The sequence below is a fragment of the Bacillus sp. 95MFCvi2.1 genome (assembly GCF_000374965.1).
Classification (GTDB): domain Bacteria; phylum Bacillota; class Bacilli; order Bacillales; family Bacillaceae_G; genus Bacillus_A; species Bacillus_A pseudomycoides.
The window spans coordinates 173,015-230,685 of the sequence record NZ_KB895695.1; the positions used below are offsets into that span (position 1 = coordinate 173,015).

The following is a 57,671-nucleotide window of genomic DNA, read 5'->3' on the forward strand; positions in this document are numbered from 1 at the left end:
AGGAGAGCATGCAGTAGAAGCTAAGACTGGTGTCAATGAAAGTGTAAGTTTAGTAGATGCTAGAAGTGGTAAAGAAGTAAAAAATGTTAATATAGCAAGCTTAGGTTATTTTGAAGATGAAAATAAGTTTAAAAAAGAAGTAACGAAGGTTGCTAAGGAAGTCGGAAAAACTATTGATCAAAAGATGGTCCCTTCTCGTATGGCAAGTGATGGAACATGGCAAGAAGGTAAGCCTTCTTATGAGTTAATGGAAAAAGAGCTAGTAGATAAACTAATGAACGTAGGAATGTGGGATTCTTCGTACCAACTACCAATTGTTGAGAAAAAACCTGTAGCGAAGCCGGAAGATGCAAGTGGAAATGGTGCAGTTTTAGGAAGGTATGAAACAAACTTAGGTGGTTCTACAGGTGGTAGAATCGAGAATATTCGTTTGTCTGCAAGTAATATTAGTGGTGTCGTATTAGGAAAAGGAGATCGTTTCTCTTTTAACGCATTAATTGGAGATACAACACCAGACAAGGGGTATCAGTTAGGAAAAGAGATTGTTGACGGAAAACTAGTAGATGGTTATGGCGGAGGAGTATGTCAAACATCTTCTACTCTTTTTAATGCTGCAGATCAAGCTGGTTTAAAAATGGTGGAGAGAACTACACACTCCAAAACAGTAGGATACGTTCCACAAGGCCGAGATGCTACAATTGCATATCCATATTTAGATTTAGTGTTTGAAAATACAAATGAAGTGCCTGTGAAGCTTTATATGAGCATAGAGGGTGGAAAACTTGTTGCTGAGGTACGTGCAGCAAGATAAGAATTACCGTACATAAAAGTCTTATAGATTCAACTAACGATTAGTGGAAGATTAGGGGAATCTCCACTGATCGAGGTTTCACTTTATTATGATCTGAGCCATTCTTTCTAGTATTTTTCTAGAAGGGGTGGCTTTTTGTATACGTATAAATCAGTAATGAAAATTTATCCGCTATTCGCGGGCAGTAATACTCCCACCTCAAAAATCAGCAAAAGCAAAGAGATTAGGTGGGAGATAAACTTCCTGTAAAAGCTCGATTCTTGAGGGCTAATAATCAGTGGGGATGAAGCCCCAACCGATTATTAAAGATTTACTTTATCTACTGATTTAAAAAACTTCTTTTGATAAACTAGAATAAATAGGAAATAGGGTGTTTTAAAAGTATATTTACAATTAGACAGCTATAATTTGATATAAAAACGCCAACTGAACCAAATGAAAGTTCGTCCAAATAGATAACAGTTTTAATAAAGGATAATAGGCAGAACTTTGAGGAGGAGAGAACTATGCAATTCATTTTAGAAATGGTAGCAATTGCTGGAATAATATTTATTATTTTGATTTTAGGATTTAGTAAAACGTTAAAAGATGTCAATAGAAGGAAGAAGAATAAAGAAAACAAATGACTCATCATGCATAATGATAGAGAAAAAAGGTGCTTATGTATAGAAAGCATAAGTTTTTTTATAACAAAAATAAGGAGGAGGTCCGGCTGTGAGCTTTCCTCTTTATTTTTGTTATGTAATCCAAATCGGGAAAGGGTGAAAAGGAATTTAGTTTTTATGTTTTGTAAATATTTGATTAAGATGATGGTTCATATGATCAATATAATCTGTAACAAGCCATTCTAAAGTTACTTCCTGTTGGTCTTCCAACTTACATGTAAGTTGCCAGTTTTCATTCTTTACATTGCTTAGTAATTTTATCATTTGTATGTTAATAGCTTCCCATAATTTTAGAATTTCATTTGCTGAAAAAGATTGTTGATAATTATGTACTTGCACCCACAAATCTTGATCATAGCCAGTGAGTATAATTGTTTCCTTTGAAGTAAGAATATCAACAAAGCGTCTATGGTTTACCGTACCGGAATCGCAAAGATGACCTAATATTTCTTTTTTAGACCATTTTGTTGGGGCGAGTTTTATATCCATGTCAGAAAAAAGTATAATTTTTTGAGATGCAGTATGAATTATATGTTCTAATTGGGTTGCTAATGTAGACATGTGAATCCCTCCATTTTCATTAATAACTGAATGTTTGCAGCTCAATCCAATACCTTTTTACAACATTACCATCTTCTTCGATAAAATCATTATCACGAAGTCCTCTGTTATGCAAAATTGTTTTTTCTGAAGCAGTATTACCTTCATCACAAACGACAAGTACTTTTGTAACACCTAATTCTTTTATTTTTTCTAATGATAAAGCTAATAATTTTGTAGCATATCCCTTTTGTCTTGCTGAAGGACGAATACCATAACCGATATGCCCACCAGCATTGAATAGATGCTCAGTTAAACGATGACGAATATTTACAGCACCAACGATTTTGTTGTCATTTGTGATAAGCCAATAGGTAGAGTCCGGTACCCAACTATCGGGAATGTTTTTACCTTTCGCTGCATCCAGCAACTCTTGAACCATTGCTGGAAAATTAGAAGGATCTTTTGTGATAACCCAAGGAATCATCGTTTCACCACTATTTTTCCATTCTTGATAGAATTCTAAATATTCTTTTTGTAAGTCAATTGTGGGTTGTACTAAGTAGACATCCATTATTATTAGGCTCCTTTTATATATTTTTCGAAATGTTAAAATAATCTTAACATAATTTGGATGGTAGAGAAATAAAGTACTTGGAGATATTGATGTTGATGAATTTAAAGGATATAGATTAGGAAAAGATTTCTACTCTAGAATCCCTTTGTTATGAAGTTAAATATTTTGAATTTATGTATGTATATTTATGGGTAATTAGAGAAACATATAAGAAATTAACTGGAGGTGAAGCAATGAATATTCGTGAAAATTACAATACAAATGAAATACTTATAACAGCTTCAGCGAGTGCTATTGAGCAAATGAAATATGAAATTGCTCGTGAACTTGGTGTTACACTTGGACCAGATTCTACAGCGCGTGCAAACGGTTCTGTAGGCGGAGAAATAACGAAGCGTTTAGTTCGTATGGGAGAAGAACAATTATCTGGACAATATAGAATTCATTAAAATATTTCTTTTTGAATATAGGTTATAAGTATTTTTTCTGTCTGGAATGTGTTTTGTTTCTTAGTCTGATGACAATAGAATACTGTCAGTAAATTAGAATAAACAAAAAAGTACTCTCAATGAGTACTTTTTTGTTTTCGCGTATTGAAATGACTTTTCAGAACCTTATTAGCAGGGGAACAAGGTTTTGAAAAGAAACACTCTTCATTATAAACTCCCCCGACTTTACGAATACATTTCGATATAAAAATGAGAAATACCATAATTATACATGTGAAACTTATCCGTAATAAAATGTTGTTCTGATTTTTTATAAGTAAGAAAAGACGGATAAAGTTTTGTTGACTTTCTCTTAAGGGAAGATTAATATGAATTTGAGTAGTATTATAAAATACCACTTAAATTCAATGCGAAATTTATGTGCAAAGTAAGGAGTGTTTCCATGATTGATTTATTAAAAAAGATAGGATTATCAGATCTAGAAGCGCGATGTTATTTGACATTACACGAAGAATCTGATTTGTCTGGCTATGAAGTTGCAAAACGGGTATCTGTTTCAAGAACAAATGTATATGCTGCGTTACGATCATTAACGGATAAAGGAGCTTGTCGAAGCATAGAAGGGGAGACGGTTCTTTATAATGCTGTTCCAATTGAGCAATTAATCCGTCTTTTTCAAACTGAATTTGAACAGACTTCGAAGGCACTTATCAATCAATTAAAAACTCCACCTAAACCTGCACCTGCTTTTTATAATTGGCAAGGAAGTAATGCATTAGATAATGCTGTACGCCGCGTTATTGCAAATGCGGAAACATCTATAGTTGTAGATGTTTGGTCAGAAGACTTGCACTATATAGAGGAAGCACTACTTGTAGCGGAATGCAAAGGAATTAGTGTTATCTTAATTACAATCGGGACATGTAAAACACCTCTTAAACATGTATTCCAGCATTATAGGGATGAAGAGTGGCCTGCTGATGAAAGGAAGTTTTCTATTCTCTGTGATTCTAGTTCAGCTTTAATTGGTAGTTTCGGAGGAGAGATTAAGCCATCTGCATTAGAGACGAATCATCCAGCAGTAATTGAAGTAATAAAAAATGCTTTTTACCATGATATGATGATGCAGCACATCGAAGAGGATTTTGGGAAAGAATTTCAAGAGAAGTATGGGGAGAATTACCGGAAAATGTTAAGCTATTTCAAAGAGAAAGGCTGGCATATTTAATGACGGCAATTGATATTCAATTTTGTAGTGAACTAATAAAACGTGTAGGAACCCGTTTATATGAAATTGCTAAATGAGCGATTTCTTCCCATTCCACATATCCAATAAATGTACAAAAATCATTACAATGACTCAGCCAATACTCCTGTTGCCATCCACCATATCCAGGCGTTCTATGGATAAGTTCTTTTACTTTTTCTTCATCACTTACTTCCTCGCAGGAGTATGGATCTTGAAATTCTCCATCAAATTTTTTAGATGCATTTCCATTAGCAATACACCAAGGACAGATGCTTTCTACCCTTTCTATAGAATAGAAAGGACCACTATAAACATACTCACGTTCGTTTTTGCAAACAGAACAAGTCGTAAATTCTTTAAATATAATCCCTAGTTCTAATGCGTTTGGATTATATTTAAAGGTCGGTAATTGCACGTCTGATTCCCCCATAAATGCTATTTATATTTACATCGTATTTCTATTGCTAAATTGTAATCAGGTTAATTTGAATATAAACAAAATATCTTTATTTTACAAATATTACTGGGGATGATTTGACTGACACATTAACGAGAAAGAAGATTTTTTCTAATTTCATGTTACATATTTTTGTGAGTTGATTAACTTATGGATGTCCAACTTAATAGTAATTGCACGGCATTTTTTATTTAGGACTTGAATTGATAGTTTTTTCAGATTATTATGTATGAAATAGTTCATAAGATGAATCGTTATAAAAAGATCTTAAATTGTATATGAAATCTGTAACAGAATGGTGGGAGAGAATGAAATGAAAGCTGTAACTGCAAATCTGATAATTGCTTTAAAAGAGGTACTTCCTGAAAAACAAGTAGTAGTAAATGAAACGGTGAGAGAACTGCACAGTAAAGATGAATCTTATCATCCTAGCAGTCTGCCTGATGTTGTTGTATTTCCAACAATGACAAAAGAGGTTAGTGAGATAATGAAACTAGCGAACAAGTACCAAACGCCAGTTGTACCATTTGGAGTAGGCTCAAGCTTGGAAGGTCATGTAATTCCATATGAAAATGGCATTACAATTGATTTTTCACTGATGAATCAAGTGCTGGAGGTAAGAGAAAAAGATTTTCTAGTTAAAGTGCAACCTGGAGTAACTCGTTCACAGCTTAATAAAGAATTAAAAAAGTATGGATTGTTTTTCAGTGTGGATCCAGGGGCGGATGCAACATTAGGTGGAATGGCTGCTACAAATGCAAGCGGAACGACCTCAGTAAAGTATGGCGTTATGCGTGATCAAGTTCGTGATTTAGAAATTGTACTTGCAGATGGAACGATTATACATACAGGGAATTTAGCTGCAAAGTCGTCATCTGGTTATCATTTAAATGGTATTTTCGTTGGATCAGAAGGAACACTTGGCTGTTTTACGGAATTAACGCTAAGAGTATATGGAATACCTGAGCATACGATGGCAGCAAGAGCATCTTTTCCGACAGTGAATGATGCGGTAGAAGCTGTAATTGATATTTTACAAGCTGGCATTCCGATTGCGAGAATTGAGCTTGTCGATGAACTTTCAATGAAACAAGTTAACAAATATAGTGAAACAAACTATAGGGAAGAGCCAACGTTATTTTTAGAGTTTCATGGAAATGAAGCGGGATTAAAACAAGATATTGATTTCACAAAAGAAATTGTTAAAGATCACAAGTGTAAGGCTGTTTCATTTGAAACAGAAACAGCAGCAAGAAATAAATTATGGGAAGCAAGACATAATTTAGCATACGCTTATGTTCATAGTTGCCCAGGGAAAAAACTGATGAGTATGGATGTTTGTGTACCAATTTCAGAGTTAGCAAGTGCAATACAGTATGCAAAAGAGACTTTAGATTCTATGGGAATTGTTGGGGGAATACTTGGACATGTCGGAGATGGGAATTTTCACGTTCTATTAATGGTGAATCCAAATGATACAGAGGAAGTGCATAAAACAGAAGCGGCAAATGAAAAAATTGTGATGTATGCTCTTGAGCGCGGTGGAACATGTACAGGTGAACATGGGGTAGGGATTGGTAAACAAAAATATCAAGAAAAAGAGCATGGAGCAGCACTTCTTGTGATGAAAAAAATGAAACAAGCTCTTGATCCGAAAAACATTCTGAATCCAAATAAGATTTTTAAAATTAAAGAATAGGGAATGATTCTGTCAATGACCCACGACTGAAGTCGCGGGTTTGGAAACTTTGCTTCCGTTGGGGAACAAAATTTAAATAAAATTGAGACGATGCTTCACTTGAATATTGAAGCCTTAACCGTTCTGTCCTCTCTTTATGTACGTGACTATACAGATGTTGAAGGAACGCAAATCATCAATATTTCTTCAGGAGGAGGATACTTGATTGTTGCTGATGCTGTGACCTACTGCGCGACAAAGTTCTATGTAAGTGCCTTTACAGAAGGTCTCGCACAAGAATTGAAAGGAAAAGGAGCAGCCATGCAAGCGAAAGTCTTGGCTCTTGCTGCAACAGAGACCGAATTTGCGAAACGATCCTATGATGTTGATAATTTTGAATATAATGGTGTTGTTCCTAAATTCCATACAGCTGAACAAATGGCCGGTTTCTTGCTCGATTTATATGACAGTGGGAAGGTGGTAGGAATTGTGAATGGAGAAACGTATGACTTCGAATTAAGAGATCCGATTTATCCGTATGTGACCAGGACAAGAAACTAGTTTTTGAAAATCCCAACATAACAAAAAGCCGATAGTTCTGAAGTGACCCCAAAAAGTTAGACACATTTTAACAATTGGGGGCAGTTCATTACTACAAGTTCTTTTTTATTTTTCCTATAATAGCAAATGTAATTTCAAGGCTTATAATTTGTTATTTGCAAATATAGAATCTTCTAAGTGAATTACAGGGTATTGTTTAGAATCTAAGTTTTTAGTTATGACTGGATATAGTTCCATTTTTTCAGACAAATCAGTGATTGAAGCGCTCACTGTAAACCCGTTTTTCGCATATAGATATATATGGAATTTATCATTCTTAGTTGGCAAAAAATTAATCTCAGATATTATACTTTGTATTTCGCTCGGTAATTTATTTAACTCCGAAATAAGTTTTCTAAGTTGTTTTTCATCATTTCTAGTAAATTGTTTTATTACAGGTACACTTTTGGAGATTTTATCATTTGTAAATTTATCCAACATTGTACCATTTTCAAGTAGAAGATAATACTTATTATCTTTAATCATATATGCAACAGTGCTATTTTCTTTAACATTAATAGTGACTCGACTTGGAAAGTTCTTTGAAATTTCGACTTCTTTAATCAGATTATTTTTCTGTATTCTTTTTTTTATATCTTCTTCATGTAAATTCCAATAATTATCTTTGTCGCTTAAATTGGATAGACTTATAATTTCTGCTTTTGAAATTATTTCATTTCCAGTTACATATATTGCTGAAATTTTTCCAAAGCGATTTAAAAATAATAACAAAATAAAAGTTATTAATACACATATACTTAATGCTTTTTTTCTTCTAGCTGCTTTTAAATTTCTACTTTGTATTAGTTGTTGATGACGAACCTGTTGGTTAAATGGATATACATTATTTTGATTCATAATACCTTCCTCTAGTAGCCTATTATATTCCATTTAAAAAAATGCTCTAACATTTGTTGTTTAGTATGTTAATGGCCATCATGTACATATTTCGACTTTTTTACACTGCAGGGTGTATCCCCTAGCCCTGAAACGGACATAAATTCCTAAAACATTATATACATAATAGAATAATTTCTCAATATAGTTATAATATACAAGTGATATTCTTCGCAATTAAATAAACAGATACAGCATTTTAGATTTCTAATTAAAAAATTAGTAACATTTAGTGATATAGTAAATCATCTCTAAGTGTTCTTAAAAAAATATCACCATTTTGTAAAATAATCAAGGTATCGAAAGAAATTTCATTCTCCCGATATCTAATATAGGGAATAAGGGAAGTAATGCTAAGAAAGATGAATGATTATTTTCGTCGCGGGACTGAGAAGATGCCACCTCTAAGCGAAGGCTAGGTGGCGAGTAGTTCATAAATGCTTCGTAAAAAATTACATAAACAAAGGGAGAAGAGTGATAAACATTCTTCTCCCTTTGTCTGTAATTAGGGTTAGCATTATACTAATAAATATACGCTGTTGTGAACTGCTAGATGAACAATCCACTTCTAAGATTTTAACAGAAATAAATAATAATATGATATGCAATATTGCATATTAAGATATAGGTGTTCGGTATATACCCTAAATTGGAAGACTTGTATTCTTTATTTTTTCCATTCTGTAAGTGTAACATCCCATAGTAATACATCGGTATCAATGAACTTGATACAAAGTTCATTTGCTTTATCCAACTCTATTTCAAAGGAACTTTTTGATGTAGATATGTTTTTTTCAGAGAATTGAACTGTTTGTACATCTTTTCCATCCACAGAAATAATTATCTTTCCAGAACGTTTACTAGCACCATCTGGGATACCAAGATAGCCCGAAATTTTTATATATTTACCCTTTAACAAGTATTTAAATTGCTGAAAATCTGTTCCATTACTACTATACATATTTAATTTAGATTCAATTTTTTTATGAGCAATTTCAAAACTATGGAAATTTTTATCTTTCGGTGCATATCCATTAGTTTCTGTCAGTTGATTTAGTCCTATAATAGTTCCGTTTTTGAGAGAGTGTGGCTGCTTTTCTAATGATTTGTTAAATTCACCTACAACAACAATCAATCCTAAAGTAAGGATTGATGCTGTTACACAAGTAATAATAAGTTTTTTTAAAAAAGTATTTGAACGAAATCCTATTTTATATGCAGCAAATCCTATTATAGCACCCATTGCATTCACAATTACATCATCAATGTCAAAACCTCCAAGAAAAGTTAGCATTTGTAAAACTTCTAGTATAAGGATTGAAATACAAAATGAGGTAATGAATCGAATGAAGCTACAGCGGTATAACAAAGGAATTAGTACTCCAAAAGGTATGAATGCAGTTAAATTCCCAAAATTAAAAACCCATAGGTTAAAGTCTTCTTCACCTGTCATATTTGGTAATCCTAAAGGAATACTAGTCGGAATTAACTGGTATTGGTATTCATAATTAATATATTTTAATCCCAACCTATCAAAACCAAGAAACATAAAGTAAAGTATTAAAATTGAATAAAAACCTAATATTGTGAGGACAATCTTACGATGTTTACCTTTGATAATAAAACCTCCTATTACTCAAGAATATTCGTATTGTTTTTATTAAATATGTATTTTTAAAATATAGCAATAAAAACATATTAATATAAGTAATAATGATGTATCAACAAAAAATAATTTGTCAAAAAGTTAAATTGATAAAGGTGGTGAATAAGTATATCGGAATCAATTTTTGGTGATTTATTTATTTTAAATGTCGTTTAAACGTAATTTATATTTTTGAATAAAACTTATACACTACACAATTTTAAAAAGGTATTTTATACAGTTCATTCATAAAACGATTATTAACAATTCGATAAAATTTGTGAGGATTCAAAAAACATTTTTCAAACAATAACAAAATTGTGGAACACGCTTGTTGAGAAGATTGAACATGAAATGTGTATAATCCGTAGGACAGGGTGCTTACAATTTAGATTTTGAATAAATTTATTGTGGAATAAATTTTATAAAACTTATATATAAAGATATTAAATTATTGTCGTTAAAGATATCCCTAAAGACTCTAAATAGAGAAAGTGTTCTTTAATTTTGTTTGACAGGAAAATTTTCATTTGTATAATTAAGAAATGAGTTTATCTAGGTATTGCTATTTTATTTTTCATTTGAAAATGGATCTATCGCTCTCACATTAGTAGTTATGCTAGTAACAGACGGATTGGAAACGTTTAATATAATGTCGTTTTTATTTGATTTATAATAATGTTTATTATTTCTGAAAAGTAAGGATACTCTCGTTTAATAACATATTAATAAGTTTACTTGGGTATTTGAAATTGTATTATCGTTAATCGTAAAATGCAATATACTAAATTAGTTAATGATTTTTTATTAGAAATCTATCAGCTGTAATAAACTTATTATTTTTAATTACATTTAGAACTGTATTATTTTAATATATTGTACTTAAGAGGAGAATGAAATGAAACAAAAACAGAAAAAAAATACTAAAAAAAGTACGATTCCCTTAAGGTTGAATATATTGTTTTTCTGTGTATTTTTACTATTTTCAGCTGTTATTATTCAGCTAGGAAAAGTACAAATCATTGATGGGGAGAGTTATAAGAATATAGCGGAGAAACAAGGGAATTCTACAATCAGCATTCCCGTTCCACGTGGGCAAATTTTTGATCGAGAAGGAGAAAAAGTTGTTAACAACAATGCTATTCGTACTATTACATATACAAGGATGAAGGGTGTAGATTCAGAAGGCATTCTAAAAACAGCTAGAGATCTGGCGAACGTACTTGAAATGCCAGAAGAAGACATAAATAAGTTAACCGAAACAGATAAAAAGGATTTTTGGGTAAAGTTAAATAAGGAAAAGGCTCAAAAAAAGATTACGAAACAAGATGAGGCAAAATTCCGAGCCAAAAATATTGAAGGGAAAGAGCTTGATAAAAAAATAGAGGAATTAAGACGAGAACGTATCACAGATAAAGAACTAGGCGAATTAACACCAAAAGATTTAAAAGTATTAGCTATTAAAAGTAAAATGAGTTCGGGCTACTCAATGACACCTCAAATTATAAAGAAAAATGTGCCTGAGAAAGAATACACCATTATAAGTGAAAATTTAGCTAAATACCCAGGGGTAGATACAACAGTTGAATGGGAACGTAATTATGTAAATGGTGATTTATTTCGTTCGGTATTGGGTAATATAACAAATTCTGAAGAAGGATTGCCTAAAGAACACTTAGACTCTTATATGGTACGTGGTTATAGCCGTAATGATCGCGTAGGAAAAAGTTATATTGAACAACGATATGAAGATGTATTACATGGAACAAAAGCAGAAATTAAAAATATTACTGATAAAGAAGGAAACATTATTCGAACGGAAACCGTTTCTAAAGGGAAAAGCGGAAACAATGTAACGTTAACAATAGACATGAAATTACAGAAACAGGTAGAAGAGATTATTGAAAAGCATTTAAAAGCTTTTAAAGGTTCAGAACGTTTATTAGACCGAGCATTTGTTGTTATGATGAATCCAAAAACGGGGCAACTTTTATCTATGGCAGGGAAAAAATTAGTCAAAAAAGATGGAAATATAGAAGTAGAAGATTATGCTTTAGGCACAATGACAAGCTCCTACGAGCTTGGATCTACTGTAAAGGGAGCAACACTTTTAACAGGATATGAGACAGGTGCCATAACACCAGGAACATATTTTTATGATGCACCAATGAAATTTAAGGGAACAGCAAAAGCTAAGAAATCTTGGAAAGACTTTGGAACTATTGATGATATAAGGGCATTACAAGTTTCATCTAACGTGTATATGTTTAATACAGCTTTAAAAATTGCAGGTATAAATTATGTACCGAACAGTTCTTTAGATATTAAAGCGGCTACATTTGATAAGATGAGATATTATTTTGGGCAATTTGGATTAGGAGTTTCGACTGGAATTGATTTACCAAATGAAACGTTGGGACAACAAAAAAAACAAAATTATCAACCAGGTTTTTTACTAGATTTAGCTATTGGTCAGTTTGATACATATACGCCTTTGCAACTTGCACAGTATGTTTCTACCATTGCAAATGGGGGGTATCGAATGAAGCCGCAGATTGTACAAGAAATTCGGGAGCAAACAACGCAAGAAGAAGATATTGGTAAAGTTGTACAAACTATGCAACCCATTGTGCTGAACCGCGTAGATATGAAAAAGGAATATATCGACCGAGTACAAGAAGGCTTTAGGCAAGTGTTCCAAGAGGGTGATGGAACTGGTGTGAGGTATTTTCAAAAAGCTCCTTATAAACCAGCTGGTAAAACAGGAACAGCGCAAACAGTTTATGGAGGCGAGGACCCTGTTGGTAGAGATTCAGAAGGGAATCGTATTCATTGTTACAATTTAACTTTAGCAGGATATGCCCCATATGATAATCCAGAGGTTGCATTTTCCGTTGTTGTACCATGGGTAAATGATGATAAAGGTGGAATTAATTCAATGATTGGTAAAGATATCTTAGATGCATATTTCGCTTTAAAAAAGAATCAGGGAAGTAACGTTTCTCCATAAACAAACAAGTTGAATGCTTCTAGTAAATATATATATAAACGAAACGCCCCTACATTAAAATTTTGTAGAGGCGTTTTTCATGAAAATAATCAATAAGGAATGGAAAAACATGAAGCAAAAGAACCCAAAATATTGGCGTAATATAACATTGTTTTTATTGATTACAGTGATGTTTATGATAATAAGTTTAAACTTTTTATTATGTAAAATAGAAGGGAAATCTATGTATCCTACTTTACAAAATGAAGAGTATATACTAGTTAATAGAGCAGGTGCAGCAATTTTTCCATTACGTCATGGAGAAATTGTTATTATAAAAAAACCAAATGATCCTAAGTATTATGTGAAAAGGATAATTGGATTGCCAAAGGACAAAGTTAAAATAGAAAATGATATTCTGTATATTAATGGAAAGGAAAAAAAAGAAAACTATATTTATAAAGATTTAAGTAATAAATCCAAATATCTTGCTAACTTTGAAGAAAGAGAAGTACCTTCAAATAAATTATTTGTAATGGGGGATAACCGTTACCATAGTAAAGATAGTCGAAATGGTCTGGGATATATTGATAGATCTAGTATTGTAGGAACAATAATATATCAATTTTAATTATTTGAATTTTGATATTTTGTATCTAAATTCAAATGCTAGTATTGCTTCATAAAGTAACTAAATAATGGATTTATGATTTGAAATGATGGAAAACAAGGAAAAACGTGAAACAGAGAAAAGAAATAGTACATTACAATGACAAGATGTTAGAAACCATGAGGAATAGATAAAAATAATTATAGTGAATGTATATCACATAGTATTTGATGAATAGCAAAAAGCCCTAGCTAGGTGCAAAGCTAGGGCCCACAGTTTAATTAGATTGCCGACTACTGACTATCTACCTATCAAGTATAACATATAGTTTCTAAAAGTTTAATAAATGAATTTTGTAAATTAGTGAACAAAGAGGAATGTATAAGGGGCACGGCAACGATTCCTTCTTTTTGGGGCTACTCAAAATAGCCACGATCTTTTCATAAACAGAGTGTGGCTGTTTTTTAAGTGCTTAATTTTTAAAGGTCTTTTTATTAAACTGTCCATTTTATAGGGTACAGGTCAGAGGGAAATAAGCATTTTTGCTATTTAGACTCACACAAATGATCTGTACATCAATTTAGCCTTGATAAACAGATCATTTGTAAGATGATAATTCATTGTAAAGAAGTAAGGATTACATGAACGTTTTTAAAAGAGTTGTTACTAACGGAATTACTCCACCTAAAAATGATAAAATTGCAATTGCGATTGTCATAATAATGTCTCCTTTACAAAATTCTGAATATTAAGAATTTTGTAAGTTTATTATATTATAAGTTTAAGAATATAACAATATATTTTATAAATTTATAAGGGGGGATTTTTAGAATGTTCCTGTATTTTAATGCTGATGTAATTTTGAAATATACTCTGACTAAAATAGACAGAAGAAATAGAACTACAAGACAAAGTATAATAAAAAAAACCGGCCGAAATTAGAGGGATTTTCGGATATGGCGGGTTATTCTGTGAATCGTTTCCGTACCCCATGAATAGAATATTCATAATGTGACATAGCATCATTTTTGATAAAATGGAATTAAAAGGAAGTTGGTGTGTCTATGATAATAATAAAGGAGAAGATTATACTGAATATCTTTTTCTATTTCTTACTCATTCTGTTATTTCTTCTTGTTGATTACTATTGTTTAGATATGGATAACAAAAGATGGGGATGGTTTAAAAAAGAAGTAAAAAGCAAAAAACAATCTTTTTTACTCTAGTTCTTCTCTTAACCTTCATAGGATACATACTTATTGATGCTGAATACTTTAAAATCTGATGCCTTTAGTTAGCTAAAGAAGCCAATTTTTCTTAAGAACTCAATAGTTAATATCACTCACTTCCAATAGAGACGATTATGTGAATGGAAAATCCCTTTTCAGGTTACAAATATCTTTTGCAGTCTAAAACATTTTTATGAAATATAATTTAGTTGGTTTAGAAAGAATAACATTTTTTATACTTGAGGATAGAAAAATTCTTAAGTGGAGGAGTAGGACGTACCGCCCGCATTTTAACGAAAATATACGCTAAGCAAAATTCGGCATGAAAAAGCGTTGATTTTACTAATCTAAGAAAATCCCCTAATCTCAAAAGCGTCAGTAAGTATTTGAGACAAATGCACTTCAACGTAAAAAACGTAAAATAAGCTAAAAATAGCTTAAACGGTTTCTCAAAACTTATCTTTAAATTAAAATCCCAATTGAAATCATGCTGTTGGTTTTTGAAAATCTCTTAGCGTATAAAAATATTAAAATGTGCGTGCTACACCTTTTTAAATTTCTGTTCAATCTTATCATGTACTGATTCGATTTTTTCAGGCAACACAAATAAATACTGGATAAGGACTTCTAATAATTCTGTTAATAAAGCTACTGTTTCATCATCAATTTCCTGTTTCAATTCAAGCATCTCATAAAGAGGGCTGTCTGGATGAACGAGGTGGCCAACATCTTGAATCGGTTTAGTTAAATCGATATATTTTGGCAATTGCTCAAATTGCTGGGAAAGAGGCTGCCCATTACTTTTCTCTCCAAGAAAATGTTTGAGGACACTTTCAAGAACTCGTTTTGACATTACTGCAGCAGCAGAATTATCTTTTGACTGACTGACATTTAAAGTAGAGCGATACGCCCTGACAAGGTCTATAGGGACATGTTTATTGCGTTCGAGCTGATCCGAAGGATCTTTTAAATCCGAAGGACTATAAATATAAACTTCTACTTCTTCATTTATTCGATCCATATAATCATTAAACATAATCACGAATTCTGATGGCTTTTTACATTCAAAACAAAGCCCTTCTGCGAATAATCCTCTTTTTGTAACTTGGTAAAAATTCGTTTTTAACGTAAATTCACTTGATTTACCGCATTTAGGACACTCGCTTTTGACATTTTTCGGCACCTTTAAATACCCATACTGGGTATGAGATGAAATGGCTCCTGGCAATATTTTTCTCATTTAAACCTCCTAAAAACTCAACCCTAATACGTAACTTATATAAATATTTCTGGTAACTATTCAGTCACCTCATGAAGATATAAGGCATTTGGAAAAACTAACCAAAATATGTTTGCCTGTTTTATCACAAGATGTAGTGTTATCGCACATGTTTGTGTTGTAGCAAAAAAATAGACCGAATTTTCGCCTATGAAACTCCTAAATTAAAGGTATTGCTGAGTAGTTATTATTTCCGTATAGTGTATAATTGATAATACAAATTTTTAAAGTTATAGAAAAAGTATAACTTTAAAAATTATAATTACAATATGTAATATATGGAAATGAAAGTTTTTTCTAGTAGAGTATCATCATAAATGCCCACATTTTAACACCAAGAAAGAGGAGGAAATATTATGGAAATCACAATGTCAATTTTAAAATTTGTAGGTGGATTACTTCCATTCGTACAAGAGCTTTTAAAAGCATTTATGTAAGTTCATTATTTCGCAATTATTTATAAAAATTATCATACAAATGATCTGTATATCAAAGATGAATTGATGTGCAGATCATTTGTGTGAGCAAAGTCCCTTTAGACATTATGAATGGACTTATTTAACTTGCTTTATGCTTAGCGTACAGACAGCTACTGTACGTTAAGAGATACTTGTTCAGAAAATCATATGTTTATGAACAAAGGATAAATCGATATTGGATTCACTATTCTATTATTTAATTTTATAATCTGTTAATTTTTAATACAGGGAACATACAGACTGTAAAACAATCAAGTAAAATAAAATCAGCTAAAGGCCTATATAAAAATATATTAGAGACAAATGAAGGTTTCGATGTTACTCAGTTTGGCCATGTAAAGATCAAACGGTCTTAGAATATATTCAAAAGCATATAGATAAAAAGTTCATTTAGGTTGATATATGTAATATATCGGAAATGGGCGGAGGGAATTAATTGTTTAACATGGTATTGTCAGCTATATTACTCTCTAGTAAAATTAAGAATTTGTAATTAGATGATGGTAAAGCTCAGGTATGTTTTTCATACAAAAGGATTTTTTCACCCCTTTAAGTAAAATAAAGTTAGGTATTGTATTTTTTAATAATATCCAGCTGGTTTTATGTTGAATTTGATTACCGTAAAAATATAAATAAGTTAATAAAGAAAGAGGTTTATGTAAATATGGTTCATTACAACAATCAAGATAGCTTACATCGAGTATTTACATTAAAAGGAACGATTATAAGGGATATTTCCCCTCAAATTTTATTATATATATGTGTCTCAACAGGTATGGTTATAATTAATCACTGTTATGTAGAAATAAATATAAATCAAACTCCATGGGTTATTGTTGGTGGAGCTTTAGGTTTACTATTAGTATTTCGGACCAATACTGCCTATGATAGGTATTGGGAAGGAAGAAAGTTATTTGGCGCTATTGGTGGTTCTACTAGGAATTTGGCGGTGAGTTTTTTAAGTCATTGGGATTCTAAAGGGGAAAATACGGATCAGGAGAAGCTGAAGTTTTTACATCTATTAATTGCTTTTCCAAAATTGGCTAAACAACATTTGAGAGATGAAAAAGATTTATCTGAAGTAAAAGATTTGTTTAAATTATGTTCTGATAAGGAAAAAAAGCTATTGATTGAGTCAAACTATTTACCGATTACTATTGTGTTTATGTTAAAAACTATCCTATCAAAAGGATTAAGATCTGGTCACCTTCACCCCAATATAATAATTAATATGGAAGCTGATTTGAATAATTTGCTTACTGCTATTGGTGGATGTGACCGTATCAAAGCAACCCCTATTCCTTTTGCATATTTCGCCCATATAAAAAGTTTACTGATTATATTTTGTGGGACTTTACCAATTGGTCTTGTTGATAGTCTCGGATGGTTTACAGTGCTTGCAACTACGTTTATTAGTTTTGCATTTATAGGGATTGAAGCGATAGGAGTTGAAATCGAAGATCCATTCGGTCATGATCCAAATGACCTTCCACTAGAAGGGATTTGTATAGGAGTGGAAACTCATTTATTACACTTATACAATCAAAATAATCTATTAGAGTCGTCAGCTTTAAATTCTCATAAAAAAATCATCTAATTGCATATTTCATGAGACTTTTTAAATTATTTATTCATATCATTAACAAAAAGAGTTCTATTCATTTAGAACTCTTTTTATATTCTCTTCATAAATGAATTCAAAAGTAGAAATACATTTAATAAAACACACATGGACTTTTCTTTATATCATAGCTTCAGTTTAATGATAGATAATTACCATGTAATTAGCAGTACTAAAAAAATATATATGATATTTTTATCTCCAGAGTTATATGATAGTGAACTGTTTTACGTTAATACCACGAAATTTCCTCAATTTCGTTTTTCATACTTCTTCATTATGTTATGTATTTTTGTAAATTTAATTTTGGTATTTATCATTTTTCTCTAAGGTGTTTTGAGGGAAAATAATTCTTCCTTTTTGATATGACTTAATATTAACTACTTGAGATTTATCTAAAGGTCACTATTACGCAATTTACTAATAACAAATAACCAATTACATTCCAAAACACTATTATGAGAGTGTAACTTTTTTATTATGTAATTCATTTTAAAAGTTGAATTTATATGGATGATGGCTTGGTTTTTAAATCTTGTCAAGAGCGAATTTTCCGCTTAACCACGGCTTTATATTTTTTATATAAATATATAATATTTCTCCGTGCTATAATCCACTCATGAAATGTGCACGTTTCTAAAATATAGAATCATAAGAGAATTGAATTGAGGAATAGTTGTATGTATCCAGCTATTTGCGGGCAGTAAGAACCCCATCTCAAAATTCGGCAAAAGCAAAGAAATTAGGTGGGGGGGCGGGCTGCTCGTAAAAGTCAGATTGATGAGAGCTAATAATCATTGAGGGATGAAGCCCCCCCACTGATTAAAGTTTCACTTTATCTTGATAATGACTTGTTTCAATCAGTTACTCAATAACCCTTAAAATAGTGAGGTAAACAATATGAATCAAATACACAATGGAATTATTTTTACTGCAATACCAAATAAATCGAATCAATATTATCGACCATTTTATGAAGATCTTATTTATTTTAATGAGAACCTAAATGAAAATAAAGCATTTACCGATCAACTTATATCTTTAACTGTGGAAGAACAAGACTTTGATACAAACTTTTTTGAGTATGACGACATTTGGTTAAGAGACGTTGCACCAGTTGTAACAAATCACCTCGTTAAATTTAAATACCAACCAAATTACTTACCTGAAAGTCAAAGTCGATATTTAAATCAACAATTCAATAAATGGCTGAAGAAAAATGACTTTGAATATATTATTTCCCCATTGATATTAGATGGCGGTAATCTCATTTGGAATAAAAAAGATACAATTATATTAACGGATCGTATACTTGATGATAATTATGATTGGACAGAAAAAGAAATTATAGAGCAACTGGAATGGGATTTAGATGTCAGTCGAGTTATTATCATTCCTTCTGAACCAGGAGATGTGCTTGCACATGCAGACGGTATGATTAAGTTTATTGATGAACATACAATGTTTATCAGTGACTTTCTAGGAGATTACGAATTTAGGCATAGCATTCAAGAGATTATTCGAGAGCAAATGCCTGAAGCGGAGTTTGTAGTTGTTCCTTCTTCATATACAGAAGAAGGGCAATATGATCAAGAGATTGCATCAGCCAAAGGTTTATATATAAACATGTTAGAAACAAAAGATGCTCTCTATGTTCCTAGGTTTGGATTATCTAAAGATCAGGAAGTCTTACAATACATCCAAAAACATACTGATAAACATGCGATTCCAGTTCATGTAGGAGATATATCGACAATGGGAGGCGCAATTAATTGCTTAACGTGGTATTGTCCCATTCATTTGTTACCTCAAAAATTTAAAAGAATGAAAAGTCGGGAGGATGAATTCTCCATTTCGGATTTTTTTAATTGGAAATGATGTCTGTTTGCAAACTCCCTGTAAAAAAATATAATACCTTTCACGTTCATGCTTATTATGAGGGTGAAAGGTTATTATATGAGATCATAAAAGGCGTAGTAAATAAAGTTACTCAAGGAGTATTTAAATGTATAAAATTACTGAATTTTCTCGAATTTGCAAAATGAGTACTCGGATGTTGAGACATTACGACAAAGAGGAAATACTGAAACCAGCATATATTAATCCCATAAATGGATATAGGTATTATGAACAGGGTCAATTGGAAATGGCATTACAAATCAAAAAACTAAGAGAGTACAGATTTCCTCTCTCGAAAATCAAAATAATTCTTCAGTCATCAGACCAAAATTCACTTATCAAACATATGAAATCGCAAATTATGGAGTTATCACATGAAGTAAGAGAACATTTACAGGTTATTTCCGAAATGAGTGAAATGATAAATAGAAACATAGATCTCATTTCAATCCAACGTAGACACTACGATATATTAATTGGAATGAGAAGTGAAATAACTGTCATAACGCAAAGATTACAAATCGATATTAATGATATAGATGAACATTTTGATTTCTTATATGAAAAAGTACAAGTGAATAATTTTCAAATAATAGGTTCTCCATCCGCCATCTTCTATGATGAAGAGTATATTCCGAATCACAGTGATATTGAATTAAGAATTCCAATTATTTATGAGAACACTGGAAATTTATCATGGGATTGGGAGATAAAAAAGCTAGCTCAGCATCAAATTGTTACTACCTTGCATCATGGGAGTTATGACGATATAGGTTACGGTTATATGGCGCTAGAAGAATGGATTGAAAATAATGGATATCTGATAGTTGCTCCACCATGTGAAGTCTATTTAAAGGGTCCTGAATGCGATTGCCCAGTAGAGGATTATGTGACGCAAATTTGTTTTTCAGTTATTAAAAAGTAACAACAATAATGATTTGACCTTGACACTATGTTAACGTTTATTCTATTTTCAAAAGCAATTTATCTTAATAAAAGGAGTAGAAAAATGAAGGGAATTCCAAAGAAAGCACTAATGGTCATTTGTCTGATTTTTAATGTGGTATTGATTTCAGCATGCGCTCCTGAAGTGGGAGAAGCCAAGCAAAATAGCACTGTTCTGCCTAACCATTTGCCAGACAATGTAGTATTTAAAAATGGGAAAATCTATACTTCTAATGAAAAACAAGATATGGCAGAAGCAGTAGCAATTAAAGATGGTAAAATTATATTTGTTGGTTCCGACAAGGATGTAGAAGAATTTATAAATAAAGATACGGAAGTCATAAATCTACAAGGGCGTTCCGTCCTTCCCGGTTTTGTGGACAATCATAATCATATATTTGAAGCAAAATCACCCGCGGCAGGAAATTGTAGTGTGTCACCAGATGCTTCATTACAAGACCAACGTTCGTATTTAAAGGATTGTCAAAAAGATTTAAAAGAAGGGGAATGGATAAGCGGATCGGGATTTAGTTTGGAAAGTTTGTTAAAAGACATGAGCGAAGAATCGGAAGAGCAGACTCCATTGCAGCTCCTTGATGAGCTGTTCCCCAATAATCCTGTAGTAATTATGGAAAGAACCTCTCATTCTGTATGGGTTAACTCCAAAGCAATGGAGTTGGCTGGAATGAATAAAGAGACGAAAGATCCGCAGGGGGGAAGAATTATTCGGGACCCGGAAACAGGAGAGCCTTTTGGTATTCTTTATGACTCAGCTGGTGATATTGTGATGGAGAAAGCATGGAGTTCACAACCAAATCTGTTTGAAAAAAATTACGAAGGTTTATTGGATGGCTTAGATGAGGTTGCGAAGAATGGTATTACTACAGTTGGTGATGGACGTCTATATTGGAAACGAGGTTGGTTAGATGTCTAGAATAAAGTTAATGATGAGAAAAAGTTAACATCACGAGTAGTACTTCGTCCGTGGGTGTATCCAAATTTAAATGAAGCAGAACAAATTGAGTATTTCAAAAAAATTAGGCGAGACGATTCATCGTCTCGAATGCTTATTAATCAAGTGAAAATGTATAGTGATGGAATTAGTATTAACAGCACAGCTAAAACACTAGAAAAATATAAATTTGAGTGGTTTAAAGGAACTCCATATGGTTTGAACTATATTCCAGAGCAGAAAATGAAATGGTGGTTGACCGAACTCGATAAAATTGGTTATGGTGCATTGATTCATACAATTGGAGACGGTGGAGCAAGAGAGAGTTTAAACGCAATTGAAGCAGCGAAAAAAGAAGGAGCAAAACAACCTTATACGCTCACGCACGTGGAAATGGTAGAAGATAGTGATATTAACCGTTTTGCTGATTTAGGTATTAGTGCGGATTTTCAAGTAGGGCATGATTTTGCGGAAGATCCTAAGCAAAGCTGGGCAAGTATGTATTTTTCAGATCAACAGATGAAACGAATTATGCCGCTAGGACGAATTTGGAAAACAGGAGCAAATGTATCGCTTAGTAGTGATTGGGACGTAAATGAACTGAATCCACTTGTCACTATTTCGAATTCACTAAGCATTGGTGAAAAAGGTTTACCTGATGTATACGCAGCTATTGATGCTTATACAATTAAGCCTGCCAAATCATTAGGACTTGATAATATAGCTGGTTCTATTGAAGTAGGTAAATCTGCTGATATGGTAGTACTTGATGAAAATATAACTGAAATGAGTAAGGATAAGATTCCAGATGCTCAAGTTTTAATGACAATTTTACAAGGAGAAGTAGTTTACCAAAAGGAGAAATAGATGAAAGGAAAAGCTTATGAAATTAATGCAAGCGAATCCAGAAATTTTTAAAGATAAAATCATTAAGCCGTCCAACTATTTAATTGAGCATGTCGGAAACAACCAATATCTATTGCATAGAGAAATTGCAGAATATGAAAAAGAAGCATTTAGAACAGAAAAATTATTTCAATATAAAGGAAGGAGTTTTTTACCAAACATTGAACAGTTTACTTCAGAAGAGCAAGCTAAAGCAGCTGTATACTCTTATTGGGAAGCAATTAACCAATTATATTAAAAGTGGATTAAATCACAGCTTGTTATTCACACAAAGAAACGAAAAATAATTTTTTATTAATGAGCTAAAAAAGAGGGCAGAATCAAAGAGGCCACTGAAAAAGTCCATATAGTTTAAACAAGTGAAGGCTTCCTCGATGAAATCGAGGAAGCCTTCACCATTTTTATGTATAATAGTTGTACTAATTCTAGGTGGTGTCTCGGATGATTTCAAACCAACAATCTCTTAACCTTAGTCCTTTCATGGCAATTTACGATATCGTCGTGCCGAAAGATAATATGCTTCGTCAATTTAATGAATTGGTTGATTTTTCTTTTGTTTTAGAGGAATTACAGAATAAATATTGTCTTGATAATGGCCGCAATGCAGTGCCGCCTGTTCGTATGTTCAAATATTTATTGCTAAAGTCCATTTTTGACTTATCAGATGTAGATGTTGTTGAACGCTCAAAATATGACATGTCCTTTAAATATTTTTTAGACATGGCGCCAGAAGATGCGGTGATTAATCCGAGTTCGTTCTATGTTAGGATTAAAATCATTTAAAACAGCAATCTCTATATTGAGTGGTGTTGAAGCCATGCATATGATGAAAAAAGGACAAGTTGTTTTACTGGACGAATCCGTCCAAAACCAGAAAGAATTTATTCATAAATTGTTTGGCTTAGCTTCATAAGATAGAAATGTAGAGGAAATTGCTATTCTATGATTCTAACTAACATTTTTGCACCAGAACCATATTTAGTCATATACGCTGATCCTATGTCTATCTCTTGTGAAACTTTGCAACAGAACCCCCAAGAATAATCTACATGAAATGTATAATAATCTGATGAACAATTAGTTTAAAATTAAGTATAAAAGCAATTATCTGGAATCTAATTGTAATTCAGCTTTGTCGCTTGTGAGTGTATTAGAAAAATTACAATTTCCAGAGTAGATGGCTCTTGATTCATCACACGAATCAGATTTTTCACATCCTATAAGTATTCCTAATGTTATAAACAATAATAAAATCTTTTTCATTATAATACACGCTCCATAATAGTTAGAATGTTATGATGTACTTAGACTAAGATAGGACTCACTACACATACCCATCAACTTAAGAAATGGGTTGTTTCCCAAGACGAAAAAAAGAGTTGAATTCTCATAAATAACTGTAAAATAATAAAATTTTCGTTTAGGAGCTACTTTAATATCTTAACTTGATCGGAATGGCATGCTACCCTTATAACCCTAAAATTATATACGAATCAATATGTTTACATGCTATAAAATTAATAAAATGCAAAATTGCATATTTAACCTTCTCAATAGAGTGTACTCTATTGAGAATAGGGGTACCACCACATCGCTATCAAGCTAATAAAAAGAAATGCCCCCTAAAATGAAAAAATACGCTATTCTTTCTGTAGAATCATAGGAAAGGATAGCGTTTTTTATGTTTGTTTCTGTGTCTGACGAATTACAACTATTTGCTCAAGAGATTCAAAGTTTTTTATCTCCAAATACCTTACGGGATCTTGCTAGAGATGTTGGTTTTGTACAACGAACCAGTAAGTACCAAGCAAAAGATTTAGTCGCTTTATGTGTATGGATGAGCCAAAATATAGCTATGACTTCTTTAACTCAGTTATCTAGCTGTTTAGAAGCATCAACAGAAGTACTCATCAGTCCTGAGGGACTGAATCAACGATTTAATAAAGCGGCCGTCCAACTTTTACAACACATACTAGCCGAACTACTAAGCAAAAAATTGGCCTCATCTATGCCGATTTCTTCTCCATACACTTCTGTTTTCAAGCGTATTCGTATTTTAGATTCAACTGCATTTCAACTTCCGGATATATTTTCATTCGTTTATCCAGGTGCAGGAGGATGCAGCCATACAGCTGGGATAAAAATTCAACTTGAGTATGATCTGTTAAGTGGACAGTTCCTACATATTCATACAGGTCCAGGTAAACAACATGATCGCACTTACGGCTCTCTGTGTGTCCCAACTGTGACAGCGAATGATTTATGTATCCGAGACTTAGGTTATTTTCATTTGAAAGACCTTCAATATATACAAGATAAAGAGGCCTACTATTTTATAAAATGTTGAAGGTACCCCGTTTTATAGGTATCTCGTCTGAACCCCTGTATCACTTAATCTATGAACACATAAAAAAAGGAAGAGAATTTAAAATGCATCTTAATATGAAATATTGCATATTAAAATGTATTGATAAAAAAGTAAGTGCTTACTATAATAAAAGCATAAAGATGTACTACATCTTAACATCAAAAAAGAGGAGGAAATACTATGGCAATCGCAATGGCAGTTTTAAAATTTATAGGTGGAGTAATTCCATTCGTACAAGAGCTTTTAAAAGCATTTATGTAAGTTCTTTATTCAGCAATTATTTATAAAAATTATCATACAAATGGTCTGTATATCAAAGATGAATTGAGGTGCAGATCATTTGTATGAGCAAACTTTAAACAAGAAAAAGAATCCTAGAAATCATAAGGGATTCTTTTTCTTTATGTGTAATTAGGGCTGTAACCAGATTTATTGACTCTTCCAAGAGAAAGTTCTTTCACATAAGTTTCAAATTAACTTATCATGTTTACAATTCTATTTAATTATATCGAATAGGAGCAGAAATATATGAAGAGAAATATATTAGAATATCAATACCGCTTAAACACATTAAAAAGTTGTGTGTGGATTTTTGGGATCTTATTAATTATTAATTGGTATAATTTATGTGCAAATCTTATACTTAGACATAACTTTTTGTGGGAAAAGGCTTTATTGGTCATAATTTTTACTATCGTATTCATAAATACTTTACATCAAATTAAAACTAAGAACTATAAAATTACATAACATACATTTTTAACACATTGAATTTGATACACAAACTCTAAAATATGGTACTTACGAATTCGTTGCACACAACCTACATCTCTAGATACGCTGAATACTAAAATCCCAGTATTCTTTATTCGTTGTAAACCCAATAACCTTTAGGCTTACGCCTAACCGACATTCATCTCCCACCTACTCATTGGGCTACACCTTTTACATTCTTTGAAGTGGGATTCTTCTGTCGGGGGAATGATGAAATAATATGTAATAGCACATATTAAAATAAAATTTATGCGATACGGAAATTGTGCAAAAACATACCGAAAATATCCCCAAATACATTCCTCACTCATAAAAAAGAGATAAAGCACTTCATAAAATGCTTTATCTCTTTTTTTATGAGTATTTCTTATTTCACGTAAATTTACCATATGTATCACCTCCTACTATAACCATACACACCTTTTACTTTCTCATAACACTGTTGGATAAAGTGTTTCAGCTCTTCATTTTCCTATTGTCTTGGTGCAAGGATTCCTTGTCAGTTTAGCCATTTATAATAGCCGCTTCGAGAAACACTTATCAAACAACAGAGTAGGCTGACGGAGTATTCGGTTGTTAAAATATCGCAATTGAGTCGCTTGTATCACCTCTTTTGAAGATCCCATAACTTTTTTAATGTCATGCTTTATAATAGGAGGGTGTCCTCTATGTCTAATGAACATTAGTTCACTTATTAATAGTCAAATTATCTAGGATCTGCCACAAAAAAGAAGAAAATCACAAAAATTAACTTCTTTTTAAGTAGGGAAACTTTTATGTTCATTAACTGTTGAATTCATCAGAAAACACTTTAGATTTGATATATTAAAAAATTAAAAAATCGTATAAATATGAAATATTGCATATTGAAATGCATTGATATCCAAATGAATTCTCGCTATTATAGTAGTATAAAAATTTACCACAATTCAATACTCAAAAAAGAGGAGGAAATCATATGGAAATCGCAATTGCAGTTTTGAAATTCATTGGTGGAGTAATTCCATTAGTAACAGAATTATTAAAAGCAGTGATGTAGTTTAGTTTTTGTAATTATTTATATCATATGAAGCACAAAATAAAGAGGTCAGTTTCTTTAAAATAAAGGATCGACCTCTTTATTTTGTGCTTCATATAGCCTAAGGTATTAAAAGGTTATTAGCTTTTATTTTTTGGTTTATAGCCAGTTACTTTAGGTGGTTGTCCCATATAAATTGTTCAATAAACGTATGTACTAAATTATATCATCATTAAGGGGAAGACATTATGTTACCAACTACAACACATCGACCAACTAAAAAGAAAAAATGGATTATCATTGGGGTTATTGCATTAATTGTCATCGTTGCAGCCGTCAATATTTTTGTTATGCAAGGTAAGAAGAAGGAGACAGCAAAGGGAGACGCTGTTAGCTTTGAGAAAGTAACAGAACGTACACTCAATAATACAAAATTGATTTCTGGACAAGTAAAGCCTGGGAATATTGAGAGCTTCTATGCAGATCCGACAAAAGGAAAAGTGAAGGATATTGCGGTGAAAGAAGGGCAAGAAGTAGAAAAAGGGACGAAGTTATTCTCTTATGATAATGAAGAAATCAATCTACAATTGAAGCAAGCTGAGCTTGATCAAAAAATGGCAACAATGCGCTATGATCAAGGGAAAAAGAAAATAGATTCACTAAATAAAGAGATTAAGAAAGCAAAAGATAGCGGCGCTGGAAAAGAAGTAACAGATCCGTTAGAAGAGCAAGTAAGTGAACTAGAAATACAGCAAAAAACAACTGAACTTGAGAAAGAAAAAGGTCAATTACAATCACAACAATTAAAGAAAAAACAAGATGAACTCACAATTTATAGTAACTTTGCTGGTGTTGTACAAAAATTAGATAAAGATGCAGCACAAGGTTCGACGCAAGCAATGGGTGGACAAGGAAAATCATTTTTACAAATCGCATCTAAAGAACCATTCCAAATTCAAGGGACATTAACAGAACTTCAAAAATCACAAATCCAAAAAGATCAAACATTTACTGCAACTGTAAAAGCAAATAGTAAGAAGAAATGGACAGGGAAAATTACAGAAGTAAGTGAATTTCCGACAAGTGTAGAGATGGCTCAAGCAGCTGGTGTTGGTGAGGGAACACAAAATATGTCTCAGTATACATATAAAGCTAGTTTAGATGGACAAGAAGGTTTATCTCCAGGCTATCACGTATCACTGCAAGTAAACTTAGAGAATAAGAAGATGATTGCTGTTCCTAGTAAAAGTATTATTGAAAAAGCTGGTAATCTATTTGTTTATGTAGAAGACAAAGGAAAGCTTCGTAAACAAAATGTGAAAAAAGGTTCTACTGATGGAGATTGGACAGAAATTCTTGAAGGTGTAACAATGGGACAAAAGGTGGTTAAAAATCCTTCCGACAACGTGTATGACGGAATGGAAGTGAAAGAAAAATGATTACGTTAAACAATATTCATAAAACATATTACCAAGGGAAGCTAGCGGTACCGATTTTACATGGTATTAGTTTAACAATTCAAAACGGTGAGTTTGTTTCCATTATGGGACCATCTGGCTCAGGGAAATCAACCCTCATGAATATTATCGGTTGTTTAGATCGTCCGACAGAAGGGGAATATGTGTTAAACGGCGTGAATATTTTAACGGCAGATGAAGCAAAACTTGCCCTTATTCGTAATGAATATATCGGTTTTGTATTCCAGCATTTTAACTTATTGCCACGTCTTTCAGCGGTAGAAAATGTAGAACTTCCGCTTATATATGGCGGCGTGAAGAAAGCGGAGCGCCGTCAGAGAGCTCTTGAAGCACTTGGGAAAGTCGGATTGTCTGACCGCGTGCATCACTTGCCAAGCGAACTTTCAGGTGGGCAAAAGCAGCGTGTAGCCATCGCACGTTCCATTGCAAATGACCCAACGTTCATTATGGCCGATGAACCAACAGGTGCTCTTGATACGAAATCTGGAGAGCAGGTTATGGATATTTTCACAAAGTTAAACGCAGAAGGTACAACGATTGTTATGGTTACGCATGAAGATGAAGTTGCGGCGTATTCTTCGCGCCGAATTGTGCTAAGGGACGGGGAAATTACAGAAGATAGAAGGTGTGTGATATGAGTTTACTAGATAGTATAAAGATTGCCCTATCTTCTATTCTAGCTCATAAACTGCGCTCAGCACTTACAATGCTTGGGATTATTATCGGTGTCGGCTCTATTATTATTGTTGTTGCGATTGGGCAGGGCGGGGAAGCAGCGTTAAAATCACAATTTGTTGGTTCTGGGAATAGTGTGATTTCTATTCACTATACTCCTGACATGAATGATTCATTTGGTATGGAATCCATGGGAAAACCGAAATTGACAGAAGAAGATATTTTTGAAATTAAAAAGCTTCCAGAGATTTCACACGTAATTAAGACGAATTCAAACATGGAAACACTTGATGTCAATGATAAAAAAGATATGGTGAATATTAAAGGGCTAGACAGCGAATATTTCGCTGCGAATAAAGTTAAGGTGTTAAAAGGTCGTTCTTTAAATGATACAGATATCGATTATGGAAATAACGTTGTCATGATTAGTTCCGATGTAGAAGAAAAGATATTTGAAAAAGAAAATCCAGTTGGAAAGATTATTGAAATGAAAGGCCAACCGCTGCAAATTATTGGTGTATATAAAGCCGAGGGCGGATTCATGGGAATGGGAGGTTCAGAAGTTCTAATTCCACTAACGTTATGGCCGTCGTTGTATGGAACAGATGAAATTCAAGAGATTTCTGTCCAAGCGAAAAATGTCGATAATTTAGATGACGCTGGAAAGAAAGCGGCTGATGCATTAAATAGTCGTAAGCCAAGTGAGTTTACAGGTAAATATGAGGTAATGAATTTAAAAGAAATTCAAGATGGTATTTCTAAAATGACAAATATCATGACGATGATTATTGGAGGTATTGCTGGTATTTCATTAGTCGTTGGTGGTATAGGGGTTATGAACATTATGCTCGTATCTGTAACAGAGCGTACACGTGAGATTGGGGTACGTAAAGCACTTGGAGCAACGCGTAGTAAAATTTTACTGCAATTCTTAATTGAGGCTGTTATGTTAACGCTTCTTGGTGGATTAATCGGGATTGGTCTTGGTTACGGGGGCGCATATATTGTTTCCACATTTGCGAAATGGCCACCACTCGTTTCATGGCAAGTAGTTGTTGGCGGCGTATTATTCTCGATGACGCTTGGTATTATCTTCGGGTTAATTCCAGCGAATAAGGCGGCGAAATTAGATCCAATTGAAGCACTTCGTTACGAATAGGTTAAATCGGGGCAGCAACTTAAGCTTATAGAAGCGGATACAATTGTAGAGCTAAATAATCTGTTTTAGAGCACAATCTTTTTTCACTTGTTCGCCTAATTATTTTAAAGCGCTAATGATAAAATAACCATGGTACATTAAACTAATAATGAAAATAAAAAAGACAGTATAATAACTGTCTTTTTTATTTTCATTATTCAATAAAAGAAACAAAAGGTTCATCTTCATTTTTTTCTCTTACAACAACTGCTTCAACTTTCTGCTCTGACTTTATATTCATTTGAACCTTAACATCTTTAGGGAAAACATCTAATATATTTTGGACTACCATTTGTGTAAAAGCAATCAGTTCTGATTTACCATTAAATTTAACTAAAACATTCATATTTATAGTATCCATATGATCATCTTTATAAAAAATTGTAGCATTAACCGGTATATAATCAGCTTTATTGAATTCTTTCACTTTATTAGAAAACCTATCTAACTCTTCATTATCTTTATTATATACTTGTTTAAAATCATCAGAAGGATAAGCAAAGGATTTTTCGTTAATATTAACCCACTGTCCTATACTATTCTCACCTTTTTGTACTGTTACACTAGAAATAAAAGTACCGGCTTTTAAAGAATCAGAAGTTTCCTGTTTAAAAATAGAAAAAGTAATAGGAACTTTTACAAAGTTCTTATTATCATAAAGAACTTTTAAAAGTTGATTAGCAATTTCACTGCCCTTAACATTTGCTTCTTCATTAGAATGATTTGAAGTCATGGCTAAACCGATAACAACACCAGCTAAACTCAATTCACCTGAATTTTTCTTAGTATAATAATCATATTCTATAATATTAGATACATAAGGTATTTCTTGTTTTGTGAGTAATTCGTCTATTGTTTTTTGAGCAATATATTCACTTCTTTGTAATAAATGATTTTTTGTATCAAATTGCTTAGATGCCATATTCATTAAACCTAATTCTAATTTATCTATATCTAATTTAGAATTAGTTTGTATATTAACTGTATTTATTATTTTATGTTCTTTTAAAGGAATAATAGTTTTATAATAATTATCAGAAATAGAATATTTCGGAATAATGCTATTTCCCTTCGTATTTTTTTCTACAACTTTCTCTTCTTTTTTAATAATATTAGTACCATTACAAGCACTTAATAACAAACTAATAATTATCAAAAATAATGATATCTTTTTCACCTATAATAACCACCTTTAACCATTTCTCTCGCATTATACAACATATAGTGTATCATTAAATATCTAAAAAAAAAGAGATTAATGAAAATATATATATGCATCTAACAATATTCCCTAATGTTAAAGATAAAAATATGATATTTATATAAAAAAGCTACAAAAAACCCTTGAAACTATCCCTTCTGGATATTCTGTTATGTATTAAATTACTAGTTAGGTAGGACCAACATGAATTCAAGCTTAGATTTATTAACATAAAAAAGAAGAGGGTTTTTATAATCCTCTTCTTTTTTATATGTTCATTAGCTGTTTTGTTCACTTAAGAGTGCTTTAGAATTTACCTATTCTATTATAACTGTATAAAACACATTTTTAATATGAAATATTGCATATCGGAATGTATCTAAAATGAAGGTATAAGATTTACCACATCTTAATACTCAAACAAGGGGAGGAAATACTATGGCAATCGCAATGGCTGTTTTAAAATTTGTGGGTGGAGTAATTCCATTCGTACAAGAACTTTTAAAATCATTCATGTAAGTTTTTATTTCAAACATGTATGTAAAAATCTCACACAAATGATTTGTATATCTGGGCATAAGTGCTTTGTGAATCAATAGTATGAACAGATTTTAGAAAAGAAAAAGAATTTCATTAGGAATAGCAATCAAAAAGCACTCATTCGAGTGCTTTTTGATTGTACAGTAATACTTTAATACTCTATAATTAACTTTGGGGAAGGTAATCTAAGAGCATTAGACGTAGTCTTAGCATTATCTTTTATTTGATAAACCATAAAATTGAATAATTTTGTGGTTTATTTTTTGTAAATCCACAAGTTTTAAACTACTTTTAATAAACGTAATCATGAAATTAACATCGAATTACAGTTCCGGAATAGAGAGTCAGGAAATGGTCACCAATATCAATTATAGTTGTTGCTTGTATATAACCTTTAAAACCATCTGATGAATAATAAATTTCTTTTGGAATACTTTCTTTAACCTGATAACTAGTTTTTGAGTACTTCACATAATGGTTTGTGATTACTTTTGATTCAGGGACAATATTAGCTCTTTGTTCAAAAGTATTTGTGATAGTAGAAGGTGAATTAAATTCAACATTTTCATGAGAAATACGATCCAAACTTTCAGCTTTTACACCTTCTGTTTGAGAAAAGGCACCTAAGCTACCTATTCCTAATAATGTAGCAAGTGTAAACTTTGAAAATCCTGTAAATTTCCCCATTTTATAAGCCTCCTTTAAGTTTTTTGTAAGATAAGGTCCTTACACTTCACAGTCTATATCTAGCAGATAGGAAGTGTACATACATATCATTAGACAAAAATCTACATTATTCTCTATTTTTTTCTAGGTTATGTATAATAATCCGTTGTTCAACAAGTTGTCACAAATAAAAAATGATAATGATAACAAAAAAATGAATAGTATATTCGTTGCTTGTATTATTATTAATTATTTTAATATTCTAAAATAATTGGATAAAATCGGTTCTGGTGCAAATATATGAAGAATAACACGGAGAATAGTAGACTCTTAACGGAATCGTATTTTATGCTATAAGTCTAAACGCTTGGCGGATGAACTCTTTTTGGTTTTGGACAGACTGGTTTTCTAAATCAATCTGTTCCTTTTTTATCATATGCATGGCTTCAACGTCACTCAATATAGAGGTTGCTGTTTTAAATGACTTGAATCCCAACATAGAGCGTACTCGTTTCTTAATAAAACGATGGTATTGTTCCACATGTTATTCAGATATTTTATCTTCCTGGTTTGGATGCTGGCTGGCCTCTCTTTATCTAATAAAATAGAGATCTAGATTTACCACTAGATATTATGAAAAAACAATCAATTGTATTTAGCGCTGAGAAAAGAGTAGTTGAACAAACTGTGTAGGTTCTATATCTATATTAAATGATTTTGCATCAGAACCGAAAAAATGCCACTCCATTAGGTAAAGGAGTAGCATTATGTTGTAAAAATAGTAAATCATGAGAAGGTGTTAACTTAATTCTTTCTCATGTACCACAAAAAGTTCGATAAGGGCGGGATGATGGCGCCGGTGGTGTACAGTACTCAGACTGTTCAGGAGAGTGAGCATAAGGATTTGAAAGAACAACAAGCAGTTGTTCCATTACGCTGTGGTCCCCTTGTTTGACTGCGGCATCTAATGCTTCTTCCACGCGGTGATTTCGTGGGATTATCGCAGGATTGGTGTCTCGCATCAGCTGATCTGAAGAAGATTTCGACTCCTCCTGTCTGCTTAATCTTGCCTGCCATTTTTCATTCCACCTCGTAAATTCTTGACTTTTAAACAAATCGGTATCTTTATGTGTACCAAAAGTTAAAGCAAGGAAGGTATTAGTATAGTCTGCGCGATATTTCTCCATAATTTTAAGGAGCTCATCAATGAGGGCTTTATCTTCTGCTTCTTCGTTAAATATACCTAGTTTGGTCCGCATCCCAGCGAGCCAATGCTTTTCATACAGTGTGCCGAAATCTGAAATCGCATCTTGGGCTATTTGGGCAGCTTGTTCTAGGTCTGTATGTAGAAGCGGCAATAGAGATTCTGCAAATCGCGCGAGATTCCATACACCAATATACGGCTGGTTACCATAGGCGTATCGGCCTTGCGTGTCAATGGAACTAAATACCGTTGCTGGGTCATATTCATCCATGAAGGCGCAAGGACCATAATCGATGGTTTCTCCGCTAATGGTCATGTTATCGGTATTCATTACCCCGTGAATAAAGCCAACGAGTTGCCACTTTGCAATTAAGCTGGCCTGTTGCTTCATCACTTCTTGTAGTAACGCTAGGTATGGATTTTCCTGTGATTGAATAGCTGGAAAATGACGCTTAATCGTATAGTCAGCCAAAATTTTTAGCTCCTCAACTGAACCGCTTGCTGCTGCGTATTGAAATGTGCCAACGCGTATATGACTGCTAGCTACACGTGTCAAAATTGCACCTGGTAAAGCAGTTTCGCGTATGATTGACTCACCTGTTGATACTATAGCTAGACTACGGGTAGTAGGAATACCAAGCGCGTGCATTGCTTCACTGATAATATACTCGCGTAGCATTGGTCCAAGTGCGGCGCGGCCATCCCCTCGGCGGGAGTATGGTGTTCTACCAGAGCCTTTTAATTGAATATCAAATCGTTCACCTGAAGGAGTAATCTGCTCACCGATTAGCAGCGCACGGCCGTCTCCTAGCATGTTGAAATGCCCGAATTGATGCCCTGCATAAGCTTGAGCAAGAGGGATAGAACCTTCGGGAATTCGGTTTCCAGCAAGAACCGCTACTCCATCTTCGCTTTGTAGTTCCTCAATGTTTAGCCCTAGGGATGTTGTCACAGGATGATTGAGAATGATTAACTTTGGTAAGCCTACAGGGGTTGGGCTAAGGGTGGAAAAAAATGATTCCGGTAGACGGACATAACTATTGTCTAAGTTCCATCCGGTTTCTTTTGTTTCTTTTTTCTTTTTCATTGTATCTCCTTCTTTTACGTTTTTTTCTGTTACATAAAGCATAGATATAAATATTCAATGATATTCTCCATTTTATTGAGAATATAGAAGATTGGAATTTAATATTGATTAGTTGGTGCGCATTGTTTTTATAATTCACTTGTAGTCATGTACATTATATCCTTAATCAATGAAAAAAACGTATTAGTACTTGTTTTTTATAAACTATAATATTTTATCATTTTAACCGAGAAGACATCCACCTCTAAAAGAAGTGAAGGTGGGGGTAGTTCAATTAGCGGCTTATTAGGGTTCTTCGGCATTGGGTGGTTTAGTCTTTTTATGGTTGAAGTTGTTGAAACATCGTGGCAGGATTCAGTAGGAATTACGGTTAGCTTTGCACTTACGCTAAATCAAATTGCTATTATTTTAGCTCCGCCTGTTTTTGGCTTCATAATGGATATCAAAGGGTATACGTGGGCGTGGGTGTGTATGGCTATATTACTGTTTGTTTCAGCAATAAGTTTATTGAAAAATTGCAAAAAAAGTCATACGAATGACATTTTTTTGCAATATGATGTATAATCAATTTTGATATGAATTTTAAAATGGTGATATTATGACATATAAATGAATTTGATTCTTATTCTTATTAATATTTACTTTTCGTTCATTTCCTCTTTTGAAATTCCCTATTATTTTGGCCGTAATGAGCTTCCTCTCTTTTTATTGTTTGCATGATTTATTTTACTTGAAAATTTTTCTTTTCTTTTGACAATCATAATTTATTTTCCGTAATACTCGATAAATACCATGCTATTTTTGTTTGTTCGATAACTGAACATTTCACTATCTAGTTAATTTTGCTTATCGATGAATGCTAATAGATTACCTTTTTTGGCATTATTGTATATGTTGTTTGCAAGGAATGTTACATAAAAAAACAAAATTATAGTGAGATGAATCGGATTGTTGGGTGGAAATTTTCTAAGAAAGAAATACAATAGTAAGTGATCAAAAATTTGAGTATGGGAAGCTTCTCTTGAATAACTTTCCAATAATACAAACTTTTTAGGAAGATATAGATAATCAAGAGACATGCTAATTTATAGTAGTAGAATTGAGGATGAAATAGTAATATGTAGTTCATTTCTCGAATATAGTTCTTCAATAAATTTAAGCAAAAATTAAAGTCTTCTTTTAAATGAATAGAGATAGAATAAAACAATGAAAAGAGTAACAAGTATAAATTGAATAAAAAGAGGGCTCCTGTATGTTTAAGAGATGTTTAATCGTTTGCTTTATTATCGCGATTTTTTGCTTAAGTGTATATATGTTCATGCAAACAAATAAAGGTAAAACGCAGAATTTAAAGGCATTTTCAGATTCTACTAGTAAACTAGAAACAGATACACCGAAAGTAGATAGAAATCAGCGAAATCGTTATGCTGGGGCAACACAAAAATTAGACCAATATTTAAAAGAAAAGGGATTTAATGGAACGGCACTTGTGACGGATCAAAATAATGTGATTTTGCGAAAAGGGTATGGCTATGCAAATATGCAGGATAAAGTCTTAACAACGCCAAGAACAAAATATCGTATTGGTTCTATCACTAAGACAGTAGTGGCAGTGTCTATATTGCAGTTGCAGGAAAAAGGGGAATTGAATATAGAAGATAATGTAAATAAATATATTCCTTCATTCCCAGCGGATAAAAATATTACTTTAAGACATTTATTGACACATACATCTGGATTACCTGAACAAGGGCAAGGGAAAGTTGATGCGGCATCACGTTTAAAATTAGTGACATGGATTGGTTCACAAAATCTTGAATTCCCTGCTGGAACAGGTTGGAGATATACGGATTATAATTATATGGTACTTGCCTATGTTATAGAAAAAATCTCTAAACAACCATTAGCTGAATATGTAAAAGAACATATTTTCACTCCAGTTGGAATGCATGAATCTGGCATGGGGGCAAAATTCCCTGGAGATATATTTTTCGCAGAAGGTTATACAAAGAAAGATAATGAATTCATATCTGCTCCTAGGTTAAGAATGAACTGGCTATACGGTTGTGGTGAAATGTATACAACTGTAGAAGATATGAAGAAATTAGATGAGGCGATTATGACTGGCAAACTTCTTTCCAAACAAAGTTTATCAGATATGTTTACTGTATCACCTGCAAGAAAATATGGATTTAGTTTTTACATTTATCCAGATTATTACCATAATCACGGTGTATTAGCTGGGTGGAATACATTTAATAATTTCAATTGGGATAAACGAATTTTTGTTATTCTATTCTCTAATGTTCAAAACGGTATGACCGATGAATTTAATCAGGAATTTCGGAAGATGGCAAAAGATTTATTGGAAGGAAAATGAATTTGAAAAAGCCTCTAGCGTGAGAGGCTTTTTTATTACAGTGACGAAAATTCTTCAACTAGTTTACTAAAGCGTCCTAGTGCACTTTCAATTGGTTTTGGCGTTGTTAAATCTACACCAGTTTTCTTTAAAAGATTGAGCGGATAATCTGAACTTCCACCTTTTAAGAATTCGATATAATTTTGCTGAGCGGTAGGATCGCCACTTAAAAGCTGATCTGCAATTTGAATTGCGGAAGCAAATCCGGTAGCGTATTTATAAACGTAAAATGGTCGGTAAAAATGAGGGATTCTAGCCCATCCATATTTTACTTCTTCATCGAATATGAGTGTATCCCCATTGTATTCTCTAAATAATTTTTCATATACATCATTAAATGCTTGGGCGTTTAATGGTTTACCTTGATGCGCCATTTCGTGCGTAATCTTTTCAAATTCAGCAAACATAACTTGTGTAAAGAAAGTTCCTTTAAATTGATCAATAAAGTGATTGATTAAATGGTTGCGTACGTCTATATCTTTTGCTTCTTTTAATAGATGGTGAATTAAGAGTATTTCATTCACTGTAGAAGCGACTTCGGCCACAAAGATTGAATAATGAGCAGAGATTCTCGGCTGAAACTTATGTGAATAATATGTATGCATACCATGCCCACATTCATGAGTAAGTGTAAAGAGACTATTTAAGTCATCATTATGATTTAACAGGATGAAAGGGTGAGCGCCATATACGCCAAAATTATAGGCACCCGAACGTTTTCCAGGTAATTCTCTTACATCTATATAACGTTTATCTTTAAAACCTCGAAGTGTTTGAAGATATTCTTCACCGAGTGGAGAAAGGGATGTAAGCATGATTTCGAATGCTTCATCATAGGGAATCTCTTGCTTTACACCTTTTACTAAATCAACATTTAAGTCACACTGTCTTAATTCATCTAGCTGCAATTTTTCTTTTCGTAAATGATTATATGTATGTAGAGATGCAATGTTCTTTTTAGTTGTATCAATTAAAGTATCATACACTTCTTTTGGAACCATATCACCAAATAAAGACCTTTCTAAAGCAGATGGATAGTTTCTAATTTTTGAAATGGTAACATTGTTTTTTATAGCTGCTGTTAAGGTAGAAGCAATAGAGTTTTTTAATTGCACATAAGGTTGATAGTATGCTTTGTAAGCTTCTTTTCTCTTATCTCGACTTTCATCCTTAATTAATTTTGAATACATCCCGCGTGTTAAATTTACTTTATTACCATCCTTGGTTGTAACTTCTCCAAATGTAATATCTGCGTTATTAAGCATTCCGTATGTATGCTGAGGAGAAGAGAGAGCTTCACCCATTTGAGATAAGATTTCTTCTTTATCTTTGTTTAAAACATGTTTCTTATATCGATATAATTCAAATAAGTCTTCTTTAAAATATTGTAAGCCTTCGTTTTCCTCTATATAAGAATGTAATGTTTTCTCATCGATACTAAGTAAAAATGGAGAAAAGAAGGAACGAGCAGCACTTATTTTAACATGTAATTGTGATGCTTTATCTACAAGGGACTGCGCTTCTGTATCACGTGTATCAAGGTCGGATTGAAGTCTTGCATAAGCATAGACTAAATTAAACAAACTTGATATTTCTTCACTTTTCGTAAGATAGGCAAGTAGGCTCTGACCATCATGGATAGTTCCATTAAATTTTTTTAAATCCTCTGTTAAGGTTTCGATTTTTTGATAGTCGTTTTCCCAGTTTTCAATCGTTTTATAAATATCCGTTAAATCCCACTTTTCTTGATCGGATACATCCATTCTATTTTTAAATTCTGTCATAATCATTTCCTTCCTAGGTATGTATTTTGTATACTATAAGATTAATCAAGTAGTATCTCCACAAAATTATACTACTTTCATTTCTTAATCAGGTAATAATTTTCAGTACTCATCTTCAAACAGGCAATTATATATGGTAACTCCTGTTTCTTTTAACTCTAACGAAATTTCCTCCACTTCAGTATTCAACGTGTCAATGTCAAGAACCTTTATTCCATTGACTTGGAATAAAGAAGAGGTTAATTCGATACTCCGCCCCTAAAAAAGCCTTAAGGTAGTTACCTTAAGGCTCATAAATTAAGAAAGTATTTTTTCTATTTTTTTGTCATAATTAGTTACTATATTATTAATTTCAATTAACAAAGTATCCTCATCAGTTATAGGTTCATAACCAATTATAACTTTTGGAATATCATAATTTTTTTTCAAATCAACTAGAAAATGTACTAGCTTTTTCAACCTTAACTTATTATCGTTCCTCTCATCCTTTAATATTTCATTTTCAGGAAAGTTAAATACAATGTCACCATATTGTTCATCAAACGAGAAAACTATTACTACGTTTTTTTATGAAATACCTAACTTCAATTCTTCTAAAAATATATTTCCTGTTCCTTTTGGTGATAGAATCTCTTTTATGTTTTTCACTTGAGAAAAATCCAAATCTTTTTCTGAAATATTATTATAAAAATGTGATGATTTAAGTTTTAATGTAGATAATTTAAGTTCTCCGTAAATTAATTTATCAATTTTTCTCTTATTAAAATCAGTTAATATAATCTCTAAATTTTCCATTTATAACTCACCCTTTTTACTGGTCGATATACCATTTAAAAGTTCCATCAAGGTTTAATCGAACTCCATTTCCATCTTGTAGTTTTTTCTCCAAAAATTCTATTCCTTTAGGATTTTTAATTTTGATAAAACCTCCCGGTCCATCCATTATTTCTTCAAGATGTTTCAATGCTGTTTGATTTATTTGGTCTGGGCCGCCTTTAACTTTCCCAAAAATGCTTGGATTTCTTTATCTGTAATTTGTTTTTTACTTACTGCAAACCATGTAACGTTGTTCATTGTAATACACCATTCTACAGAAGATAATCTTTTAATGCTTCCTCAATTTTTCAGATTAACCATGATTTTAGCTACAAGGGAGCTGTCTCATCCGTGAACTAGCCTACTTTTCGGACAGCCTCTTTTTGTGCGCTATTTTTTCGTACTAGCCAAATACATTAGCATGTGGAATTTTTCGTCTATTACATGATAATCAAAATAAGGTCCTGGATCTGTACAGTAACCGATATTTTCACTTTGCGTGATTTGAAATCCGTTGACTGATAAATTTTCTTCTAAGTATTTTGGATATAAAATATGCTCGTGGGAATTTGGATATAAGGCTGAAATATTTTTCAAGGATTTGGCCGAGCTATCATAATAGGAGTACCCGCCGACAATTGTTGAACTGCTATGGAAATAGTTTTTTAGAACATGAATTGGAAACTGCGGATTGAGCAGTGAAAAATCAGTTGCTGTAAAACTATCCACAAAAATATCGATGCTAAGCGGTTTCAATGGCAGATTTAAATCAGAATTCAAAATATAAAGGACGTTTGGCTTCGGATTCATACGCTCAATTCTCTTTCTAACCTTCTTGAGCATCGCAAGCGAATAGCCACTGAATACATAGGATGCGCTCGTTTCAAGAACATCGATATATTTGGGTAGTGACACAAAAGCGTCAACGTTTGTTTCCACGATTAATTTGTTTTTCAAATCTACATTTTGTAGAACTTTTTGAAACCAATAATTACTTTTTTCAAATAAGTTAATCATTTTGGGATGGATCTCTTTAATCGTTTCTTTATCGTAAAAATAAGATGGATAAGGAGACGTCTCGTACAAGTTCGCGGTAATGATAATACCTTCCTCGATAGCTGCCTCGTATCCACAAGTACAAGTTAAACTCCCCGTTTGAATGTAGACTTTTTTAATCGTTACATCTTTCATTTCAAGTGGAATGTGGCACTTCGGACAATAGAGCAGATTTACAAAGGAAATTGGGATCCCTGTAAGGTTCTCTTCTTTGGATGAAGGCGAGCTGGTTTGAACCGCTTTTTCAATCAATTGGATAGCTTTTGATATGTCTTCTTTTTTCTTGGTCAGCTGGTTCTTTTTATCAATGAGCAAGTTGTTGTAGTAGTCGATATCCTCATGGTCCGAGAAGTTTGTGACACGCTGATACGATAAAATTTGTTGAATTTCTAGCAGTGAAAAATGAAGTTTTTTCAGCTCAGTAATAAAAGCCATGTCGTCGAGACACAATTGGTTCATTTGATACTGGGTGTTTTTTTTGTCTGGTATTAATAATCCCAGTTCAATGTAATAACGAACGGTATCAGTTGTAACATGAAAAAGCTTTGCAAATGTACCAATTTTCATAGATGCCCCCCAACGAAAAAAGTGGAGTTACTCCACTTTTTTCACAAAAATGAATTCAAAAAACTCTCAAATGGCTATTGACTTGGAGGAAACTCCAAGTCATATGATAGACTTAAGAAGTTTGAATATTTTGAATAATTTTTGACTGTATTGTAACATACATGTCACAAAAGGAGAAGAATTAGCTATGGATAAGATGGATCGAATGGATACTCTCTCACTGTGGACAGCGACTGCAAACAGCTATGAAAAAGGAAAACTTCTTGAAGGAAATGAAGAGGCGGATGTTGTCATTATTGGCGCAGGTTTCACAGGTCTTTCTTCTGCATATCATTTGCAAAAATTAGGGAAGAGTGTCATTGTCCTTGAGCAAGAAACGATCGGATATGGCGCAAGCGGTCGTAACGGCGGGATGGTATTGCCAGGCTATAAGCCAACGATGCAGGAGCTTGCCAAAAAGTATGGTGCCGACGAGGCGAGACAGCTTAACGATCTCTCCCTATTTAGTGTTGAACTGGTTAAAAACATCATCGACGAGCATCAAATCAACTGTAACTTTAGAAAGACAGGTCACATTGTGGCGGCTTACAAAGCCAAGCATTTTGAAGGATTGAAACATGAAAGCGAATACTTAAACGGAAATTTCGGGTACGAATCAAGCGTGCTTGATCGAAGTCAGTTGCATCAAGAGATCGATTCTCCACATTATTATGGCTGCTTAGTCGACAACTCGAGTTACTCGTTCCAGCCACTGAACTATGCAATTGGTTTGGGAGAAGCAGCTAAATCGATCGGTGCAAAAATCTTTGAGCATTCGAAAGCACTATCTATTGAGTACGGTCGAAACAGTGTGAAAGTTGTAACAGAAAAAGGTGCTGTTACTGCGAAAGACATTATTGTGGCTACAGATGGTTACTCTGGAAAAATCATGAATGAACTGAACAAAGGCGTACTGCCAATTTCGGCACGTATTATTGCTACTGAACAGCTTCCAGAATCACTGGTGAGTACCGTCATTCCTAAAGATCGCATGGTTTTTGATACAAGCAGTTTCCTTTACTATTTCCGACGTACACCAGATAATCGGATCGTATTTGGCGGTGGCGATGTTCGTCCAAACTTAGGCGATGCTGTTTATCAAAGTGTTTACGATGCCATGGTTAAAATAATGCCAAAACTAGCAGGAAGCAAGATTGATTTCCGTTGGGGTGGATTTATCGGGGTTACAATTGATACGTTCCCGGTTATCGGCAGATCCAAAGAAGGCGCATATTTCGCAACGGGTTATACGGGACACGGTGCGTCTCTCTCGACATTGTTTGGTAAGTTATTGGCACAATGGATCGTTACGGGGAGTGCAGGTGGATATCGATTTGAAAAGGAACGCCTCAAATCATTCCCGTTCTATAATCAGAAAACGATGCTGGTCAATCTAGCACATATTGGTTTCAAACTGTTAGATATTATTGCGTAAAGGAGAGTTGTTTATGAAAATTAACATGTTCATTGACGGGAAATGGATAGAAGCGTTATCCGGTGCTAGACGAAACATTATCAATCCTGCAACCGGAGAGGTGATCGCAACGTCTGCTTATGGATCAGCAGACGATGCGAAGATAGCAATCAAGGCGGCTCGTAAAGCGTTTGACAGCGGAATCTGGTCGGATTTATCGGCTGATGAAAGAGCTGACTATCTCTATAAGATTGCAGACCGTCTTGAAGAGAAGGCAGCTGAAATTGCACGCTTGGAAACTGCAAATAACGGTAAGATTATTCGTGCAACCACTTATGTGGATATTCCGGTATCGATTCAATGCTTCCGCTATTATGCTGACTTGATCAAAGGCATGAAAAAGGAATCTTACACTCGTGCTGATTCTTCGGAAACAATTATTATTCATGAACCGATTGGTGTTTGTGGACTTATTGTACCTTGGAACTTCCCGCTTATGTTAGCTGTTTGGCAAATTGCTCCTGCACTCGCCGCAGGGAATACAATTGTACTTAAGCCTGCTGATGGCACTCCTGTAAGCGTATTCAAACTTTTTGAAATTATCGAAGAGATTGGACTTCCGGACGGAGTGGCAAACTTGGTATTGGGACCTGGATCAAAGGTTGGGAATGAGCTTGCCGAGAGCCATGATGTTGACAAGATCGCCTTTACCGGTGGAACAAAAACAGGTCAAAGCATTATGCGCGCAGCTGCGGGCAATATGAAAAAAATCACACTTGAACTGGGTGGTAAATCTCCACTTATTGTGTTCGACGATGTGGATTTTGAAACTGCAGTCGAGAATGCGATGTTTGGTATTTTCCACAATGCTGGGCAAGTTTGTTCAGCTGCATCTCGTTTGCTTGTACAAGAGACCATTTACGATAAGTTTGTTGAAAGATTGGCCGAGCGTGCAAGCAAAATTGTAGTTGGCAACGGGGAAAGCGAGAACATTGAAATGGGAGCCCTCACACACGAGCCTCATATGAATGAAGTTTTACATTACATCAAGAGCGGAATCGAAGAAGGTGCAAAATTAGTTTGTGGTGGTAAGCGCTTAATAGAAAATGGGCTTGATCGAGGATTTTTTATTGCGCCAACGATCTTTGCTGATGTAAATGCGAATATGCGTATTGTTAAGGAAGAGATTTTTGGTCCAGTCCTTGTTGTACAGAAATTTAAAGATGAGGAAGATGCCATCCAAAAAGCGAATGATTCCATTTATGGATTAGCCGGTGCTGTATTTACTGAAGATATGGATCGAGCAAAACGTGTCATTAGTAAATTGCGTGCGGGAATTACTTGGATTAATAGTTATCATCTCGCTTATGTTGAAGGTCCTTGGGGAGGGTATAAGCAAAGTGGAATCGGCAGAGCGTTAGGTGCTGTTGGGCTGGAGCACTTTATGGAAACGAAGCAAATCAATATCCACCAGCATGCCCAGCCTGTAGGTTGGTATGCGAATTAATTGAGCTTAACTTGCTATATAAATTATTTATAAGGGGACATGCTCATGAAAATAGTAGACAACCGTCCGTTATCGAAGATAGAGCAACTAGAAGTAATGAATAAGCCGGCGTATGATTCAGTGCTGGGAACCAAAAGTATTCCGTTACTATATTTACGGTTTGCTTTGGCAGGAATTATGGCTAACGTGATTCTAGGAGTTGTAGCGGTTGTCGATGGGTATTTCGTCAGTGGCTTTCAGGAGCTGGAAATCGAAGGGATCGGAATTGGGTTTACGGTCATGGTTATTACCCGTATGCTTGGCGTTCTTTTGGGTGTGGGAGCCGGAGCGGTCATTTCACTTCGACTTGGAAAAGGGAAGATCGAAGAAGCTAGAGGTATTATGGGACAAACTTTATGGTTTACTCTTTTCCTCTCCATTTTGTTAGCTGTACTTGGAGTGGTCTTTGAAAATAATATTATGACCTTATTCGGAGCAAGTAATAAAGCGCTTCCATATGCGGTACAATATAGCCGTCTGCTATGGATTTCATTGCCATTAACGATATTGGCCGTTGTATTAAGTATTTTAATCAATATCGATGAAAAACCTGTATTATCAATGAACAGTTGGTTAGTCGCAGCAGTTGTTGCTGGGATTACAGAATGGATTATGGTAACGAAGTATGACATGGGGATGATGGGTTCCTCATGGGCCAATACGATTTCGCAATCGATCCCTGTTTTCCTAATCTTTTATTTCTGGTTTGGTAAAACAAAACTTAAGCCAAAAATGAAAGATATGATGATTAATCTCAAGACGATCGGTGAAGTGGCTTGGACGGGCTTTGCATCTTTCTCGAGTCAGTTCATGATGTTTATTGCAATTATTTTCTTCAACAACTTACTGCAAAGCTACGGTGGTGGGCTGCACGTTGCCGCTTTCACGATTCAAAACGGTTACATTACAAATCTGCTTGCCTTAGCAGCGCTCGGTGGGATGACAGGACTTCAACCGATCATTAGTTATAATTACGGTGCGGGCAACCTTGATCGTGTTAAACAAGCAATTAAGATGGGACTCATTTTTACGGTTGCCTTCTTTGTGATTGTGACAGCCATACTAATCATTTTTGCAGATCCAATTGTGTCATTTTTTTCCGGTGGTAATCCTGAATTGCAGAAACTGGGTATTTGGACGACAGTTGTATTCAATTCTTTGTTTACGCTTAATGCAGTCAGCTTGCTTATCTCAGGTTATTTCGAATCACAAGAGAGAAACTGGTCCGCAACGTTTATTAGTGTTAGCAAAATACTGTTGTTCATGGTACCGTTTCTATTTATTTTCCCGAAATTCTGGGGTGTAGAAGGTATATGGTACACAGGTCCCGCTGCAGAAATTCCAGGCGTTCTCATTGCCATATACTTTATGAAAAAAGAGCTCAAACGTTTAAAAGATACAAATAGTAAGACAGTACGTTTATAGAACCTATTCCTTCAAAATTACCAATAAGAAAGAGAGAGGAGTATCATGTTTTTTGCGAAAAAACTTACAGCAGAAGAAGCACAACAACTAGGTGTTGACACGTGGGAACTATGGGTAGGCGAACCAGATAAAGGAACGTGGCATCTAGAAGAACAGGAAGTTTTCTATGTGACAGACGGTGAAGTGTTTATTACTGTTGATGGAAAAAAGTATCATATTACAAAGGACTGGGTCGTTTCCTTGGCTAAGGACCTTGTCTGTGAATGGGATTGTCCAGTATTTTTGAAAAAGAATTATAAAATGAACCATGAGATCAATCTGAAATAATGTGAAATGAGAAGTGGGCAAATGCTAAGCAGACGACTGCTCCTGCGTATTTAATGGATAAGAAATTCAGAATAGTAAAGCGAAATGGAGATAAAGCCTAATGAACCAAAAAGCCGATATTGTTCTCTCAAGTAATGTTGACGAAATGTAGTGAAATTTATGCAAATAAGTTTACATACCGTCATATGAATGCGCTTTCTTTTGCGGATGCAATAAATACATAGGACGGTTATCTTAAAATAGGAGGTTTCACTATGGTAGTAATGAAAAATGTACAAACGTTGAAAAATTATATTGGCGGACAATGGATCGAATCCACAAACAAGTAAACAGGTTGAAGATGTACCAAATCCAGCAACAGGAGAAATCATTGCTCGTGTGCCGCTTTCGACTAAAGAAAACTTAGATAGAGCTGTAGCAACTGCTAAAGAAGCATTCAAAACATGGAGAAGGGTCGCTGTGCCTCGGCGTGCTCGTATTCTATTTCGCTATCAACAGCTATTGATTGAAAACTGGGAAGAGTTAGCTAAACTCGTTACCCTGGAAAACGGAAAAAGTTATAAAGAAGCTTACGGCTCGTTATTGAAAGAGTGATGTAAAATCATAAAAGGATAGAATGGAGTTGGTGATTGTGCAAACGACAGAACAAACACAAAATTTGCAAAAAGCAGATGAAAAGTACCTTTGGCATGCAATGAGAGGAGCAGCCCCTAGTCCAACGAATTTAATTATCACAAAAGCAGAAGGGGCATGGGTGACGGATATTGATGGAAACCGTTATTTAGACGGTATGTCCGGTCTTTGGTGCGTGAATGTTGGGTATGGTCGAAAAGAGCTTGCAAGAGCGGCTTTTGAACAGCTTGAAGAAATGCCGTACTTCCCTCTGACACAAAGTCATGTTCCTGCCATTAAATTAGCAGAAAAATTGAATGAATGGCTTGGTGACGAATACGTCATTTTCTTTTCTAACAGTGGATCGGAAGCGAATGAAACAGCGTTTAAAATTGCTCGTCAATATCATCAGCAAAAAGGTGATCATGGACGCTATAAGTTTATTTCACGCTATCGTGCTTACCACGGTAATTCAATGGGGGCTCTTGCAGCAACAGGGCAAGCACAACGAAAGTACAAATATGAACCATTGGGGCAAGGATTTCTGCATGTAGCACCGCCTGATACGTATCGCAATCCAGATGATGTTCATACACTGGCAAGTGCTGATGAAATCGATCGTGTCATGACATGGGAGTTAAGCCAAACAGTAGCCGGCGTGATTATGGAGCCAATTATTACCGGGGGCGGAATTTTAATGCCTCCTGATGGATATATGGCAAAAGTAAAAGAAATTTGCGAGAAGCATGGTGCGTTGCTCATTTGTGATGAAGTTATATGTGGATTTGGCCGGACAGGGAAGCCGTTTGGATTTATGAACTATGGCGTCAAACCAGATATCATTACAATGGCAAAAGGTATTACAAGTGCGTATCTTCCTTTGTCAGCAACAGCAGTCAGACGAGAGGTTTATGAGGCATACATAGGCAGTGAAGATTATGATCGCTTCCGCCATGTGAATACGTTCGGAGGAAATCCTGCTGCTTGTGCCTTGGCTTTGAAGAATTTAGAAATTATGGAGAATGAAAAACTCATTGAACGTTCCAAAGAATTGGGTGAACGACTGCTATATGAACTAGAGGATGTAAAAGAGCATCCAAACGTAGGAGATGTTCGCGGAAAAGGCCTTCTTTTAGGTATTGAACTAGTGGAAGATAAGCAAATAAAAGAACCGGCTGCCATTGAAAAGGTGAACAAAGTCATCAATGCTTGTAAAGAAAAAGGTCTAATTATTGGTAAAAATGGTGACACTGTTGCAGGTTACAATAATATTTTGCAGCTTGCTCCTCCATTAAGCATCACAGAAGAAGACTTTACTTTTATTGTTAAAACAATTAAAGAATGTTTATCTCAACTTTAACTAATTATTGATAAATCTTGTTAAAAAGCGGAATAGCATATCGAGAGATATAGCTTTAAATACTGAACGAATCACTCTAAAAGAGTAATTCTGAAAGGGCTGAGTTTATGAAAGTTGATGTTGTATTGATAAATGGAGAAGTTATTACAGTAGACCAAAAGAATACAGTAGTCGAAGCTGTAGCAATAAAAGATAATCGTATCGTAGTTGTTGGTTCAAATCAGGAGGTTAAGAGTTTTATAGGAGAAAAAACGGATGTAATTGACCTGCAAGGAAAAACGCTTCTTCCTGGATTCATTGATTCTCATATTCACCTCATTTCTCATGGGGTGAATCAGTTGGCGGTAAGTTGTAAAGCTGAACATATTGATTCTATCGAGGCTTTGTTAGATGACCTGAAAAAGAAAGCCTTAGAAACGCCTAAAGGTGAATGGATACGTGCTTGGGGCTTTAATGAAACCGCTGTGAAGGAAAAGCGTTATCCAACAATCGCTGAGCTGGATGAAATTTCAGTTGAACACCCGATTATTGTATCCCGTACTTGCAGCCATATAAGTGTGGTGAACAGCAAAGCATTAGAAATTGCGCAAATTAACGAGAACACACCGGATTCTAATGGGGGAGTTATTGAAAAGAATCAGGCAGGAGGGCTTACAGGAAAGTTAATTGAAGCAGCAAATATGGGGATGAGCGAGGTTGCAAGTTATACAGAAAGTGAACTGATGAAGGCTGTGAAAATTGCATCAGATCATTTCGTTGCAGCGGGCATAACAAGTATACATGAGGCAGGTGGATATGGCCCTGAGAGTTACCGTTTACTACAACAAGCTGTGAAGAGTAAGGATATTCGTGTCCGAATATATGCAATGATATGTCAGTTAAATAACTCCCATGAATTTGTTAATAAAATGGTCGAAGCTGGTGTGGTAACTGGTACCGGAGATGAGAGATTCAAAGTTGGACCAGCTAAATTGTTTACAGATGGAAGTAGCACCGGGCCTACAATTGCAACACGTGAGTCGTACTCCAGTGACTCTAACAATTATGGCATTCTTTATTATAGTGAGGAAGAAATCTACCAGGTTTTAGGTGAAGCACATAAAAAAGGCTATCAAATCACTGTACATGCACAAGGTGATAAAGCCATTGAAATGTATTTAAATTGTGTAGAAAAGGCGTTGGAGGAATCACCAAGAAAAAACCACCGTCATCGGATTGAGCACGCGGGAATTTCTTCACCAGATTTACAAGAGAGAATGAAAAAACTCGAGGTGGTTCCTATTCCAAATCCTCCATTTCCATATGAATTCGGAGAGATATATGTCCAACACTATGGTGATCGTGTTAATCACATGTACGCTGTTCGTGATTTTATTGATCGTGGCATCATGGCAGCAGGTGGATCGGACGCGCCAGTTACTGACTATAATCCTTTATTAGGAATTCATGTTGCTGTCAATAGAAAAAGCCAGTCTGGAATGGAGTTTGGTGCTAATCAATCTATAAGCGTAATGGAAGCTATTAAACTATACACCTGGAATGGTGCTTATGCGAGTTTTGAAGAAGAGATAAAAGGAAGCATAGAGGTTGGAAAGTTGGCGGATTTAGTTATATTAAATGACAGCATTTTAAGTGTCAACCCAAACCAAATTAAAGATTTAAAAGTAGAAACAACTATTATTGATGGTGAAATTATCTATCAAGAAGAACAATCAGTGAAAATTTAATATAGCATAGTTCACTATATCATAGTTTGCATGCCACGTAACCCTTGTAATGTTACGTGGTGTTTGTTGGAACTGTAGATGCAGGATTAGGATTTACAATCGATGAAAAGGTAACTGTTAATGGATCACCACAGTACAAAGTACAAAATAGCAAGGGCAAAACATACTATGTAACTGCAAGTGAAGCTTATGTATATGTGAAGTAAGAGTTGCAAAGTAGCATCCCCTTAAATAATAATTTTTAATTTAAATCAACAAAAGAGACCTCAAATGTGAGGTCTCTATTATTGGTTATTCTCCATCTGCATTTTCTCTTCACTTACTCCAGGCCAGGTAACATGGTTCATTGAAATATACAATCCTAAAGAAGACTTGTTCTTCAAAAAGTTCTTTTCTTGCCCTCAGAATCTAGCAAAATAGCTAGTCAAAAGATAATTGTAATCTATCAACTTGTAAATAGACATATTGCTCCTCTAAATATTTGTAGTCTTCAAGTAAATCACTAGTTATAAAGAAACCAACATCTAAAACATTATTTTCTAACATTTTTCCAAAAAGAATATAACTTCCATTAGCAATATTTTCTATTTTTTTGAATTTATCTTCTTTTTGCGTTTCTACTGTCAAAGCGTCATTCACAAATATATCTATCTCAGCTTCGTATTCTTTATTTACAACAACTTCTTGAGGTGAAGCATTAAAACCTGTTACTTTTTGATTATTTACTAAAAAGTCTATTTCTTCTTCAATAATTGAATCAATTCTACATATCAATATCTTATTTTTCATTTTTTGACCTCTATTCTACTGGATTGATAACAGGGATATTTTTACTATTATCCACCGTTTTCCAAAAAAAGTTTTTCCGCTTTCTACATGGTATGTTGTAATTTCCCCTAAATTATTAGTTCCTACAAACTCAAATTTAGCATAACTTTAGCTTCTTGCTCTTTAAAGTCATTTCCTTTTCAATTTCAGCTTCACGAGATTTGTCATTATCGTATTTAAAGTGTAAATCAAGTAATAAGTTTTTTAGGGACTGCAATTAATCTCGTACGTTTGTTATCTTCGTGGTCTTCTAATTCAAATATCGATTTACATTTCATTTAACTATAAAACTTTTTATAACTATAAAAAACCTTGAAAGGCTAAAAGCCGATCAAGGTCAAAGTTTAAATAGCGACTATTATTTATGTATTTCCCTTTCCCATACTCTCTTTCCATCAGCTAAAAATACTGCACTTGGTGGATCATCATAGAGGGAAATTTCAACCAATGAACCTTTCTCTTGTATTAACCAATTATATACACTGTCTTGGTTAGTAGTAGGATGGGATAAAATACTATTTACTTTAAATGCAGCTGCATCGTATTCTGTATAATTTATATCATCATCATCATCTAATCCATTGTCTGTTTCAAAAACTGTATCGAGTTCGCCAATTATCCTCAATCCACTTTTCCATTCTAGTATCATTTCACTATCTTCATATTTTATTAATGTTCCTATTAAAGAATCATATCCCATGTGCATCCTCTTTTCTTATATATTTTAAGGTTTTGCTGGTACTATATGAGCACCGTCTTTTCTGTAATGAATCATTCCTCTAGTAGTCTCAAGGTATTGACCAGTATCGCGGTCATAGTATTTCCCAATTGGTTTACCAAAGTCTACTCCTTCTTTTTTACCGTCTGGTAGTAGTTGACCTTTCCCGGCAAACTTATCAAGCAATTCTTGTGCTGTTTTATTATCACCATAGAAGATACTTTTGTTTTTTCCATTTGCAACCTCTTGTTTGTAGTTAGGTGCATTAGGAATATGTTTTTCTTGAGCCCCAGCTTTCACTTTTATTGGGTAACCATTTACTTCACGGTATGGACCTTTAGGTACAGAATTTTTCCATAAGAAGGTAATAGAAGAAATATAAAAAAGTGCTAGCAAGTTTGCAAACGAACTTGCTAACACTTATACAAAATAGGTATAAATTATCGCTGATATGTCACTTGGTAAATTGATAATAATTAAATAGATAAAACGAATAAACATTCCTTAGAAAACAAGACTTAGTATATTCTATATAACTATGAAATACAATAAATTGCAAAGACTCTCTGCTCCACGATAAAAAGTCTTGCCAGAAGCGACAAGACTTTTAAATTTGTAAACTATAATTGTATACCAAATGTTGCGTACAATAGGTCTGCATATTGCTCTTTTGTAATCTCTTCTTTACTCTGTTTTCCTTGCTTTGTTACTGTGAAACGATCTTTTGTTAGAGTAGCATGCCCATCAGAAGTTAGTTTTACGGTGAGAGGTACTTTATTAAAAGGAGAGTCTGTATGTTCTACAATTGTTTTTTGTGCTTCATTTAATTTTCTTTCATCAACTGCCTCTATATAAAATGCGTAACCTAATGTCCAATCTTGAGAAGAATCCTGATTTAGAAATTCATTATTTTTTTTCATCTCTAAAATATAGTTTCCCTTTGTAGTTGTTTCTTTTCGAATGCGATAGTCCCCAGTAACGGAATGAACAATCTCACCGGTGAAAGGAACAGGTGAAAGTGGAAGGTTTGAACCGAAACCGACTTCAATTAAATAAAATTCAGTATTATGTTTTAAAACAGTTGCCACATGTCCTGAATCAACAGCCCAAGTATTAGAAGCGGCATGATAAACTGTTCCTGATACTAAGTGAACATCAAAACCGCAATCTTTAAGGAAGTAATACATCGTTGGATTTAATTCGTAACAAAGGCCACCGCGGTTATGAACTAAAATTTTTTCTTGAAGATTTTCTTTTGAAATTTCTTTTACTGTACCGTGAATAATATCTAGATTCTCAAAGGGAATCGCTTGTGCCATTGCATGAAGGATTTCGTTTAAATCTTCAAATGAAATGGACTCTCTTTCTTGTATATTTAATCTGGAAAAGAATTGCTTTTGTAGTTCTGTCATGTGAATCGCTCCTTATCCATGTTACTTATATATAATTGTATCGAATGTTGAATACGAAAACATCCGTAATACGTTGAATAAACAATCCATATATATACTTACGACTAAAGTATAATAAGAAGAATATTGTAAAGTATGGAACCTTTACTTTTGTCGTAACATATAGTATGATAATTTCAATAAATTAGATTTCAATGAACATAATTATAAATTAATGAGAGGTGCTTTTTGTGAGTGCGGTAGGTTCTAAATAGGAAAAAATTGAATGAAATAAATCTAATCAGAACAGGGGATTTTTATATACTTCTAACCCCTAACTTTGTCATGGATTTATTTCAAATAACCTATGAAGATACCTACAATACTTTATAAAGCGTGTAATGATTATGGGATAGCCATATGTTTTTTTGAGATGGTTTTATTTCCTTATATATTGCACAGGCCTTGTAAATGTAAAAAGCTGCGGTATCTACGCAGCTTTTTTGTGTTTATTTTTATCACATGAAAGTTATATTTAATTAAATATATCTCATTGAAATCTAATGGGTAGGTATCTTCATTTTTGATGTGAGTAAATCATAGTGAGGAGAATAGAAATTGAATAAAATGACTTTTGAAAAGTTGCAATATAATGAGTTAAAGGAAATAGTTAAATCATATTGCGTAAGTGGATTAGGAAAACAGTTGTTAAATAAATTGGAGCCAAGTACAAGTATAAAAGTAGTGAAAAATCGTTTGAATGAAACAACGGAAGCACGAGCGATATTGGATGCAGAAGGGCATGTTCCTTTTTTCGGAATTTCTAATATCGATAGTACAATTCAAAAATTGGAAAAGGGAATGATTTTAGATCCAACCGAGCTAGTTAGTGTATCAGACTTTTTACGAGGGTGTCGAAAGGTTAAAAAGTTTATGCTGGATAAAGAATTTTTTGCACCAGTACTAGCATCATATGCGAATTCAATGTCTGAATTCAAAAGTGTAGAAGAAGAAATTAATTTTTCAATTAAAGGAAATAGTATTGATTCTGCTGCAAGCAAAGAATTAAAACGAATACGAAATAATATCGACTCCGTAGAGGGGAAAATTAAGGAACGTTTAAGCAAATTTTTAAATAGTAGTGCAAATAAGAAATATATTCAAGAGTTCTTCATTAGTAAAAAAGACGATCGATATACGATTCCAGTGAAAGCTTCCTATAAAAATCAAGTTGCTGGAACAATTGTTGAAGTTTCTTCTAAAGGCTCTACCGTTTTTATAGAGCCAAATACAGTTACAAAGTTAAACGTGGAACTAGCAAGTTTAAAAGCTGAAGAAGCGATGGAAGAATATCAAATATTAGCCACTTTATCTGGAATGATCTTAGAGGACATTTATAACATTAAGATTAATATGGAGCTGATTAGTCAATATGATATGGTGTTTGCAAAAGCGAAATTTAGTAAACATATTGGCGGGATAGAGCCGAAATTAAATGATTATGGGTATGTAAAGTTAGTTCATTGCAAACACCCATTATTAGCAGGTGAAGTTGTACCACTTCACTTTGAAATTGGACCAAATTACCGAAGCTTAATTATTACAGGGCCAAATGCTGGAGGGAAAACGATTGTTTTGAAAACAATTGGATTATTAACATTGGCGACAATGTCAGGATTGCACATCGCTGGAGACAAGGAAACGGAAATTGCTGTTTTTGAAAATATATTTGTAGACATTGGCGATAATCAAAGTATAGAAAATGCGCTAAGTACATTTTCATCTCATATGAAAAACCTTTCAGAAATCATGAGAGTATCAAATAATAATACGCTTCTACTATTTGATGAAATAGGCAGCGGTACGGAACCGAATGAAGGAGCGGCACTTGCGATTTCTATTTTAGAAGAATTTTATCATATGGGTTGTACGACTGTTGCAACTACTCATTATGGTGAAATTAAACGCTTTTCAGAAATGCACAGTGACTTTATGAATGCGGCGATGCAATTTAATAGTGAAACATTGGAACCGATGTATAAGTTAATGATAGGGAAATCAGGAGAGAGTAATGCTCTATGGATTTCTAGAAAAATGAACGTGCGAGAAAACGTACTGCAAAGAGCGAAAGGCTATATGGAAAATAAAGAGTACCGCTTAGAGCGAGTGAATGAAAGTAGACTGAGAAAGCCTAAGATTGTCAAAGAGAAAGCAGAAGAGAAGGATGAATATAAAAAAGGGGACCGTGTGAAATTATTAGACTATGATGACTTTGGAATTGTATATAAAGAAAAAGACAATTTCTTCAATATCGTTGTGTTTTATAATGCCCAATTCATTGAAGTAAACGTTAAGCGAATTTCTTTAGAAGTACAGGCAAAGGAATTATATCCAGAAGGGTATGATTTAGACACATTGTTTGTGGATTATAAAGAACGGAAAATGCAGCATGACATAGAGCGAGGATCGAAAAAAGCGCTGCGAAAAATTCAAAAAGAAATAAGAAAGAATAGAGGATAAGATGCTGTGAATATAAAGATTAGACAAGAACTTGAGAAAGATTATAACGGGGCAGAAGAGGTTGTAAAACAAGCATTTTTAAATGAAGCATTTAGCGATCAGAAAGAGCACGAACTTGTAAATCGTATCAGAAAATGTGATGCGTTTATTCCAGAGTTATCATTAGTGGCGGTAGATAAGGAAGTTGTTGGTCACGTTCTATTATCTAAAGTTAAAATAGTAGATGGTGATACATCTGTAGAGTCGTTAGCTCTTGCTCCAGTATCTGTTGTACCAGACTGCCAGAAAAAGGGGATTGGAAGTCTGTTGATTTCTCATGTATTAAGAAAAGCAAAAGAGCTTGGGTATCATTCTGTAATTGTGTTGGGGCATAAAGATTATTATCCGAAATTCGGTTTTAAACCAGCTAGCATATGGAATATATGTGCGCCATTTGAGGTGCCAGACGAGGTGTTTATGGCAATGGAATTAACGGAGAATGCTCTTCAAAATATACAAGGGATAGTACAATATTCGGAAGCCTTCTCTGAATAGAACGGATAAAAGATAGCTAGAAGGAACCTTCTAGCTATCTTTTTTATTCTGATTTTTAAGTGGAAATTATCATGGTATCAATAAAATTTTCCCTGTACTTTTTCGACTTTCCAATAATCGATGTGCTTCAGCACCGTTTTCTAAAGCGAAAGTTGTTGGAGTTTGGATATTTAATTTTCCAGCAGTAATCCAAGCAAATAGTTGGCTTGAACGGTTTTTGCGTTCTTCATACGTTGTGAGTACGTTCCAAAGATCTCCGCCAGTCAATGTTTTTGAAGTATCCATCAACATTCGCGGATCAACAGGAGCAGGATCACCACCGGCCATTCCGTAAAATACGACGGTACCACCGATTTTTGTGGCTTTAAAGCTTTCTTCTAATGTAGAACCTATTGATTCGTACACAACATCTACACCATGTCCTTTTGTGACTTGTAGTATTTCTTCATGCCATGATTCTGAATATAAAAATACGCGGTCCGCTCCAGCTGAATAGGCTGCTTCTGCTTTTTCTTTAGATGAAGTAAGGCCAATTACTTGCGCATCTCTCATTTTTATCATTTGAATGAGAAGTTGACCAACTCCTCCAGCAGCCGCGTGAACTAAAACAAAATCACCAGCTTTTACTTTATAGCTGTCTTGTGTTAAGTAATGCGCTGTTAACCCTTGTAATAAAACGGAAGACGCTGTCTCAAAGGAAATAGAGTTTGGGAGTGGAATCGCTTTTTCTTTTGGAACAGCTACTAACTCTGCATTTGCGAATGGTACATCAGCAAATGCAATGCGGTCTCCGATAGTAATATCGGTAACTTCAGCACCAATTTGCTCTACAATTCCTGAGCCTTCATACCCTAATATATAAGGTGGTTTACCGGCGAGATGATAGTCACCTCTACGTCTATATATATCAGCAAAATTTAAGCCGATTGCTTTTGTGCGAACAAGAATTTCATTTGGATTTATAATTGGGTCTGACACTTCTTGATATTTTAATACATCAGCATTTCCGAATTCCTTGAAACAAAGTGCTTTCATATGGAATACCTCCAATTTGTAAGGTGCATGAATATTGTTTGTTAATGGTTCTTATCATACAATACATATATCAATAGGAAAAGAGGATTATTTCGATGAAATCAATCGGAAATATCGATTGAAAAGAGGGAATGATATTGGAAATAAAACAATTAATTACATTTAAAACCGCTGCGGAAAATTTGAATTTTACGCAGACTGCAAAGAAATTAAATTTTGCTCAATCGAGTGTGACTGCTCAAATAAAAGCATTGGAAACTGAGCTTGGCACACCACTATTCGAACGATTGGGGAAACGTCTCTTTTTGACTGAAGCGGGAAGAAAGTTTCAACTATATGCGGATAAAATGATTGCGCTAAGTCATGAAGCAAAAATGGCTCTGAAAGGTGATGAAGAAATATCCGGTACGCTAGTTATTGGTGCTCAAGAAAGTCAATGTACATATAGGCTTCCTTCAATTTTAAAAGAGTTTAAGACGCAATTTCCTCAAATAAAACTTATATTTAAGCCTGCTCATTCGAATGAAGATGTGAAGGAGAAACTGATGGAAGGAAAATTAGATTTAGCCTTTATTTTAGATGAATGTAAAGCAGAAGATGCTTTACATGTAGAGTCGTTGGTTCGAGAAAAATTAAAAATAGTAGTATTTCCTAATCATCCTTTACTTGAGAAATCTATAATTTCTACAAAGGATTTTGAAAGTGAAACACTTTTATTAACAGAGCTTGGTTGTTCCTATCGTACTATATTTGAAGAACTATTCCGTGCAGAAGACGTATATCCTGTAAATAAAATTGAGTTTGTTAGTGTGGAAGCAATTAAGCAATGTGTAATTGCGGGCTTAGGCATAGCAATTTTACCAGCAA

The 57,671-nt window shown here is 33.8% G+C and carries 43 protein-coding genes and 9 pseudogenes (2 of these 52 running past the window's edge); 32 read left to right on the plus strand and 20 right to left on the minus strand.

All coding sequences use genetic code 11. The features are described from left to right. Window positions 1-811 carry the 3' portion of a VanW family protein gene (locus C568_RS0111070; protein ID WP_018781528.1) on the plus strand. Its footprint begins 101 nt before the window's first position, so 811 of the gene's 912 nt are visible here — the last part of the coding sequence; its start codon lies beyond the left edge, outside the window; the stop codon is at window positions 809-811. Between the two features lie 773 nt (window positions 812-1,584). Here the strand turns inward: C568_RS0111070 and C568_RS0111080 are convergent. Next, complete coding sequence (locus C568_RS0111080) at window positions 1,585-2,037, minus strand: DinB family protein (protein ID WP_018781529.1); 453 nt, start codon at window positions 2,035-2,037, stop codon at window positions 1,585-1,587. 19 nt (window positions 2,038-2,056) lie between these two features. Continuing rightward, window positions 2,057-2,590, minus strand: coding sequence for a GNAT family N-acetyltransferase (locus C568_RS0111085; RefSeq protein ID WP_018781530.1), 534 nt, complete (start codon window positions 2,588-2,590; stop codon window positions 2,057-2,059). Window positions 2,591-2,826: 236 nt separating this feature from the next. Here C568_RS0111085 and C568_RS0111090 point away from each other — a divergent pair, with 236 nt between their 5' ends. Then, entirely contained in the window at window positions 2,827-3,042 is a 216-nt protein-coding gene (locus C568_RS0111090) for an alpha/beta-type small acid-soluble spore protein (RefSeq protein ID WP_018767404.1), read from the plus strand. Window positions 3,043-3,484: 442 nt separating this feature from the next. After that, on the plus strand, window positions 3,485-4,270 hold the full coding sequence (locus C568_RS0111095) for a TrmB family transcriptional regulator (protein WP_018781531.1): 786 nt from the start codon (window positions 3,485-3,487) through the stop codon (window positions 4,268-4,270). 16 nt (window positions 4,271-4,286) lie between these two features. Here the strand turns inward: C568_RS0111095 and C568_RS30620 are convergent, their stop codons facing one another. Beyond that, window positions 4,287-4,721 (minus strand): CbrC family protein, encoded by a 435-nt coding sequence (locus C568_RS30620; protein ID WP_080740033.1) that lies wholly within the window; start codon window positions 4,719-4,721, stop codon window positions 4,287-4,289. 340 nt (window positions 4,722-5,061) lie between these two features. On the opposite strand from C568_RS30620, the gene C568_RS0111105 reads away from it, so the two are divergent. Together C568_RS0111105 and C568_RS30625 are read left to right on the plus strand one after the other, a co-directional pair. Further along, entirely contained in the window at window positions 5,062-6,447 is a 1,386-nt protein-coding gene (locus C568_RS0111105) for an FAD-binding oxidoreductase (RefSeq protein WP_018781533.1), read from the plus strand. A 36-nt stretch (window positions 6,448-6,483) separates the two neighbouring features. Beyond that, window positions 6,484-6,987, plus strand: a pseudogene (locus tag C568_RS30625) (SDR family NAD(P)-dependent oxidoreductase); the annotation flags it as partial. Between the two features lie 141 nt (window positions 6,988-7,128). Here C568_RS30625 and C568_RS0111115 read toward each other — a convergent pair. Then, window positions 7,129-7,884: a cell division protein FtsQ/DivIB gene (locus tag C568_RS0111115; protein WP_018781535.1), complete on the minus strand. Its 756-nt coding sequence runs from the start codon at window positions 7,882-7,884 to the stop codon at window positions 7,129-7,131. 706 nt (window positions 7,885-8,590) lie between these two features. Beyond that, the gene (locus C568_RS0111120; protein ID WP_255295776.1) at window positions 8,591-9,490 is read right to left on the minus strand and encodes a VanZ family protein; all 900 of its coding nucleotides are present in this window, start codon (window positions 9,488-9,490) and stop codon (window positions 8,591-8,593) included. 976 nt (window positions 9,491-10,466) lie between these two features. On the opposite strand from C568_RS0111120, the gene C568_RS0111125 reads away from it, so the two are divergent. Together C568_RS0111125 and lepB are read left to right on the plus strand one after the other, a co-directional pair. Beyond that, the gene (locus C568_RS0111125; protein ID WP_018781537.1) at window positions 10,467-12,578 is read left to right on the plus strand and encodes a peptidoglycan D,D-transpeptidase FtsI family protein; all 2,112 of its coding nucleotides are present in this window, start codon (window positions 10,467-10,469) and stop codon (window positions 12,576-12,578) included. A 79-nt stretch (window positions 12,579-12,657) separates the two neighbouring features. Further along, window positions 12,658-13,188, plus strand: coding sequence for a signal peptidase I (gene lepB, locus C568_RS0111130; protein WP_018781538.1), 531 nt, complete (start codon window positions 12,658-12,660; stop codon window positions 13,186-13,188). 1,749 nt (window positions 13,189-14,937) lie between these two features. On the opposite strand, the gene C568_RS0111150 is transcribed toward lepB, so the two are convergent. Further along, entirely contained in the window at window positions 14,938-15,636 is a 699-nt protein-coding gene (locus C568_RS0111150) for a hypothetical protein (protein ID WP_018781541.1), read from the minus strand. A 1,182-nt stretch (window positions 15,637-16,818) separates the two neighbouring features. Between C568_RS0111150 and C568_RS0111160 the strand changes: the two genes are divergently transcribed. From C568_RS0111160 to C568_RS0111230, 12 genes and pseudogenes are all read left to right on the plus strand, one after another. Beyond that, entirely contained in the window at window positions 16,819-17,751 is a 933-nt protein-coding gene (locus C568_RS0111160; protein WP_006095558.1) for a bestrophin family protein, read from the plus strand. A 924-nt stretch (window positions 17,752-18,675) separates the two neighbouring features. After that, window positions 18,676-19,653 carry an agmatine deiminase family protein gene (locus C568_RS0111165; RefSeq protein WP_018781542.1) on the plus strand — a complete coding sequence of 326 codons (978 nt, stop codon included), beginning with the start codon at window positions 18,676-18,678 and terminating at the stop codon, window positions 19,651-19,653. 127 nt (window positions 19,654-19,780) lie between these two features. Next, window positions 19,781-20,599 carry a MerR family transcriptional regulator gene (locus C568_RS0111175; RefSeq protein ID WP_018781544.1) on the plus strand — a complete coding sequence of 273 codons (819 nt, stop codon included), beginning with the start codon at window positions 19,781-19,783 and terminating at the stop codon, window positions 20,597-20,599. Between the two features lie 84 nt (window positions 20,600-20,683). Continuing rightward, window positions 20,684-22,438, plus strand: a pseudogene (locus C568_RS31810) (amidohydrolase). 16 nt (window positions 22,439-22,454) lie between these two features. Continuing rightward, on the plus strand, window positions 22,455-22,715 hold the full coding sequence (locus C568_RS0111185; protein WP_006095564.1) for a hypothetical protein: 261 nt from the start codon (window positions 22,455-22,457) through the stop codon (window positions 22,713-22,715). Between the two features lie 203 nt (window positions 22,716-22,918). Further along, a pseudogene (locus C568_RS0111190) lies at window positions 22,919-23,233 on the plus strand (transposase); the annotation flags it as partial. Then, window positions 23,226-23,390, plus strand: a pseudogene (locus tag C568_RS32830) (IS6 family transposase); the annotation flags it as partial. The pseudogenes C568_RS0111190 and C568_RS32830, both read left to right, overlap by 8 nt. Window positions 23,391-24,158: 768 nt before the next feature. Beyond that, a pseudogene (locus C568_RS30635) lies at window positions 24,159-24,809 on the plus strand (IS4 family transposase); the annotation flags it as partial. A 110-nt stretch (window positions 24,810-24,919) separates the two neighbouring features. Beyond that, window positions 24,920-25,106, plus strand: a pseudogene (locus tag C568_RS36235) (hypothetical protein). A 1,779-nt stretch (window positions 25,107-26,885) separates the two neighbouring features. Beyond that, window positions 26,886-28,076 (plus strand): efflux RND transporter periplasmic adaptor subunit, encoded by a 1,191-nt coding sequence (locus C568_RS0111220; protein WP_018781551.1) that lies wholly within the window; start codon window positions 26,886-26,888, stop codon window positions 28,074-28,076. Continuing rightward, window positions 28,073-28,753, plus strand: a complete 681-nt coding sequence (locus C568_RS0111225; RefSeq protein ID WP_018781552.1) for an ABC transporter ATP-binding protein — start codon at window positions 28,073-28,075, stop codon at window positions 28,751-28,753. Before C568_RS0111220 ends, C568_RS0111225 begins: the two co-directional genes overlap by 4 nt. Next, window positions 28,750-29,949 carry an ABC transporter permease gene (locus tag C568_RS0111230; RefSeq protein WP_018781553.1) on the plus strand — a complete coding sequence of 400 codons (1,200 nt, stop codon included), beginning with the start codon at window positions 28,750-28,752 and terminating at the stop codon, window positions 29,947-29,949. Before C568_RS0111225 ends, C568_RS0111230 begins: the two co-directional genes overlap by 4 nt. 193 nt (window positions 29,950-30,142) lie before the next feature. On the opposite strand, the gene C568_RS0111235 is transcribed toward C568_RS0111230, so the two are convergent. The 4 genes and pseudogenes from C568_RS0111235 to C568_RS0111255 all read right to left on the minus strand — a co-directional run bounded on the left by C568_RS0111235 (window position 30,143) and on the right by C568_RS0111255 (window position 34,686). Further along, complete coding sequence (locus C568_RS0111235; RefSeq protein WP_018781554.1) at window positions 30,143-31,165, minus strand: CamS family sex pheromone protein; 1,023 nt, start codon at window positions 31,163-31,165, stop codon at window positions 30,143-30,145. Window positions 31,166-32,041: 876 nt separating this feature from the next. Further along, entirely contained in the window at window positions 32,042-32,416 is a 375-nt protein-coding gene (locus tag C568_RS0111245) for a hypothetical protein (RefSeq protein WP_018781555.1), read from the minus strand. A gap of 325 nt (window positions 32,417-32,741) precedes the next feature. Continuing rightward, window positions 32,742-32,962 (minus strand): annotated as a pseudogene (locus C568_RS31820) (DDE-type integrase/transposase/recombinase); the annotation flags it as partial. 248 nt (window positions 32,963-33,210) lie between these two features. Beyond that, window positions 33,211-34,686: a protein adenylyltransferase SelO gene (locus C568_RS0111255; protein WP_029427162.1), complete on the minus strand. Its 1,476-nt coding sequence runs from the start codon at window positions 34,684-34,686 to the stop codon at window positions 33,211-33,213. A gap of 273 nt (window positions 34,687-34,959) precedes the next feature. Between C568_RS0111255 and C568_RS0111260 the strand changes: the two are divergent. Continuing rightward, a pseudogene (locus C568_RS0111260) lies at window positions 34,960-35,250 on the plus strand (hypothetical protein); the annotation flags it as partial. A 688-nt stretch (window positions 35,251-35,938) separates the two neighbouring features. After that, on the plus strand, window positions 35,939-37,066 hold the full coding sequence (locus C568_RS0111265) for a serine hydrolase domain-containing protein (protein WP_018781559.1): 1,128 nt from the start codon (window positions 35,939-35,941) through the stop codon (window positions 37,064-37,066). Window positions 37,067-37,101: 35 nt separating this feature from the next. On the opposite strand, the gene pepF is transcribed toward C568_RS0111265, so the two are convergent. The 5 genes from pepF to C568_RS0111290 form a co-directional block, all read right to left on the minus strand. Further along, window positions 37,102-38,889 carry an oligoendopeptidase F gene (pepF, locus tag C568_RS0111270; protein ID WP_018781560.1) on the minus strand — a complete coding sequence of 596 codons (1,788 nt, stop codon included), beginning with the start codon at window positions 38,887-38,889 and terminating at the stop codon, window positions 37,102-37,104. A gap of 297 nt (window positions 38,890-39,186) precedes the next feature. Next, window positions 39,187-39,348 carry a hypothetical protein gene (locus C568_RS35320; RefSeq protein ID WP_018781561.1) on the minus strand — a complete coding sequence of 54 codons (162 nt, stop codon included), beginning with the start codon at window positions 39,346-39,348 and terminating at the stop codon, window positions 39,187-39,189. Between the two features lie 108 nt (window positions 39,349-39,456). Next, the gene (locus C568_RS34695) at window positions 39,457-39,684 is read right to left on the minus strand and encodes a hypothetical protein (protein ID WP_018781562.1); all 228 of its coding nucleotides are present in this window, start codon (window positions 39,682-39,684) and stop codon (window positions 39,457-39,459) included. A gap of 16 nt (window positions 39,685-39,700) precedes the next feature. Further along, window positions 39,701-39,853 carry a hypothetical protein gene (locus C568_RS35325; protein WP_018781563.1) on the minus strand — a complete coding sequence of 51 codons (153 nt, stop codon included), beginning with the start codon at window positions 39,851-39,853 and terminating at the stop codon, window positions 39,701-39,703. A gap of 242 nt (window positions 39,854-40,095) precedes the next feature. Next, entirely contained in the window at window positions 40,096-41,328 is a 1,233-nt protein-coding gene (locus C568_RS0111290; protein ID WP_018781565.1) for a MerR family transcriptional regulator, read from the minus strand. A gap of 187 nt (window positions 41,329-41,515) precedes the next feature. On the opposite strand from C568_RS0111290, the gene C568_RS0111295 reads away from it, so the two are divergent. The 8 genes and pseudogenes from C568_RS0111295 to C568_RS34700 all read left to right on the plus strand — a co-directional run bounded on the left by C568_RS0111295 (window position 41,516) and on the right by C568_RS34700 (window position 49,984). Next, complete coding sequence (locus C568_RS0111295; RefSeq protein ID WP_018781566.1) at window positions 41,516-42,802, plus strand: NAD(P)/FAD-dependent oxidoreductase; 1,287 nt, start codon at window positions 41,516-41,518, stop codon at window positions 42,800-42,802. Between the two features lie 13 nt (window positions 42,803-42,815). Then, window positions 42,816-44,288 (plus strand): aldehyde dehydrogenase family protein, encoded by a 1,473-nt coding sequence (locus C568_RS0111300; RefSeq protein WP_018781567.1) that lies wholly within the window; start codon window positions 42,816-42,818, stop codon window positions 44,286-44,288. A 45-nt stretch (window positions 44,289-44,333) separates the two neighbouring features. After that, window positions 44,334-45,752, plus strand: a complete 1,419-nt coding sequence (locus C568_RS0111305; RefSeq protein WP_018781568.1) for an MATE family efflux transporter — start codon at window positions 44,334-44,336, stop codon at window positions 45,750-45,752. A gap of 45 nt (window positions 45,753-45,797) precedes the next feature. Continuing rightward, complete coding sequence (locus C568_RS0111310; protein ID WP_006095502.1) at window positions 45,798-46,079, plus strand: cupin domain-containing protein; 282 nt, start codon at window positions 45,798-45,800, stop codon at window positions 46,077-46,079. Between the two features lie 254 nt (window positions 46,080-46,333). Beyond that, window positions 46,334-46,661, plus strand: a pseudogene (locus tag C568_RS0111315) (aldehyde dehydrogenase family protein); the annotation flags it as partial. A gap of 34 nt (window positions 46,662-46,695) precedes the next feature. Then, window positions 46,696-48,051, plus strand: a complete 1,356-nt coding sequence (locus C568_RS0111320) for an aspartate aminotransferase family protein (protein WP_003207872.1) — start codon at window positions 46,696-46,698, stop codon at window positions 48,049-48,051. A gap of 107 nt (window positions 48,052-48,158) precedes the next feature. Further along, window positions 48,159-49,778 (plus strand): amidohydrolase, encoded by a 1,620-nt coding sequence (locus tag C568_RS0111325; RefSeq protein ID WP_006095498.1) that lies wholly within the window; start codon window positions 48,159-48,161, stop codon window positions 49,776-49,778. A 56-nt stretch (window positions 49,779-49,834) separates the two neighbouring features. After that, window positions 49,835-49,984 (plus strand): hypothetical protein, encoded by a 150-nt coding sequence (locus C568_RS34700; RefSeq protein WP_003207876.1) that lies wholly within the window; start codon window positions 49,835-49,837, stop codon window positions 49,982-49,984. Window positions 49,985-50,198: 214 nt separating this feature from the next. Here the strand turns inward: C568_RS34700 and C568_RS0111330 are convergent, their stop codons facing one another. The 4 genes from C568_RS0111330 to C568_RS0111345 all read right to left on the minus strand — a co-directional run bounded on the left by C568_RS0111330 (window position 50,199) and on the right by C568_RS0111345 (window position 52,736). Further along, window positions 50,199-50,567 (minus strand): hypothetical protein, encoded by a 369-nt coding sequence (locus tag C568_RS0111330; protein WP_018781569.1) that lies wholly within the window; start codon window positions 50,565-50,567, stop codon window positions 50,199-50,201. A gap of 397 nt (window positions 50,568-50,964) precedes the next feature. Further along, window positions 50,965-51,306, minus strand: a complete 342-nt coding sequence (locus C568_RS0111335; protein WP_018781570.1) for a hypothetical protein — start codon at window positions 51,304-51,306, stop codon at window positions 50,965-50,967. 24 nt (window positions 51,307-51,330) lie between these two features. Further along, window positions 51,331-51,744 carry a polymorphic toxin type 50 domain-containing protein gene (locus C568_RS30655; protein ID WP_018781571.1) on the minus strand — a complete coding sequence of 138 codons (414 nt, stop codon included), beginning with the start codon at window positions 51,742-51,744 and terminating at the stop codon, window positions 51,331-51,333. Between the two features lie 200 nt (window positions 51,745-51,944). Then, window positions 51,945-52,736: an arylamine N-acetyltransferase family protein gene (locus tag C568_RS0111345; RefSeq protein ID WP_006095490.1), complete on the minus strand. Its 792-nt coding sequence runs from the start codon at window positions 52,734-52,736 to the stop codon at window positions 51,945-51,947. Window positions 52,737-53,333: 597 nt separating this feature from the next. Between C568_RS0111345 and C568_RS0111350 the strand changes: the two genes are divergently transcribed. Further along, the gene (locus C568_RS0111350) at window positions 53,334-55,235 is read left to right on the plus strand and encodes an endonuclease MutS2 (RefSeq protein WP_018781572.1); all 1,902 of its coding nucleotides are present in this window, start codon (window positions 53,334-53,336) and stop codon (window positions 55,233-55,235) included. 6 nt (window positions 55,236-55,241) lie between these two features. Further along, entirely contained in the window at window positions 55,242-55,769 is a 528-nt protein-coding gene (locus C568_RS0111355) for a GNAT family N-acetyltransferase (protein WP_018781573.1), read from the plus strand. 69 nt (window positions 55,770-55,838) lie between these two features. Here C568_RS0111355 and C568_RS0111360 read toward each other — a convergent pair whose 3' ends face one another. After that, window positions 55,839-56,804: a quinone oxidoreductase family protein gene (locus C568_RS0111360; protein WP_018781574.1), complete on the minus strand. Its 966-nt coding sequence runs from the start codon at window positions 56,802-56,804 to the stop codon at window positions 55,839-55,841. A 137-nt stretch (window positions 56,805-56,941) separates the two neighbouring features. On the opposite strand from C568_RS0111360, the gene C568_RS0111365 reads away from it, so the two are divergent. Then, window positions 56,942-57,671, plus strand: the 5' portion of a protein-coding gene (locus tag C568_RS0111365; RefSeq protein WP_018781575.1) for a LysR family transcriptional regulator. The gene runs 161 nt beyond the window's last position; the window shows 730 of its 891 coding nt (coding positions 1-730); the start codon lies at window positions 56,942-56,944; the stop codon falls past the right edge of the window.

Excerpts from the sequence above, each read along its gene's own strand:
- C568_RS0111320 (WP_003207872.1), top strand. The coding sequence starts at position 46,696 with ATGGAGTTGGTGATTGTGCAAACGACAGAACAAACACAAAATTTGCAA.
- C568_RS0111175 (WP_018781544.1), top strand. The coding sequence starts at position 19,781 with ATGTATAAAATTACTGAATTTTCTCGAATTTGCAAAATGAGTACTCGG.
- C568_RS0111220 (WP_018781551.1), top strand. The coding sequence starts at position 26,886 with ATGTTACCAACTACAACACATCGACCAACTAAAAAGAAAAAATGGATT.
- C568_RS0111085 (WP_018781530.1), bottom strand. The coding sequence starts at position 2,590 with ATGGATGTCTACTTAGTACAACCCACAATTGACTTACAAAAAGAATAT.
- C568_RS0111310 (WP_006095502.1), top strand. The coding sequence starts at position 45,798 with ATGTTTTTTGCGAAAAAACTTACAGCAGAAGAAGCACAACAACTAGGT.
- C568_RS0111255 (WP_029427162.1), bottom strand. The coding sequence starts at position 34,686 with ATGAAAAAGAAAAAAGAAACAAAAGAAACCGGATGGAACTTAGACAAT.
- C568_RS0111165 (WP_018781542.1), top strand. The coding sequence starts at position 18,676 with ATGAATCAAATACACAATGGAATTATTTTTACTGCAATACCAAATAAA.
- C568_RS0111360 (WP_018781574.1), bottom strand. The coding sequence starts at position 56,804 with ATGAAAGCACTTTGTTTCAAGGAATTCGGAAATGCTGATGTATTAAAA.
- C568_RS0111090 (WP_018767404.1), top strand. The coding sequence starts at position 2,827 with ATGAATATTCGTGAAAATTACAATACAAATGAAATACTTATAACAGCT.
- C568_RS0111295 (WP_018781566.1), top strand. The coding sequence starts at position 41,516 with ATGGATAAGATGGATCGAATGGATACTCTCTCACTGTGGACAGCGACT.
- C568_RS0111095 (WP_018781531.1), top strand. The coding sequence starts at position 3,485 with ATGATTGATTTATTAAAAAAGATAGGATTATCAGATCTAGAAGCGCGA.
- C568_RS0111230 (WP_018781553.1), top strand. The coding sequence starts at position 28,750 with ATGAGTTTACTAGATAGTATAAAGATTGCCCTATCTTCTATTCTAGCT.
- C568_RS0111245 (WP_018781555.1), bottom strand. The coding sequence starts at position 32,416 with ATGGGGAAATTTACAGGATTTTCAAAGTTTACACTTGCTACATTATTA.
- C568_RS0111290 (WP_018781565.1), bottom strand. The coding sequence starts at position 41,328 with ATGAAAATTGGTACATTTGCAAAGCTTTTTCATGTTACAACTGATACC.
- lepB (WP_018781538.1), top strand. The coding sequence starts at position 12,658 with ATGAAAATAATCAATAAGGAATGGAAAAACATGAAGCAAAAGAACCCA.
- C568_RS0111105 (WP_018781533.1), top strand. The coding sequence starts at position 5,062 with ATGAAAGCTGTAACTGCAAATCTGATAATTGCTTTAAAAGAGGTACTT.
- C568_RS0111150 (WP_018781541.1), bottom strand. The coding sequence starts at position 15,636 with ATGAGAAAAATATTGCCAGGAGCCATTTCATCTCATACCCAGTATGGG.
- C568_RS0111185 (WP_006095564.1), top strand. The coding sequence starts at position 22,455 with ATGAAATTAATGCAAGCGAATCCAGAAATTTTTAAAGATAAAATCATT.
- C568_RS0111325 (WP_006095498.1), top strand. The coding sequence starts at position 48,159 with ATGAAAGTTGATGTTGTATTGATAAATGGAGAAGTTATTACAGTAGAC.
- C568_RS0111335 (WP_018781570.1), bottom strand. The coding sequence starts at position 51,306 with ATGGGATATGATTCTTTAATAGGAACATTAATAAAATATGAAGATAGT.
- C568_RS0111305 (WP_018781568.1), top strand. The coding sequence starts at position 44,334 with ATGAAAATAGTAGACAACCGTCCGTTATCGAAGATAGAGCAACTAGAA.
- C568_RS0111265 (WP_018781559.1), top strand. The coding sequence starts at position 35,939 with ATGTTTAAGAGATGTTTAATCGTTTGCTTTATTATCGCGATTTTTTGC.
- C568_RS0111160 (WP_006095558.1), top strand. The coding sequence starts at position 16,819 with ATGGTTCATTACAACAATCAAGATAGCTTACATCGAGTATTTACATTA.
- C568_RS30620 (WP_080740033.1), bottom strand. The coding sequence starts at position 4,721 with ATGGGGGAATCAGACGTGCAATTACCGACCTTTAAATATAATCCAAAC.
- C568_RS0111080 (WP_018781529.1), bottom strand. The coding sequence starts at position 2,037 with ATGTCTACATTAGCAACCCAATTAGAACATATAATTCATACTGCATCT.
- C568_RS0111300 (WP_018781567.1), top strand. The coding sequence starts at position 42,816 with ATGAAAATTAACATGTTCATTGACGGGAAATGGATAGAAGCGTTATCC.
- C568_RS34695 (WP_018781562.1), bottom strand. The coding sequence starts at position 39,684 with ATGGAAAATTTAGAGATTATATTAACTGATTTTAATAAGAGAAAAATT.
- C568_RS0111345 (WP_006095490.1), bottom strand. The coding sequence starts at position 52,736 with ATGACAGAACTACAAAAGCAATTCTTTTCCAGATTAAATATACAAGAA.
- pepF (WP_018781560.1), bottom strand. The coding sequence starts at position 38,889 with ATGACAGAATTTAAAAATAGAATGGATGTATCCGATCAAGAAAAGTGG.
- C568_RS0111115 (WP_018781535.1), bottom strand. The coding sequence starts at position 7,884 with ATGAATCAAAATAATGTATATCCATTTAACCAACAGGTTCGTCATCAA.
- C568_RS0111330 (WP_018781569.1), bottom strand. The coding sequence starts at position 50,567 with ATGAAAAATAAGATATTGATATGTAGAATTGATTCAATTATTGAAGAA.
- C568_RS0111125 (WP_018781537.1), top strand. The coding sequence starts at position 10,467 with ATGAAACAAAAACAGAAAAAAAATACTAAAAAAAGTACGATTCCCTTA.
- C568_RS0111225 (WP_018781552.1), top strand. The coding sequence starts at position 28,073 with ATGATTACGTTAAACAATATTCATAAAACATATTACCAAGGGAAGCTA.